A 56,102-nucleotide genomic window follows, 5' to 3' on the forward strand; every position below is an offset into this window, starting at 1 on the left:
CGAGGTCTTCGCCACCGGCCAGCACCACAACCCGCCGTTCGTGGCACCCGCGAGCCCGCCCGTGCTGCTCAGCTACCTTGCGGCCCAGACGAAGACATTGCAGCTGTCCACCGCGACGACGCTGATCACCACCACGGACCCGGTCCGGATCGCGGAGGACTACTCCTACCTGCAGCACCTCTCCGACGGGCGGCTCGACCTCACCATGGGGCGCGGCAACACCGGCCCCGTCTACCCGTGGTTCGGCAAGGACATCCGCCAAGGCATCCCGCTGGCCGTCGAGAACTACCACCTCCTGCACAGGCTGTGGCACGAGGACACCGTGGACTGGCGCGGCCAGTTCCGCACCCCGCTGCAGGGCTTCACGGTCACCCCGCAGCCGCTCGACGGCGTGGCCCCGTTCGTGTGGCACGGCTCCATCCGCTCTCCCGAGATCGCGGAGCAGGCCGCCTACTACGGTGACGGCTTCTTCCACAACAACATCTTCTGGAACTTCGAGCACGTCAAGCAGATGGTGAGCCTGTACCGCCAGCGCTACGAGTACTACGGACATGGCAAGCAGCACCAGGCGTTCGTCGCCCTGGGTGGTCAGGCCTACATGGCCAAGAACTCCCAGGACGCCGTGCGTGAGTTCCGCCCCTACTTCGACAACGCGCCCGTCTACGGTCACGGCCCCTCCCTCGAGGACTTCAGCCGGATGACGCCGCTGACGGTCGGCTCGCCGCAGCAGGTGATCGAGCGCACGCTCTCGTTCCGTGACTGGGTGGGCGACTACCAGCGCCAGATGTTCCTCATCGACCACGCCGGCCTGCCGCAGAAGACCGTCCTGGAGCAACTCGACATCTTCGGCTCCGAGGTGCTGCCCGTACTGCGCAAGGAGTTCGCCGCACTCAAGCCCGACGACGTCCCCGAGGCCCCCACGCACGAGTGGCTCGTCGAGCGCCACCAGCGCGGCGAGGACCCGGTCCCCGGCGGCAAGGAGGGCTCGCAGGCGTGGATCGATGAGCAGGAGAGCGAGGGTCAGGAATGAGCGACGGCTTCGCCCCGGTCAACACCGACCCCTTCACGCCCGAGGCGCGCCACATCGCCGTCGTCGCGGGCGGGCTCGGGGACCCGTCCTCGACGCGGCTGCTGGCGGACCGCCTGACGGAGGCCGCCACCGCGGCGCTCTCCCAGGAGGGGATCGTCCCCGAGGTGCACGTGATCGAGCTCCGCGAGTTGGCCACAGCCATCTCCGACGCCCTGGTCACCCACAACAACTCGCCCGCACTCGCCGATGCCATCGACCAGGTGGAGCAGGCCGACGGGATCATCACCACCACGCCCACCTTCAAGGCCACCTACTCCGGGCTGTTCAAGTCCTTCTGGGACCTGATCGACGACCAGGGCATCGTCAACGTCCCGGTCCTGCTCGGAGCCACGGGCGGGACGTCGCGGCACTCGCTGATGATCGACAACGCCATGCGGCCGCTGTTCGGCTACCTGAAGGCGAAGACGATCCCGACCGCGGTGTTCGCGGCCTCCGACGACTGGGGCGAGGTGGTGGGCGCGGCCGAGTCCACCCGCACCAGCCCGCTGCAGGCGCGTATCCTCGATGCCGGCGAGGACTTCGCCTCCGTCGTGGCTCGGCTGGGTCCGCGTCCGCGCCGTTCGGAGGGGGAGCCCAAGCCCCTCGAGGTGGTCTCGTTCAAGAACCTCCTGCGGGGTCCGGGCTCCTGAGCCGCACCCTGTCCGCGGCCGGTCGCCCCGTTTTGACGACGAGGGCGATCGGACGTAAGGTAGGTAGCTGTTGCGCGCCGTGTCGGCTCCTGGTGGATTCACCGGGTCAGCCCGCTGCGCAATCACCACATTTGTTGACAACGTATGGAAGTTGGTCTGCGTCCGTGTCCACGTACACCCCAAAGCCAGGCGAGATCGCCCGGAACTGGCATGTGATTGATGCTGAAGACGTCATCCTTGGCCGTCTCGCCACCCAGGTGGCCACGCTGCTGCGCGGCAAGCACAAGCCGACGTACGCACCCCACGTCGACGGCGGTGACTTCGTCGTCGTCGTGAACGCTTCCAAGATCGCCCTGTCCGGCAACAAGCGCGACGCCTCGCTGCGCTACCGCCACACCGGCACCCCCGGCGGCCTGAAGTCGGTCTCCATCGGTGACCTGCTCGCCAAGGACCCGCGCAAGGCCGTCGAGAAGGCTGTCTGGGGCATGCTCCCCAAGAACAAGCTGAGCCGCCAGCTGATCGGCAAGCTCAAGGTCTACTCCGGCCCGGAGCACCCGCACGCTGCGCAGAAGCCGCAGCCCTTCGAGATCACCCAGATCGCACAGTGAGCCGAGGAGGCGAACAGATGACCGAGACCCAGACCGCTGAAGTCGAAGAGACCGCAGGCGAAGAGATCAAGCCGTTCACCGACGAGCAGGATCGCGAGATCGCGTACCGCTCCGACTCGAACCCCGCCACCGCCTCCGGCGAGTCCATCCGCCAGGCGATCGTCGCCCCCGGCGCGGCCACCGGCCGCCGCAAGGAGGCCGTCGCCCGCGTCCGGATCGTCCCCGGCTCCGGCAAGTGGACCATCAATGGCCGCACCCTGGACGACTACTTCCCGAACAAGGTGCACCAGCAGCTGGTGAGCGACCCGTTCGCCACCGCCGGTGTCGTTGACGCCTACGACGTCATCGCCCGCATCGACGGCGGCGGCATCACCGGCCAGGCCGGCGCCCTGCGCCTCGGCGTGGCCCGTGCCCTGAACGCTGTCGACGCCGAGGCCAGCCGCCCCGTCCTCAAGAAGGCCGGCATGCTGTCCCGCGACGCCCGCATCAAGGAGCGCAAGAAGGCCGGACTCAAGAAGGCCCGCAAGGCGCCCCAGTACAGCAAGCGCTGATCCGGCGCTGCCGTGCGCAGCAACTTCCACAGGAATCCCCGTCGACCCTCCGGTCGGCGGGGATTCCTGCATTACCGCACGGTGGGTGAAATCGCTCAATCGCAGTGAGCGCCACTAGAGTGGCGCGCATGGAACGACTCTTCGGAACCGACGGCGTGCGCGGCAGGGCCAACGTCGAACTGACGGCAGAACTGGCACTCGACCTGTCCGTGGCGGCAGCCCACATCCTGGGAGAGGCCGGAGTGTTCAACGGCCGCCGCGCCACGGCCCTCGTGGGCCGAGACCCGCGTGCCAGCGGAGAGTTCCTTGAAGCGGCGGTGGTGGCCGGCCTGGCTTCGGCCGGGGTGGACGTCGTCCGGCTGGGTGTCCTCCCCACGCCCGCCGTGGCCCACCTCGTCAACGAGGCGGACGCGGACCTCGGTGTCATGATCTCCGCCTCCCACAACGCCATGCCGGACAACGGCATCAAGTTCTTCTCCAAGGGCGGCGTCAAGCTGGACGACTTCCTCGAGGACGCCATCGAGAAGCGGATGGGAGAGGACTGGAACCGCCCCACCGGTGCCGACGTCGGCCGCATCCGTGCCGACTACGGCATGGTGGAGGCCTACGTGGCCCACCTCGTCGGCTCGCTCGGGAACGAGGGCTCCCTGCACGGCATCAAGGTCGTGGTGGACTGCGCCAACGGGGCCGCCCACATGACCGGCCCCAGCGCCTTCGCCGCCCAGGGCGCCGAGGTGATCGCCATCCACGCCGAGCCGGACGGCCTCAACATCAACCACGACTGCGGCTCGACGCACCTCGAGTCGCTGCAGGCCAAGGTCCGCGAGACCGGGGCAGACCTGGGCATCGGTCTCGACGGCGACGCCGACCGCTGCCTGGCCGTGGACCACGAGGGCAACGTGGTGGACGGGGACCAGATCCTCGCCATCCTCGCCCTGGAACTGGCCGAGAACCACAAGCTCCACGCCGACACCGTCGTCGCCACCGTCATGAGCAACCTGGGACTCACCAACGCGATGGCCGCCAACGGCATCAAGGTGGACCGCACCAAGGTGGGGGACCGCTACGTTCTCGAGTCCATGAACGCCAACGGCTTCGCCCTGGGCGGTGAGCAGTCCGGCCACGTCATCATCAGTGAGTTCGCCAACACCGGCGACGGGGTCCTCACGGGACTGCACCTGGCCTCGCGCATGGCCCGTACCGGCAAGTCCCTGAAGGAACTGGCCTCCGTGATGGAGGTGCTGCCCCAGGTGGTGGTCAACGTCGGCAACGTGGACAAGCTGCGCGCCGGCATCGACACCGAGGTGACCGGGGCTGTCGCGGCCGCGGCCGAGGAACTCGGCTCCACCGGACGCGTCCTCCTGCGCCCCTCGGGCACCGAGCCGCTGGTGCGGGTCATGGTGGAGGCGCCGACGGTGGGCCAGGCCCAGGAGATCGCTGATCGGCTCTCGGAGAAGGTGCGGGTCCGGCTCGGCCGCTGAGGCCCGCCCGATCAGTCGTCGTCGGGGGTGAGCTTGGCGTCCTGCTTCGGCAGGAACACCTCCTTGTAGATGGTCAGGATGGATGCCGTCACGGGCACCGCCACCAGGGCGCCCAGCAGCCCCAGCAATGTGCCTCCCACCATGGCACCGATCAGCACGAGCGAGCCCGGGATGGAGACCGCCTTGGTCATCACCCGGGGCGTCATCACGTAGGCCTCCACCTGCATGTAGGCGAAGTAGACGCCCACGAACACCAGACCCAGCCACCCGATGGTGAGCACCGAGATCACCGACGCGATGGCCCAGAAGGCCACCGAACCGATCATCGGGATCATCGTGATGAACAGGGCCAGCACCGCCAGCAGGGGAGCGAAGGGAACCCCCAGGACGCTCATCAGGACGAGGGTGAACACTGCGTTGCAGAACGCGAGGATCGCCATCCCGGAGACGTAGCTGCCCACCGAGGCGGTGAGCTGGTCAGTGAGCCGCGCCACCTGTGGCCGGCCGTACGCGGGGGCGGTGCGGACGATCGCGGCCTTGAACGTGTTCAGCGACGCCAGGAAGTACAGGGTCAGCACCAGCACGATCAGGGTCCCCGAGACACCGTTGATCAGGCCGGAGCCGACGGCGAGTGCCCCGCCGCCGATGGCGAGGATGTTCTCCGGGTCGGAGATCCAGTCCCGGACACTGCCGAGGATGTTCTCGTAAACCTCCTCCTGGCCGGTGGCGGCGATTATGTTCTGGAACCACTCCGAATGCTGGATCTCGGTCAGGTAGCGCGGGAAGCTCTGCGCGAACTGGGAGATCTGGACCACGGCCGTCGGGATCACCAGCGCCAGCAGGGCCGCGACCACCAGGAAGAACAGCAGGAACACCACGCCGATCGCCAGTCCGCGCGAGAGCTTGTGGCCCTCCAGCCACCGCACCAGCGGGTCCAGCGCCATGGCGATGAACAGCGCCACTCCCACGGAGATCAGCACGGTCGCCAGCGAGCTCAGCGCGCCCCCCAGTGAGATCGCGACGAGCCCGCCGAGCGTCGCGAGGAATCCCCATGCGAACGGGTTGCCCAGGTTGGCGTCGACCAGCTTGCGCGGCCGACGTCGGGGGAGGGGTGTCGGCCTGGACTCGGGTTCCTGAGACATGGCTCGCAGTCTAGGCCTCGGGCGTGTCCCGTTCCCGCTGAGCCGCCGCGCCGCGCCGGTCCAGCATCCGGACCCGGGGTCCGAGACCGCGGATGCCGTCATAGGTGAACCAGCGAACCCGCTCCCTGACCACCGCGGCACTGGAGGTTTCCGGAACCAGCCGACGGGTGCCCTTGGCGGGATGCACCTCGTAGCGGTAGCCGAGCGGGGACCGCCAGCGAAGCAGCATCGAACTTGGCTGCTCCACCTTCCAGACCTCGGCCGTCTTGGCGCGGTGCACCCTCCGGCTGAGCGGGGCGAGGTTGCCCATGCGCGTCTGGCCGGTGGCACCCCGCGTGTACGGGACGGTGTGGTCCAGGTCCAGACCGGGGCTCGCCCGGTCCGAGAAGGGGAACAGTTCGTTCGGGGCCGCCAACCCCACGGACCTTCGCAGACCTGCTGAAGGAACGTACTGGTCCTCGGCGGGGAGGTCGTTCAGGTCTATGACGGGTTGCACCGTCAGATCGGCCCCGGCGAGCGCCTCGCGGAGGGACTCGACGGTGATGTGGCCGGCCTTCTCCAGACGTGCGGCGCCTTCCAGGCCACTGACGGCGTCGACGTGGAGGTGGATGACGACCCCGACTCTGGGGCGGAGCTTGTGCACCGGCGTGGTGATGGTTCCGCACAGGTGTCCGGGGCAGCCGTGCGGATCATGCCGCTGCGGTCCGTCGGGATGATCTGCAGGCGATGGCTGTTCGGGCAGTGCTGCTGGTGCGGGCTGCGCGGCCTGTTGCAGGAGCGCCAGTGTGTAGGCCGGGTGGGCGAGGACCCCGAGCGCCCGTGCCCGGAGCACCTCGGTGGTGGCGTCCGGGTACTGGGGCCGGATGATATCGGCCAACTGCGCGACCGCCGCGTCCAGGTATCGGGCGTCGAGGGCCTCGAGGCGACCCGTGAGGTTCATGGTCCCCTCGTAGAGGCCCCACACGTGGACGCCCAATTGCTTGCGCTGTTCTTGTTCCCGCTTCGCGGCCGCTTCCGGGTCCAGGTTGATGATGATCTTCGCGAGTTGGGTCATCGCCCCGGTCCAGGCGTAGCGGTGCTGCACCTTCAACCACTTCGACGTGACCTCGTCGGCGACGGCGGCCGGGAGTTCGGCGCACCGGCGGGCGGCGGCCAGGGCCCGATCGGGATCGACGGCAAGGTCCACCAGCCAGCGATACAGACCGGGATGTCGGTACTTCAGGTTCACCGCGTCGGACACCAACGAGGCTGCGGCCGAAGGCGTGAGGCGGAGCAGGCCGGCCACCTCGAGGCACACGTACTCGGAGACCTCCGGCGTACCGGCCCCGAGTCGCATGCCCCGGTCCGCGAGGACGGGCATGACGTCATCGGGAACGACGTCGTAGTTGGTGGCCAACTCCGCCACCAGCATCACCCTGCGCGCGGCGGCCTGCTGGGAGAGGTGGTCCGTCGCCACCAACTCCTCGGCCAGCAACTGCGCTGTGGTGTCCATGGATCCATGCTGTCACCGAGGTCTGACAGTACGGGGCCGGCGGGGGCAGGAGCGCGGGGGATGGTTCAGAGTTTGCGGATCGCGATGGTCTCGACGCTGTGGTCGGAGCCCTTGCGGAGGATCGCCGTCGCGCGCTCCCGGGTGGGGGCGATGTTCTGGCGGAGGTTGGGGCCGTTGATGGAGTCCCAGATCCGGCCGCCCTGGGCGATGGCCTCCTCGTCGGAGATCTCGGTCAGGCGGCGGAAGAAGCTGCGCTCGTCGCGGAAGGCGGTGGCACGCAGTTGCATGAAGCGGTCCAGGAACCAGCTCTTGATGTGGGCCTCGGCCGCGTCGACGAACACGGTGAAGTCGAAGAAGTCGCTGACCGCCACCCCGGCCCTGCCGTCGGCGTCCACGCGGGCCGGCTGGAGGACGTTGAGGCCCTCGACGATGAGGATGTCCGGGCTCTCCACGACGATGTGCTCGTCGGGCACGATGTTGTAGACCATGTGGCTGTAGACCGGTGCCGTCACCGAGGGCACCCCGGACTTCACGTCGGTGACGAACTTGAGCAGCGCACGCCGGTTGTACGACTCAGGGAAGCCCTTGCGCTCCAGCAGGCCACGGCGGATCAGTTCCTCGTTGGGGTACAGGAAACCGTCAGTGGTCACCAGGTCCACCTTCGGGTGGCCCGGCGCGCGTCGTAGCAGTTCCTGCAGCACGCGGGAGGTGGTGGACTTGCCGACGGCGACGGAGCCGGCGACGCCGATCACGAACGGCGTGCGGCGCACCTTCAGGTTGAGGAACGTGTTGCTGTCGTGGACCAGGTTGCCGGTGTTGGCCATGTACAGGTGCAGCAGCTGCGTCAGGGGCCGGTAGATGTCACGGACGTCATCGGGGGAGGTCGGGTCGCCCAGGCCGCGCAGACGCTCCAGGGTTGCCTCGTCCAGTTCGATCTGGGTGTTGTCGGCCAACGCCGCCCAGGCCCTTCTGCGCAGCACCACGTAGGGACGAGCCACCGTCCACCCTTTCGCCATGTCATCTACTTCGGGCAAAAGCCTAACAGTGGCCACGCGGTGGCCACGCACTGCGCTAGCTTTGCGGGCATGTCGGCACTGGTTCTGGTCACTGATGGCGTTGGCTACCTGGGGCAGTGGTGCATCGTCGAGGCCCTCGGACGGGGCCTGCGGGTGCGGGCCGTCGCCCCCGCCGTGGACGCGGTCCCCGGAATCCTGGAGGCGGTCTCCGCGAAGGTGGACGTGACCGCGCGGCTGGAGACCATCGTCCTGGACCCGCTGAGGGACGCGGGGTGGGCTGACGCGGCGCGGGGCGCCACCTACGTCGTCCACACCGGCCACGTCGCGGCGCGGGAGTCCGAGTCCGAGGTCAACCAGCAGGTGACCACGCGGATCCTGCAGGCCGCGAGCTCGGCCGGGGTGGAGCGGGTCGTGGTGACCTCCACCGTGGGAGCCGCCCGGCCGGCCGACGACGCCACGACCGCCGACGAGGCCGTGTGGACCGATCCCACCAACAGCGCCGGCGACGGTGCGATCGCCGCCACGGTGGAGCGCAGCGCCCACGAGACGGCCGAGCGCCTCGGGATCGAACTGGTCACGCTGCTGCCGGGACACATGGTGGGGGCGCCGGTCGGGCCCGGCGGGCTGGAGCGGCTGTGGCTCATCGGTGACCTGGTCTCGGGACGCTCGGGTGACGTCCCGAAGCGGGGCGTCGAGATCGTCGACGTGCGCGACGTCGCCAAGGCGCACGTGTCCGCCCTGGTGAACCCGAAGGCCACGGGACGCTACCTGGTCCCGGGCGAGTTCTACTGGATGGTCGAGATCGCGAGGGTGCTGCGGGACCGACTGGGGGAGCGTGCCAGGCACGTGCCCACCACAGTGCTCTCAGGCTGGCGCGCCACCATCGTCGGCTGGCTGACCCCTCGCAACAACCGGCCACCGATCGGGTCGGAGACGGAAGTGGTTCACGACAGCTCGCGGGCGCGTCGGGAACTCGACTGGCGGCCCCGCAACACCGACGACTCCATCATCGAGACCGCTGAGCTGTTCCTGGCCGAGGGCCAGTGAGCCCGTTCAGTTGCGGAACAGCGAGAGCAGCCCACCGACGAGGCGGATGATCTCGATGACGATGGCGATCGCCTGCACCACCGCGACGGTGGTCTCGAACGTCGTCCCCAGCGCGCGCATGTGCTGTGAGATGTCCACGCCGCCACCCAGCCGCTCGAATTCCTTCTGCCACTGCTTCTCCTGCCGGAAGAGCACGGCGTAGGGGAGCAGTTTCTCGGTCAGCAGGAACCGGTCGAGCCTTGACAGGGCCACCGGGTCGCCCGCCGCCGGCTGCGCCTCCAGCCCCAGCACCTGCCCGCCGACGGTGAGCGCGCCCGCCGGTGTGCGCAGGGCGCCCTCCGGTGACTGGAGCACGCGGAGCCGTTCCTGCTCGGCCAGTTCCATGTAGGAGCGCAGGCCGGCCAGGTGTCGGCGCAACTCCTTGCCGCGCTCGGTGAACCGCAGCAGCGGCCCGGGCGCGATGGTCAGGACCCAGAACAGCAGCGCCACCTCGGCCACCACAGCCACGGCCCCCAGCCAAGCGCCGTTCAGCAGCGCCCCGAGCAGCAGCACCAGGCCCACCACGAGAACGGCCAGGAACAGCAGCGAGAGCAGCACCAGGTGCGCCGAGCTGGGGTTGCGGCGGGTGTAGCCGTCGGAGGTCAGGCGCCTGCGGGTGTTGTCCAGGAACTCGCTCAGGTGCCGGCGCCGGTGCCGACGGAAGGTGCCGTGTCCCCGCAGGAAGAAGACCTCCGGCGCCTCAGCGAGGCTCGCCGACTCGATCCCGAGCTCGCGCAGCGCCTCCAGGTAGCGGCGTTCCTGGCGCGGCTTCATGTGTGATGGGCGGAACGCCCGCAGGAACTCCCGCTGCTCGCCAGTGAGTGCTGCGCCGGGCCTCACCTGCACGGCCACCGGCCCGCGCCGGCCGTCGGTGGTGAGCACTCGCGCCTTGCCCTGCACGGCGAGCTCGATGAGCGCCGCCGTGAGGACGCGTCGGTCCGCCCGGACCGCCAGCCCGTGTTCGAAGATGCTGCCCTCCCGCGGTGGGAGGAACTCCACGACGGGGGACGCCGGCAGCCGGTTCGCGACCAGTCGGGCGAAACCAGCGATCAACAGGCCGAGAAGTACCGGAACCGCTGCGATCAGGAGGATGGCGATGACTTGGAATGGATCGGGCACGCCTTCCAGACTAGCCACGGGGTCGGTCACCGGGATGGCCCGACCAGCGGCGATAGCACACGGAGCGCCCGGCGCGCGAATGTCAAGAATCGCTCATCGGTACTGTACGGTTGTCCGCGTGTGTGGAATTGTTGGGTACCTGGGTGACCGTGACGGACTTGAAATCGTGCTCGCCGGCCTGCGCCGGTTGGAGTACCGGGGCTACGACTCGGCGGGCATAGCGCTCGCAGTCGACGGCCGTGTGGAGTGGCGCAAGAAGCAGGGCAAGATCGCCAACCTCGCAGCCGAGATCGAGGCGGACCCGGTGCAGCGCACCGGCACCGCGATCGGGCACACCCGGTGGGCCACCCACGGCGCACCCACCGACGCGAACTCGCACCCGCACACCTCGGGGGAGCGGGTCGCGATCGTGCACAACGGCATCATCGAGAACCACGCCCCGCTGCGTGCCGAACTCCAGGAGGCCGGGGCCACCTTCACCTCCGAGACCGACTCGGAGGTGGCCGCCCACCTGATCGCCCGCGAACTCGAAGGCGGGGCCGACCTCGTCGAGGCCATGCGCCGCGCCGTGGTCCGCCTCGACGGGGCCTTCACCCTCGTTGCCGTCGACGCGAACGACCCGGACCGCGTCGTCGCGGCCCGTCGCAACTCGCCCCTCGTCGTGGGTGTGGGCGAGGGGGAGTACTTCCTGGCCTCCGACGTCGCCGCCTTCATCGAGCACACCCGCGACGCCATCGAACTGGGCCAGGACCAGATCGTCGAACTCACCCGCGACGGGGTCAACGTCACCACCTTCGACGGCGGCCCAGCCGAGACCACCGCCTTCCGGGTGGACTGGGACCTCGCCGCCGCCCAGAAGCAGGGCTACGACTGGTTCATGCGCAAGGAGATCTTCGAGCAGCCCCAGGCAGTCGCCGACACCCTCCTCGGCCGCCTCAACGAGCGGGGCGAGCTGGTGCTCGACGAGCTGCGGATGAGCCCCGAACTCCTGCGCCGCGTCAACAAGATCGTCATCGTGGCCTGCGGCACCGCCTTCTACGCCGGCCTGGTGGCCAAGTACGCCATCGAGCACTGGACCCGCATCCCCTGCGAGGTGGAACTGGCCAGCGAGTTCCGCTACCGGGACCCGATCATCGACCCGATGACCCTCGTGGTCACCATCTCCCAGTCCGGCGAGACGGCGGACACGCTGATGGCCATCCGCCACGCCCGCGAGCAGCACGCCAAGGTGATCGCCATCTGCAACACCAACGGCGCCACCATCCCGCGCGAGTCCGACGCCGTCATCTACACCCACGCCGGCCCCGAGATCGGCGTCGCCTCCACGAAGGGCTTCACCACCCAGCTGGTGGCCTGCTACCTGCTGGGCCTCTACCTGGCGCAGGTGCGCGGGATGAAGTACGGCGACGAGATCGCCGCGCTGCTCGCCGAGCTCGAGCGGATGCCGGCCGCGCTGCAGCAGCTCCTCGACGAGCAGCAGACCGTCCTGGACCTGGCCGAGCAGTTCAAGGACGCCTCTTCGGTGCTGTTCCTGGGCCGCCACGTCGGCTACCCGGTGGCGCTGGAGGGTGCGCTCAAGCTGAAGGAGCTCGCCTACATCCACGCCGAGGGCTTCGCGGCCGGGGAACTCAAGCACGGACCCATCGCGCTCGTCTCCCAGGACCTGCCGATCTTCGTCGTCGTGCCGCCCCACGGCCGGGACCAGCTCCGGGACAAGGTGATCTCCAACATCGCCGAGGTCCGTGCCCGCGGGGCCAAGACCATCGTGCTGGGCGACGCCGCCGACGACGAGGCACGCGCCCACGCCGAGGTGTTTATCCCGCTGCCACCGGTGTCCACCCTGGTGCAGCCGCTGCTGGCCATCGTTCCGCTGCAGCTGTTCGCCTGCGAACTGGCCACCCTGAAGGGCCACGACGTCGACCAGCCCCGCAACCTCGCGAAGTCGGTCACCGTCGAATAGGCTGCCACGCATGATCGTGGGCGTCGGCACTGACCTGTGCGTGGTGGAGCGGTTCGAGGCCATGCTCGAACGGCGCCCCGGCCTGCGCGAGCGGTTGCTGACACCGTCGGAACGGGCACTGTCCATCCAGTCCCAAGCAGCGCGGTTCGCCGCCAAGGAGGCGCTGGCCAAGGCTCTCCAGTCACCCGGCGGGATGCGCTGGCTGGACTGCGAGGTGGTCAAGTCCGAGCACGGCGTGCCCAGCTTCGTGGTGACAGGCACCGTCGCCGCTCGGGTGGCGGAACTGGGGATCGAACGCATGCACCTGTCCATCTCCCACGACGGAGGCTTCGCCACCGCACTGGTGGTCTGCGAGGCCTGAGCCCGCGAACCTCAGTGGCCGCGAGCGATCCACTCCTCGAGGTGGGGTGCCTCGTCGCCGATGGTGGTGGCGTCCCCGTGTCCGGTGCGCACCACCGTCTCCGGTGGCAGCGTGAGCAGCTTCTCCCTGATGGATTCGATGATGGTCGGGAAGTCGCTGAACGAGCGCCCGGTGGCGCCCGGGCCACCCTTGAACAGGGTGTCCCCGGTGAAGACCGTCGACTCCGCAGGCAGCAGGTAACACGTGGAGCCGGGGGAGTGGCCCGGGGTGTGCACGGCGACCAGTTCGGCGTCGCCCACCTTGAAGCGGTCCCCGTCGGCCACCTCGGAGTCAGGTGCGACGTCGTGCACCCGGTCCCAGAGCATCCGGTCCGCAGGGTTGAGGTGCACCGGAGCGTCGGTGGCATCGCGCAGGGCGAGGGCGGCGCCGATGTGGTCGTCGTGGGCGTGGGTCAGCAGGATGCCCAGCACCCGGCGCTCGCCCACCACCTCGAGGATGGGCGCCGGGTCGTGCGGGGCGTCGATGATGACGCACTCGTCGTCATCTCCCACCACCCACACGTTGTTGTCGACGTCCCAGGTGCCGCCGTCGAGGGAGAAGGTGCCGGAGGTGACCGCGTTCTCGATCCTCATGAGATCTCCACCACCGAACGCAGCACGTTGCCGGTGTGCATCTTCTCGAAGGCCGCCTCGACGTCGTCGAGCCCGATCCGCTCGGTGACGAAACCGGCCAGGTCCAGGTTGCCGTTGAGGTAGTGCTGCACCAGCATCGGGAAGTCGCGGGAGGGCAGGCAGTCGCCGTACCAGGAGGACTTCAGGGCCCCGCCCCGGCCGAACACCTCCAGCAGCGGGAGTTCGATCTTCATGTCCGGGGTGGGCACGCCCACCAGGACGACGGTGCCGGCGAGGTCGCGGGCGTAGAAGGCCTGCTCGTAGGTCTCCGGACGCCCCACGGCCTCGACCACCACGTTCGCCCCGTTGCCGTCGGTGAGCGCACGGATGGCCTCCACCGGGTCCTCGTTGCGGGAGTTGACGGTGTGGGTGGCCCCGAAGTGCTTCGTGCGGGCCAGCTTCTCGTCGTCGATGTCCACGGCGATGATCGTCGTGGCGCCGGCCAGCTTCGCGCCGGCGATGGCGGCGGTGCCGACGCCGCCGCAGCCGATCACCGCCACGGAGTCGCCCTGCCGCACGCCACCGGTGTTCATGGAGGCACCGATGCCGGCCATCACACCGCAGCCGAGCAGCCCGGCCGCTGCCGGGTCCGCCGCCTCGCTCACCTTCGTGCACTGGCCGGCAGCGACCAGCGTCTTCTCCGCGAACGCGCCGATCCCGAGCGCCGGGCTCAGGACGGTGCCGTCCTCCAGCGTCATCTTCTGCGCGGCGTTGTGGGTGTTGAAGCAGTACTGCAACTCACCGCGACGGCAGGCGCGGCACTGGCCGCAGACCGCGCGCCAGTTCAGGATCACCCGGTCCCCGACGGCGACCTCGGTGACGTCGTCCCCGACGGCGGCGACCACTCCGGTGGCCTCGTGGCCGAGCAGGAATGGGTACTCGTCATTGATGCCGCCCTGCTGGTAGGCGAGGTCCGTGTGGCACACGCCGCAGGTCAGGATGTCCACCAGCGCCTCGCCCGGGCCGGGGTCCGGTACCAGGATGGTCTCCACGGAGACCGGTTCGCCCTTGGCGTGGACCACGGCGGCCCTGACCTTGTGCACCATTGCCACTTCCTCCTCATGTCTGGTTGGACCCCACCATAGCCACGGGCGATGGTTGACTGGGGCCATGGAAGAGATCCCCGCGATCACACCCGAGGAATTCGAACGCCTGTGGCCCGTGCCGCGGGTGGACAGTGACAAGTACAGCCGCGGCGTCGTCGGCCTGGACACCGGTTCGGCCCAGTATCCCGGGGCCGCCCTGCTCGGCTGCGCGGGCGCCCTGCACTCCGGCGCCGGCATGGTGCGCTACGTCGGTCCGGCGCTGTCGGAACTGGTGCTGGCGAGGTTCCCGAGCGCGGTGACGGCCGACGGCCGCGTGCAGGCGATGGTGCTCGGGTCCGGCTGGGGTGAGACGGCCTCCCCGGAACGGCTGGAGGCGGCCCTCGGGCGGGACGTGCCGCTGGTGCTGGACGCCGACGCGCTCACCCTGCTGCCGGTGGAGCTCCCACAGAACTCGCTGCTGACCCCGCACGCGGGCGAACTCGCGAAACTGTTGGGGGTGGAGCGGCCCGCGGTGCAGGCCGAGCCCGTGGACCACATCCGCTGTGCCGCCGAGACCTTCGGGGCCACGGTGCTGCTCAAGGGCGCCACCCAGTACGTGTGCACGCCCGACGGCGCTGTCACCACCGCGGTCCCGGGTCCCTCGTGGACGGCGCAGGCCGGCTCCGGCGACGTGCTGGCGGGAGCATGCGGCACGCTGCTGGCGGCGGGCCTCTCCGCGGACCGGGCAGCACTGCTCGCCGCGTCGCTGCAGGCCATGGCTGCGGTCGCCTTTCCGGGCCCGCACCCGCCGGACCGGCTTGCCGAGGGCTTCGCCGACGTGCTGGGCCGGCTGTTCCCGCAGTCCTAGAGTGGGGGACATGGCTACACGAGGACAACGACGCCAACGCACCGCCGCAAGGGCTTTCGCCGTCGTGCTCGGAGGTGCCCTCGCGTTGGGGACCGCGGCGGTGGGCGGGTTCGCAGCCCGCAACCTCTTCGCCGGCACGTGGCACCGCGCAAGAGCGACGAGGGCCGGTTTCAGTGAGCGGAGGGTGCGGGTCAACGGCACCTGGCTGAACTACGGGGAGGGTCCGAACAACGGCCTCCCGCCGCTGCTGCTGGTCCACGGGCAGGGCTCGGACTGGAAGTCGTACGCGGCGGCGCTGCCCGCACTCAGCAAGATGTTCCACGTCTACGCCGTCGACGTGCACGGGCACGGGGGATCAGACAGGGCGCCGGAGAAGTACCGGGCGGTGGAGATCGGCCGGGACCTCGCCGCCTTCACGGCGGAGGTGATCGGTGAACCGGCAATCGTGTCGGGGCACTCCTCGGGCGGCCAACTGGCCGCCTGGCTTGCGGCCAACGCCCCGGAGCTGGTGGACAAGGTCATGCTCGAGGACCCGCCGATGCTCACCACCCTCCTGCCGCGTGCCCGCGACACCTGGAACTGGCGGGACCTGGCCACCAGCTGCCACCGGTTCCTGGCGAGCGGGGAGCAGGACTTCGTCGCCCACTACTGGCGCAACCAGCTGATGTGGAAGTTCTTCGGCGACGGGGCCGAGCGTCCCCGGGAGGCAGGGCTGGCGCGCCGTGCGAAGTCCCCGGGCGAGCCGTTGCAGCTGTGGTGGTGGCCCGGCAACGAGTTCCTGCGGAGCATGGAGGACTACGACCCCCGATTCGGCGAGGCCTTCCACTCCGGCGACTGGGACGAGGGCTTCGACCACGAGGCCACCCTGCGTGCCATCCGGCAGCCCACCTCGTTCGTCCACACCAAGGTGTCCTGGGACGGTGACCTGCTGCAGGCCGCCACCAGCGACGAGGACGCCGCCCGGATCCGCGAGCTGTTGCCCAACGAGGAGTTCGAGAAGGTCGACACCGGCCACGACTTCCACGGGGAGGCTCCCCGCCAGTTCGTGCGACTCCTCGAGAAACTCCACGCCCGCAGCTAGGTTTGGGCCATGGGCACAGCACGCGCAGTAGTGGTCACGGAACCGGGGGACAGCTCCGTCCTGGAGGTACTGGAGCACGAGGTGCCCGACCCGGGGCCCGGCGAGGTCCAGGTGGAACTCGCTGCCGCGGGCGTCAACTTCTACGACGTGTACGTGCGCCAGGGCGTGTACCCGACCGAGACCCCGTTCGTCCTCGGCAACGAGGGCGCCGGCACCGTCGTGGCCCTCGGCGAGGGCGTGGACCGGGTGTCCGTGGGGGACCGGGTGGCGTGGGGCCAGTCCGGCGCCAGCCAGGCCACCCTGGTCAACCTCCCGGCCGAGAAGGTGGTGGGCGTCCCCGACGGCGTGGACCTCGTGGACGCGGCCGCGGCGATGCTGCAGGGCCTCACGGCCCACTACCTGGTGACGTCCACCTACTCCGTCCAGCCGGATGACGTGGCCCTCGTGCACGCCGCCGCCGGGGGTGTCGGGCAACTGCTGGTGCAGATGATCCGCAACCGCGGCGGCATCGTCGTCGCGACGGCGGGCAGCGAGGAGAAACTGGAGGTCGCTCGCGGGCGCGGGGCGCAACACACGATCAACTACCGGGAGGTGGAGGACCTGGCCGCGGCGGTCCGGGAGGTCGCTGGGGGCGGTGTCCACGTCGCCTACGACGGCGTCGGCAAGGACACCTTCGACGCGTCGCTGGCCTCGCTGCGCCGACGCGGGATGCTGGTGCTGTTCGGCGGCGCCAGCGGGCAGGTGCCGCCCTTCGACCTGCAGCGCCTCAACGCCGCCGGGTCCGTCTACGTCACCCGCCCCACCTTGGCCCACTACGTCGAGGAGCGGGCGGAGTTCGTGGCGCGCTCCGCGGAGTTGTTCGAGTGGATCCGTACCGGCGCGGTGCAGTTGGACATCGGCGGCCGGTACCGATTCGCGCAGGCCGCCGAGGCCTATGACGCGTTGGAGGGCAGGCGCACCACCGGCAAGCTGGTCCTGGTCCCCTGAGCGGGCCTCAGGTCACCCGGACACGACGGCGCACGGAACGGCGGATGGCCTCACGGTAGTGGTCCACCAGCTCCGAGCAGAGGTTCGCCCAGGTCCGGTGGAGCGTGGAGTTGCGGGCCGCCACCCCGAAGGCGCGGCGCTTGGCGTCGTCGCCGATCAGGTCCACCACGTGCTCGCGCAGGGCAGCCAAGTCTCCCGGTCGGTACAGCCAGCCGGTGCGGGACTGGTCCACCAGGTCGATGGGGCCGCCGCGGGCCGGCGCGACGACGGGCAGCCCGGAGGCCTTTGCCTCCTGGATGGATTGGCAGAACGTCTCCAACTCCCCGGTGTGGACGAACAGGTCCAGCGAGGCGAGCGTCGTGGCCTGCTCCCGGCCGCTCAGCTGGCCGGTGAACTCGGCCCCGGGAAGCAGTTGACCCAGCCGTCGTCGTTCCGGTCCGGAGCCGATGATCACCAGACGGGTGTTGGGAACGTCGTTCAGCACGGCGAGGTCCGAGACCTGCTTCTCGCTGGCGAGACGCCCCATGTAGCCGATCAGTCGCTCGCCGTTCGGGGCCAGCCGACGGCGGAGCTCCGCGGAGCGGTGCAGGGGGCTGAACCGGACCGAGTCGACGCCGCGCCCCCACACCCCGACCCGCGGGATGTCGTGGGCCAGCAACTGGTCCCGGGCGAAGGTGGAGGGGGCGAAGTTCAGCGTGGCCAGGGAGTGGACCTGACGCAGGTGGTGCCAGAACAGCGGCTCGAGCTGCGGGAAGCCGTAGCGGGCCGCGTAGGAGGGCACCTCCGTCTGGTAGATCCCGACCATGGGGATGCCCAGCTTCGCGGCCACCGTCGCGGCCTTGTAGCCCAGGACGATCGGCGCGGCCAGGTGCACCACGTCGGGACGGAACTCGGCCAGCAACTTCTCGATGTAGTACGACGGGGTGGTGACCACGCGCACGATGTCATAGCCGGGCAACCCGACCGAGCTCATGGCGTGGACCGGGAAGCCCCGGTAGTCAGCAGGGGTCCGGTCCCCGTCGGCGGGGGCGATGACCATCGCCTCGTGGCCGTGCTCGCGGAGATGGTCCAGCAGCCGCAGGACAGAATTGGTCACGCCATTCACCTGCGGCAGGAAGGATTCGGCGACTACTGCAACTCGCACGTCTTCGATTCTAGTCCCGAGGGTGTCCGACCGACGAAGTGACGGCCAACAGGGGGTGAACGCTCCGTGACAAGTCGGTGACCCTCGGTTTGGGGGAAACGTGCCCGGGAAGGTAAGGTGGACAGGTCGGTCACTTCTGGCCGACGGATTCCGACCTGGCTTCGGAATCTTGAATCTCCCGGGACTGCGGACCGTTGAACCCGCCCCCAGCCAGCACCATGCGATGCGCCCCACTGCGGCGTGTCCACCGGCCGTCTTGTGTTTGATGTTCTTGATGTGACGAGACGCGCCGCGCCCAGCGCAACACCGTCGCTGGGCCCGCCTCGAAACAGCGAAGGACCCCACAACACCATGGCCATGCCCAAGAAGAAGACTGCCAAGTCCCAGAAGGCCGACGGCACCCCCAAGAAGCGCTGGAGCGCCGCCGAACGCGCCGCCCGCGGCCACGGCCCCCGCACCCGCGGCGGCCAGCGCAGCCGCGACGGCGAGACCCGTGGCTTCAACCGCGACGGCGACAAGCGCAGCTTCGCCCGCGACGACCGCGGCGAGCGCTCCTTCAACTCCGACGAGCGCGGCGAGCGCCGCAACTTCTCCCGCGACGACCGCGGTTACCAGCGCGACGACCGTCGCCCCTACAACCGTGACGACCGCGGCGACCGCGGCAACGGCTTCAAGCGCGATGACCGTCGGTCCAACTGGAACCGCGACGACCGCCGTCCGTACAACCGTGACGACCGCGGTGACCGCGGTGACCGGGGTGACCGCGGCAACGGGTTCGGTCGCGATGACCGTCGCTCCAACTGGAACCGTGACGACCGCCGCCCGTACAACCGTGACGACCGCGGTGACCGCGGCAACGGCTTCAAGCGTGATGACCGTCGCTCCTTCAACCGGGATGATCGCGGCGAGCGCGGCAACAGCTGGAACCGCGACGACCGCCGCCCGTACAACCGCGACGACCGCGGCGACCGGGGCAACAGCTGGAACCGTGACGACCGTCCCCGCAAGTCCTGGAACGACGACCGTGGCGAGCGCCCAGGGCGTCGCCACTTCGCCGACTCGGGCGAGGGCGGCGACCGTCGCGGCCCGGCACGTGACTTCCGGGACCACGCCCCGCGCAAGCACCACCGCGACCACAACAACTCGTGGCGCGACTCCGGCCCCCGCGACTTCGACGGCGGCGCCGCCGATGCCGACCAGATGAGCTGGCAGGCCGCCGAGGCCCAGGAACTGCAGGTCTCCGAGGCCGACGAGAAGTCCGGCTTCGCGGAGCTCGGCGTCGCCCTGCCCATCGTCGCCACCCTGGCCTCCAAGGGCATCGTCGAGCCCTTCCCGATCCAGCGCGCCACCATCGCCGACGCCATCGCCGGCCGCGACGTCCTCGGCCGCGGCCGCACCGGCTCCGGCAAGACGCTCGCCTTCGGCCTGCCGACGCTGACCCGCCTCTCGCAGGGCGAGGCCGTCGGATCGCCCCGCGCACTGATCCTGACCCCGACCCGTGAGCTCGCGCTCCAGATCGCGGACAACCTCTCCCCGCTGGCCACGTCCGTCGGCCTGGACCTCACGCTGATCGCCGGTGGCATGTCCTACGGCCCGCAGATCCGCGCCTTCGAGCGTGGCGTCGACATCGTCGTGGCCACCCCCGGCCGCCTGATCGACCTGCTCGAGCAGGGCGCCGCTGACCTCTCCCAGGTCCAGGTCACGATCCTCGACGAGGCCGACCACATGAGCGACCTGGGCTTCCTGCCCGACGTCTCCACCCTGCTCGACGCCACCCCCGAGGGCAGCCAGCGTCTGCTGTTCTCCGCCACCCTGGACCGCGCCGTCGACCGTCTGGTGCGCAAGTACCTGGCCGACCCGGTCACCCATGAGGTGGACTCCGGCCAGGCCTCTGTGACGACGATGACGCACCACTTCTTGGAGCTCGCGCCGCACCACAAGAACCTCATCACCGCCGAGATCGCCAACCGTGAGGCGAAGACGCTGATCTTCGCCCGCACCCAGATGGGTGCGGACCGCATCGCCGGGCAGCTGCGCGAGGCCGGCGTGATGGCGGGTGCGCTCCACGGCGGCCTCACCCAGGGCGCCCGTGCCCGGGTGCTCGAGGCCTACAAGGAGGACAAGCTGAAGGTCCTCGTCGCCACCGACGTCGCCGCCCGCGGCATCCACGTCGACGACATCACCCTCGTCCTCCAGGTGGACCCGCCCATGGGGCCCAAGGACTACCTGCACCGCGCCGGCCGCACGGCCCGCGCCGGTGAGAGCGGCGCCGTGGTCAGCGTCGTGCTGCCGCACCAGCGCAAGCAGGTCCGTCGCATCGCGGACCAGGCCGGCGTGCGGGTCACCCCGCTGCAGGTCCAGCCCGGCAGCGTCGAACTCCGCGAGGCCACCGGTGCCCGGCCCGTCTCCGAGACCCCGATCGCCGACGAGGACTTCCAGGCGATCATCGCCCCCAAGCAGCAGCGTCGCGGCCCCAAGCGCGGTGGCTACGGCGGTCGTGGCGGACGCGGCGGCCGTGGCGGTGGCTACCGCGGCCAGGGTCGTCGTCGCGACAACTGGTGACGCAGGAGTAGAGTCGCGTCGAAATGAGCGCTTCTCCCGAGGCGTCCCTCCGGCTCGCCGCCGTGGGGGACGCCGCTGCCATGTTCGAGGTCATCCGGACCGCCTTCGCGGCCCGGAGGCCGGTTGACCCTCCAGCGGCTGCGCTGCGCGACACCGTCGCCGACGTCGAGGACGCCATCCGAGGCGGCCACGGCATCTGCCTGGAACTCGACGGTGAACTGATCGCGTGCCTGCTGATCAGCGTCACCGGTGACGTCGCCACCTTCCGTCGCGTCAGCGTGCTCCCGGAGCACTCCGGGTCCGGGCACGCGCACCAGCTGATCGAGGGCGCGGCCTCCGTCGCCTCGGACCTGGGTTGCCGCACCGTCGAACTGTTGACCCGCCGCGAGTTCCCCGAGCTGCTGGCCTGGTGGCAGCGTCACGGCTTCCGGGTGGCGCGGGAGGCCGAGGACGGCTACGTCCTGGCGCGCCCGCTGCCCATCCTGCTCGACGTGCCCACCGCCGACGACATGCACCGGCTCGGGCTCCGCATCGCCGCCCTGCTGCGCAAGGGTGACGTGATCATCGCCACCGGGGACCTCGGCGCCGGCAAGACCACCCTCGCGCAGGGGATCGGGGAGGGCCTGCACGTGAACGGGCACGTCACCTCACCCACCTTCATCATCTCCCGCTTCCACGAGGCCACCGCCGACGGACCCTCGTTCGTGCACGTCGACGCCTACCGCCTCGGGGACGGCGCCGAGTTGGCGGACATCGACCTCGACGAGTCCCTCGCGGAGTCGGTCACCATGGTGGAGTGGGGCGAGGGGATGGCCGAGTGGCTCTCCGACGACAGGCTCGAGATCACCATCGAACGCGGCGAGGGCGACGACGTGCGCACCGTGCTGCTCGACGGCGTCGGTCCCCGCTGGGCCGACGCCCTGGAACCCCTCAGGGAGCTGCGATGACCTGGACGCTCGCGATCGACACCTCCTTCCACGTGGCCGTGGGACTCGCCCGCGACGGCGTGCCCGTGGCCGCCACGGTGGTGCCGGACACCCGTGCCCATGTCGAGGCGCTCGTGCCCGCCGTGCAGGAACTGTGCACCGCGCACGTGCCCCTCACCGCCGTCGACGAGTTCGTCGTCGGCATGGGGCCGGGGCCGTTCACCGGCCTGCGGGTGGGGGTGGCGGCCGCCTGGACCCTCGCGGAGCTCGCCGGCGTGGAGCCCCACGGTGTCTGCTCGCTCGACGTGCTCGCGCTGCAGTGGGGCGAGGCCGCCCCGGAGGAGTTCGTCATCGCCTCCGACGCCCGCCGCAGTGAGCTCTACTGGGCCCGCTACACCTCGGGTGCGAGGGTCGGCGAGCCGCAGGTGAGTGCCCCCGGTGACCTGCCCGAACTGCCCGTCGCCGGGCCCGTGCCGGAGAAGTTCCGCACGGACCTGGACTGGGACGCCGACGGCCCCGTCGCGCTGGACCCTGCCGTCATGGCGGCCCGCTGGCAGCAACTCGCGACCGCGGGCGACGAGCCCTACTACCTGCGCCCAGCCGACGCCACCGTCGGCGGCCCCCCGAAGTCCACCCTCCCCAAGCTGCGGGTGCGACGATGAACGCCCGGACCGCCACCGTCGCGGACCTGCCCGGGCTGGTGGCGCTGGAGGACTCCTTCGCGGCCACGGAGCGCTGGAACGGGCAGCTCTGGAGCGATGAACTGGCTGCGGGTGACCGGCTGGTGCTGGTGGCCGAGGCGGGTGGTGCCGCAGTGGAGTTGGCCGGGGCCGCCACCTTCCAACTGGTGGGTGAGACCGCGGACCTGCATCGGGTGGTGGTGGCCGCCGGGCACCGTAGGCAAGGGCTGGCGCGCACCCTGGTGGGGGCGGGCCTGCGCTGGGCCGGTGAGCAGGGCGCGACACGCGTGCTGCTGGAGGTGCGCCACGACAACGAGCCCGCCGTCGCCCTCTACCACAGCCTCGGCTTCGTCGTCATCGGGGAACGCCGCGACTACTACGCGGCCGGCGCGCACGCGCTGGTGATGGAACTGGTGCTGGCGGGTCTGGACCCGGACGCCGTCGGTGCCCCGGAAACGGAGGTGGCCCGATGAGTGAGCCCCTGATCATTGGAATCGAGTCCTCCTGCGACGAGACCGGCGTCGGCATCGTCCGTGGCCGGGAACTCCTCGCCAACGAGGTGGCCAGTTCGGTGGACCTGCACGTCCGCTTCGGCGGAGTGGTGCCCGAGGTGGCCAGCCGCGCCCACCTGTCCGCCATCATCCCCACGCTGCGGCGCGCCGCGGAGACCGCCGACGTCGACCTCGCCGAGGTGGACGCCGTCGCCGTCACCTCCGGCCCCGGCCTGATGGGTGCCCTGCTGGTGGGGATCTCGGCCGCCAAGGCCTTGGCCGCCTACCTCGGCAAGCCCCTCTACGGGGTCAACCACCTCGTCGGCCACGTCGCCGTCGACCTGCTGGACCACGGTGAGCTGCCCATGCCCAGCACCGCGCTGCTCGTCTCCGGCGGGCACACGTCCCTGCTGCACGTGCGCGACATCGCCACCGACATCGTCGAGGTGGGCGCCACCATCGACGACGCCGCCGGGGAGGCCTACGACAAGGTGGCGCGCCTGCTTGGTCTGAGCTACCCGGGCGGCCCGGTCATCGACAAGCTCGCCGCCGAGGGCGACCCGAGGGCGATCCGCTTCCCGCGCGGGCTCACCGCCCGCCACGACCTCGACAAGCACCGGTTCGACTTCAGCTTCTCCGGCCTCAAGACCGCCGTGGCGCGCTGGGTGGAACGCCGTCGGCTCGACGGACTCGACGTCCCCGTGGCCGACGTCGCAGCCAGCTTCCAGGAGGCGGTCTGCGACGTGTTGACCGCCAAGACCGTCGACGCCGCCCAGCACCACGGCACGAAGACGATCCTGCTCGGCGGGGGAGTGGCCGCCAACTCGCGGCTGCGCACGCTGCTGGAGGAGCGGGCGAACGCCGTCGGCATCGAACTGCGCCGGCCCCGCCCGGGCCTGTGCACGGACAACGGCGCGATGATCGCGGCCGTCGGCTCCGAGGTGGTGCGGGCAGGCCTCGCGCCGTCGGCGATGGACTTCGGTGGCCACTCCAGCCTGCCGGTGTCCACCGTCGTCGTCTGAGGCCTCAGCGCCCCCGGGCGTAGATCTCGCGGACCAGGTCCTCGATGGCGGGTTCGCCCAGGGTGAGGTCCGCGATCTCGGCCTGCGCCCCGATGTGGGCCAGCAGTGCGGGGACCTTGTGCTCGCTGCCGTTGAACTGCAGCCGGTGGCGGATGCCATCGGCCTCCACCGCCACCACGCTGACGCCCGCCGGCACGGCCAGTTCCGCCCGCGGTTCGGCCAGGTCCAGCACCAGTTCGCGCGGGGCGCCGAGGGACTCGCGGAACCCCTCGAGGGCGCCGTCGTAGGCGATGCTGCCGGAGTTCACCACCACGAGCCGCTCGCACAGGCGCTCGACGTCGGTCATGTCATGGGTGGTCAGGAACAAGGTGGTGCCCCGCTCGGCCCGGTCCTGGCGCAGGAAGCGGCGCAGTCCCTCCTTGGAAATCATGTCCAGGCCGATGGTGGGTTCGTCGAGGATCACCAGCGACGGTGAGTGCAACAGCGCCGCCGCGAGTTCGCCCCGCATGCGCTGCCCCAGGGACAGCTGCCGCACCGGCCGGTCGAGGAACGGTGAGAGGTCGAGGCCCTCGACGAGACGCGCGAGCCGACTCTCGTGCTCGGCGGGCGTGAGCCGATGCATGGCGGCGAGGATCCCGTAGGAGTCGCGCAGGGGCAGGTCCCACCACAGCTGTGAGCGCTGCCCGAACACCACGCCGATCTCGCGGGCCAGTTGCCGGCGCTCCGGCACGGGGTTGCGGCCCAGCACCCGCAGCCCACCACTGCTCGGCTGCAGGATGCCGGTCATCATCTTGATGGTGGTGGACTTGCCCGCGCCGTTGGCCCCGACGAAGCCGACGGCCTCGCCCGGGGCGATCTCGAGGCTGATGCCGTCGACGGCGCGCACGACGCTGCGGGTGCGGCGCAGGCCGCCGGCGCGCCGGGTGCGCACCACGTACTCGCGGCGCAGGTCCAGCAGCGAGATGGCCGATGTGTTCGGGGGTGTGCTCATCCGCCTGCTCCTGTGTATCTGCGGACCCCCGCGCGCCACAGCAGCGCCGCGACCGTCCACACGACGATCGCCGCGGGCAGCCCCAACCAGCCGGCGGACTGCGGCAGCAGAGCCGGGCCGGGCAGGTCGAGGAGCGCGAGGGTGGGGGTGTAGGCCACCAGGGTGGCCGGGATGACGAAGGTGAAGAAGGCCCGCAGCGGCAGCGAGAACACCGCACCGGGCGTGGTGGCGACGTAGCTGCCGCCGTAGGTGAAGGCGTTGGCGAACTCGCGCCCGTCCACCAGCCAGAACTGCATGGCGCCCGCCATCGTAAGCAGGGAGCCGAAGATGGCGGCGCCGGCGATGGGCGCGAGGACCGCCAGCAGCAGCGTCGACGGTGTGGGGGAGAATCCCGAGAGGCCCAGCGCGCTGACGTACATGGCCAGCCCCACGCCGATGCGCCCGATCCGGCGCAGTGAGAGGTCCAGGCTGGAGATCTGCAGCAGCACCGGCACCGGCCGCACCAGCAGGGTCTCGAGCTTTCCGCTCTTGATCAGGGTGGACAGGCCGTCGATCTCGCCGAAGAACAGGTCCGCCAACCCGAAGGCCAGCGCGCCCAGCCCGTAGACGACGGCCACCTGCGGCAGGGTCAGCCCGCCGAGGACGCCCACCTGGGTGAGGATCACCCACAACTCCAGGAATTCGGTGCCCACGATCAGGACCTGGCCCAACACGTCGGCCAGGAAGCTGGTGCGGAAGCTCGCCTGGGAGCGGATCCGCGAGCCGTACAGCGTCGCCACCATCCGCAGCGCCGAGGTCGGCCGCTCACGAGTCTCAGCCACCCTGCACCTCCAGCCTGCGCTCGCCGGCGCGCAGCACCAGGTGGGCCGCGACGGCGAGGACCGCGAGCCAGAAGACCTGCACCCCCACCAGGGGCAGCGCCTCGGCGGGGCTGATCCGACCCGAAAGCGTGTCGATCGGGGTCTGGATGATGGAGGGGAACGGCGTGGCCCGGGCGATGGTGAGCAGCCAGTCGGGGAACCACACGATGGGGATCAGGAACCCGGACAGCAGGTTCATCACCGCCAGGTAGACCACGCTCAGCCCGCGGGTCTCCACGATCCAGAAGGCGGCGAGGTTGACCAGCATGTCCGCGAGGAACGCGACGGTGATCGCCAGCAGCACCGAGAAGGCGCCAAACAGGTAGGAGCGGGGGTCCTCCGGCAGTGCCAGCCCGGTGACCAGCGCACCGATCACCAGCGGTGGGATGCCCCTGCCCAGCAGCAGGAACCCGGAGCGACCCAGCTTCTGTGCGTAGTACAGGCCCAGGAAGTCGATGGGGCGCAGCAGGTCCACGGCGATGTCGCCCTGATGGACCCGCTGGGAGACCTCGCGGGTGCCGAACGCCTCGATGGGGGCGAGCAACGCCTGCCCGAGCCAGACGTAGGTGGCCGCCTGCAGCGCGGTGTAGCCGCCCAACTCGCCGCCCGCCGTCGCGATGGCGGCGAACATGATGGAGGCGCGGATGAACCCGAAGACGGTGTTGGTGAACACGCCGGCGGCCGTGGCCATCCGGTAGGTGGAGTACTGCCGGAAGGAGGCGGCGATGATCCTTCCATGGGCGAGCACCGATGCGAGTATAGGGCCTCCTGGCCGCAGGCCTCAGTCGTCGGGGAAGAGATCCACCTGGCCGTGCCCCATCAGCTTGTCGATGGCGCGCCGGTCCCGCTTCGTTGGCCGCCCCGCGCCACGGTCCCGTCGGGCCACGGGGTTGGACAGGTGGGCGGGCCGCTCGGGGGAATGGTCCACGTAGGCCTTCACCGCCACCGGCGCACCGACGCGCTTCTTGAGCAGTTCCACCACCTCGAACTCGCGGACCCAGCCGGGCTCCTTGATGCTGACCCGGTCCCCGGGCTTCACCGGCGCGGCGGGCTTGGTGGGGGCACCGTTGAGCCGCACGTGGCCGCCCTTGACGGCGTTGGTGGCGATCGAGCGCGTCTTGAACAGCCGCACGGACCACAACCACACGTCGAGCCTCGTCATTGCTCCCACCTCCGTCCTCGAGCGTAGTGGCAATGCAGCGGGCGTGACAGGCGTCCGGGACACGCCTCGGCGAGGCTCTCCAAGGCCTGACGCAGGCGTGTCGCGGATCCTGGTCACGGGCTACGTTTGGGCTCGTGGAGATTCTCACGGAACAGGGACGCGCGGCACTGGCCAGGGCCGCGGCGGAGGCGGACCCGACGTCGCTGGGCGCCGCGGAGCGGCTGCGGCGTGAGTTCGAGCCCGCGCTGGCCGCCGAGGCGCTCACCCAGGTGGCGTTGCGGCGCCGCGCGCAAGGCAAGTTCCCCGACGCCGAGGAGATGTTCCTCACCTCCGACGGGCTGCAGCAGGCCACCCGCCCGGCCGTCGCCGAGTGGCGGGCACGCAGGTTCGCCGACGCCGGTATCACCGAGGTCTGGGACCTCGGCTGCGGCCTCGGCGCCGACGCCATGGCGATCCAGCAAGCCGGACTGATGGCGCAGGGCGTCGAGGCCGACGAGCAGACGGCGGCGTTCGCGACGGCCAACCTCGCGCTGGTGGGCGGACCGGCGGTGCTGCAGGCGCGGGCCGAGGACGTCGAGGTCCCCGAGGGTGCGGGGGTATTCCTGGACCCGGCCCGTCGCAACGCCCGTGGCCGCACGTGGGACGTCGCCGACTTCACCCCGCCCTGGACCCTGGTGGAGGAGTACCTGTCCTCGGACCACTTCACCTGCGTGAAGCTCGGGCCGGGCCTGCCCAAGGAACTGATCCCCGACGGCGTCGCCGCGACCTGGGTCTCGGAGCGCGGCTCGGTGGCGGAGGTCTCACTGTGGAACCGACTGGAGCCGGGATACTCGGCCGTGGTGTTCCCACGCGACGGCTCGGCGCCCGTCGAGGTCCGGGCCACCGAGGCGCCGCGGGAACTCCCGGTGGGGGAGGTCGGCCGCTTCCTCATCGAACCGGACAACGCCGTCATCCGCGCCGGTCTGGTGGGGGAGGTCGCGCCCGGCCGGGACGTCTGGCTGCTGGACCCACACCTGGCCTACCTCTCGGCCGACGAGCCCCTCGACTCACCGCTGGCCGACTGCTTCGAGGTGACCGAGGCCCTGCCCTACGACCAGAAATCGATCCGCGCCCACGTGAAGCAGCAGCGGATCGGAACCCTGGAGATCAAGTGCAGGGGCATCGACGTCGACCCCGCCGCCCTGCGCCGTCAACTCAAGCCGAAGGGCCCTGCGGCCGCGACCCTGGTGCTGTCCCGGACCCCGAACGGTGCCGTCGCGGTGTTCGCGCATCGCGTGTGACCGCCCGCCTGCGCCCCATCGACCGGACGCGCCGTCGAATTCAGGCGGAAGGGGCACCGGTGCCCCTTGCTGCCGAATCACTCGGCGTGTGGGGTCGATGGGTGGCTCTCGGACGTGCTGGCACTCCACTTGCCTGAGTGCTAATCCGGGTATAGCTTGGGACTTGGCACTCGACCCTGTCGGGTGCCAACGCCCGGGCGGCACCCGCGACGACGTCCGGACACCTCAGATCCGAAACTCATCCGGCTTTGCCGGGAAACCACAGAAAGGGGTTTGACGTGGCAAGCACGATCAAGCCGCTCGAGGACCGCGTCCTCGTCGAGCCGCTCGAGGCCGTCCAGACCACCGCTTCCGGACTGGTCATTCCGGACACCGCCAAGGAGAAGCCGCAGGAGGGTCGCATCGTGGCCACCGGGCCCGGCCGCATCGACGACAACGGCAACCGCGTCCCGCTCGACGTCGCCGAGGGCGACGTCGTCATCTTCTCCAAGTACGGCGGCACCGAGGTCAAGTACGACGGCAAGGAGCTCCTGCTCCTCAACGCCCGCGACATCCTCGCCGTAGTCTCCAAGTAAGGACCGCACCCAATGGCAAAGATCCTTCAGTTCAACGAGGACGCGCGCCGCTCGCTCGAGCGTGGCGTGGACATCCTCGCCAACACTGTCAAGGTGACCCTCGGCCCCAAGGGACGCTACGTCGTCCTGGACAAGAAGTGGGGCGCCCCCACCATCACCAACGACGGCGTGACCGTCGCCAAGGAGGTGGAGCTCGACGATCCGTACGAGGATCTCGGCGCCCAGCTGGCCAAGGAAGTCGCCACCAAGACCAACGACGTCGCCGGTGACGGAACCACCACCGCGACGGTGCTGGCCCAGGCCCTGGTGCACGAGGGGCTGCGCGCGGTCACCGCGGGCGGCAACCCCGTCGGCCTCAAGCGCGGCATCGACAAGGCCGTGGACGCCGTCGTCGAGCGCCTGCGGGAGAACGCTCGCCAGGTGGACACCACCGCCGACATGGCCTCGGTGGCCACCATCTCCTCGCGCGACGAGGAGATCGGTGCGCTGATCGCCGACGCCTTCGACAAGGTGGGCAAGGACGGCGTCATCACCGTCGACGAGTCCAACACCCTGGGGACCGAGCTCGAGTTCACCGAGGGCATGCAGTTCGACAAGGGCTACCTCTCGCCGTACTTCGTCACCGACGCAGACCGCATGGAGGCCGTCCTCGAGGACCCCTACATCCTGATCCACTCCGGCAAGATCTCGTCGATGAACGACCTCCTGCCGCTGCTGGAGAAGGTCATCGGTGCCAAGGGCACGCTGTTCATCGTGGCCGAGGACGTCGACGGCGAGGCGCTGAGCACGCTCGTGGTCAACAAGATCAAGGGCACCTTCACGTCCGTGGCCGTCAAGGCTCCCGCCTTCGGTGACCGCCGCAAGGCCATGCTCGAGGACATCGCCATCCTGACCGGTGGCCAGGTCGTCGCAGCAGAGGTCGGCCTCAAGCTGGACCAGGTGGGCCTCGAGGTCCTCGGCCGCGCCCGCCGCATCGTCGTGACGAAGGACAACACCACCATCGTCGACGGCGCCGGCGAACACGACGAGGTGCAGGGCCGCGTGGCCCAGCTCAACGCCGAGATCGCCCGCACCGACTCCGACTGGGACCGCGAGAAGCTCCAGGAGCGCGTCGCGAAGCTCGCCGGTGGCGTGTGCGTGATCAAGGTCGGTGCCGCCACCGAGGTGGAGCTCAAGGAGAAGAAGCACCGCATCGAGGACGCCGTCTCGGCAACCCGTGCGGCCATCGAGGAGGGCATCGTCTCCGGGGGTGGCTCCGCCCTGATCCACGCCGGCAAGGTGCTGGAGGACGGCCTCGGCCTCACCGGTGACGAGCGCGTCGGTGTCAACATCGTCGCCAAGTCGCTGGTGGAGCCGCTGCGCTGGATCGCCGAGAACGGTGGCGAATCCGGCTACGTCATCACCACCCAGGTGGCGGGCATGGAGCCCGGTCACGGCTACAACGCCAAGATCGGCGAGTACCAGAACCTCATCGAGAACGGTGTCATCGACCCCGTCAAGGTGACCCGTTCGGCCCTCGCCAACGCGGCGTCCATCGCCTCCCTGCTGCTCACCACGGAGACCCTCGTGGTGGACAAGCCGGAGGACGAGGAAGACAACTGATCGACTCCGTCGAACAGAGCAAGGGGCCCCACCGCGAGGTGGGGCCCTTTCTGCGTGCCAGGACTCAGATGATCCGGTGCATCCAGTCGTGCGGGTCGGGGCGCAGGCCGTACTGGATCTCGGTGAGCTCGCGGCGCAGGTCCAGGGTCACCCGTCCCGGTTCGCGGCCGCCCACCACGTGCTCGCCGGCCGAGTCCTTCAACGACGCCACGGGCGTGATGACTGCCGCGGTGCCGCAGGCGAACACCTCGGTCACGGAGCCCTCGTCGATGCCGTCGTAGAGCTCGTCGAGCGTGATGCGTCGCTCCTCCACGGGGAGTCCGCGGTCCCGGGCCAGCTGCAGCACGGCGGAGCGGGTGACGCCCTCGAGGATGGTGTCGGTGAGCGCGGGAGTGGTGAGGGCGCCGTCGGCGGTCACCACGAACAGGTTCATGCCGCCGAGTTCCTCCACGTAGGACTGCTCGGTGGCGTCGACGAAGCCCACCTGGGAGCAGCCGTTGGCCTCCGCCACCTGCTGGGCCAGCATCGAGGCGGCGTAGTTGCCGCCGCACTTGGCGAAGCCGGTGCCGCCGGGAGCGGCCCGGCTGTAGTCGCGGGTGAACCAGATGTCCACGGGCTGGACGCCACTGCCACCGAAGTAGGCGCCGGACGGGCTGGCGATCACGGCGTAGGTGACCCTGGTGGACGGCTTGACCGCCAGGAAGGGGCTCGAGGCGAACATGAACGGGCGCAGGTAGAGGCTCTGCTCCGCGCCGCGGGGGAGCCAGTCGGCGTCGGCCCGGACCAGCTCGTCGACGCTCCCGAGGAAGTCGTCCACCGGCAGTTCGGGCAGACCCAGACGGCGACAGGAACGCTGGAACCGCTCGGCGTTCACCTCGGCCCGGAACCGCCACACGGACCCGTCGGCGTGCCCGTAGGCCTTGAGGCCCTCGAAGGCTTCCTGGGCGTAGTGGAGCACCGCGCTGGCCGGGTCCAGCACGAACGGCGCGTACGCCTCCACGCGGTGTCCCTGCCAGCCCTGTTCGAGGGTCCAGTCGACGCGCGACATGTGGTCGCTGAACCTGCTGCCGAAACCGGGATCGGCCAGGATTGCCTCCCGCTCCTCCGCGCTGCGCTCGGTTCCGCGCTCGATGGTGAATGTGGTCATGCGTGCCTTCCTCCGCTCCGACGACGTCGTGGTCGGCGCCTGGGACGTAGCTTGCCGTGTCCCGGTCCCGAACGCGACCGGGAGCGGGCGACCGTCGGCGGACCGGGGGTTTCACCTGGTAGCGAGCGTGGTCGGAGAGCCCGTTCGAGCGGGGTAGACTCGGGCAGGTCCGACTCGGGAGGAGACCCACACTTTGTCCGCACTCACTGGCTCCGGAGTCCCAGGCCCCTTCGAGGCTCTCGGGCTCACTTTTGACGACGTACTGCTGCAGCCGAACGAATCCGACGTGATCCCCTCGGAGGCGCAAACGCAGACCCAGCTGAGCAAGCGGATCACGCTGAACATCCCGCTCGTGAGTGCCGCCATGGACACCGTCACCGAGACGCGCATGGCCATCTCGATGGCGCGCGAGGGCGGCATGGGGATCCTCCACCGCAACATGTCCATCGAGGACCAGGCGCACATGGTGGACCAGGTCAAGCGTTCCGAGGCCGGCATGGTCCTCGACCCCATCACCATCGGCCCCGAGGCCACCCTGCGCGAGGTGGACGAGCTGTGCGCCACCTACCGGATCTCCGGCGTGCCGGTCGTGGACGCCGACGGAGCCCTGGTGGGCATCATCACCAACCGTGACCTCCGGTTCGAGACCGACGGCGAACGCCGCGTCGCCGAGGTCATGACCAAGCAGCCGCTGGTCACCGCCCCCGAGGGCATCTCGAACGCCGACGCCATGGGCCTGCTGGCCAAGCACAAGATCGAGAAGCTGCCGATCGTCGACGGTTCCGGACGGCTCACGGGCCTGATCACCCTCAAGGACTTCGTCAAGGCGGACCAGTACCCCAACGCCACCAAGGACCCCTCCGGCCGCCTGCGCGTGGGTGCCGGCATCGGCTTCTTCGGTGACTCCTGGGAGCGCGCCATGGCCCTCGTGGAGGAGGGCGTCGACGCCATCATCGTGGACACCGCCCATGGCCACAGCCGCGGCGTCGTGGACATGATCCGCCGCCTCAAGGCGGAACCGCTGGCCAAGGACGTCGACATCATCGGCGGCAACGTCGCCACCTACGAGGGCGCCCGTGCCCTGGTGGAGGCCGGGGTCGACGGTGTCAAGGTGGGCGTCGGCCCGGGATCCATCTGCACCACCCGCGTGGTCGCCGGCGTCGGTGTCCCGCAGATCACCGCCATCCACGACGCGGCCCGCGCCTGCAAGCCCGCGGGAGTCCCGCTGATCGGCGACGGCGGCCTCCAGTACTCCGGAGACATCGCCAAGGCCCTGGTGGCCGGCGCCAGCTCCGTGATGCTCGGCTCGCTCCTGGCGGGCTGCGAGGAGAGCCCCGGTGAACTGGTGTTCATCAACGGCAAGCAGTTCAAGAGCTACCGCGGAATGGGCTCCCTCGGCGCGATGGCCGCCCGCGGCCGCAAGGCCTCCTACTCCAAGGACCGCTACTTCCAGGGCGACGTCAGAAGCGACGACAAGCTGATCCCCGAGGGCATCGAGGGCCAGGTGGCCTACCGTGGCCCGCTCGCCGCCGTCGCCTACCAGCTCGTCGGCGGCGTCCGCCAGGCGATGTTCTACTCCGGTGCCCGGACCGTGCCCGAACTGCAGGAGCGTGGCCGATTCGTCCGCATCACGGCCGCAGGTCTGCGAGAATCCCATCCGCACGACATCCAGCTGACCGCCGAGGCGCCCAACTACTGGTCGCGCTGACCAACCAGGAGAGATCTTCCGCATGTACGAGTTTGGACGCAGCAAGGGCGTCAACCGCGCCTACAGCTTCGACGACGTCGCCATCGCCCCGGCCCGCCGCACCCGCAGCGAGTCCGAGGTGGACCTCTCGTGGCGCATCGACGCAGTCACGTTCGACGCGCCGATCGTGGCCGCGCCGATGGACTCGGTGATGTCCCCGGCCACCGCCATCCGCATGGGGCAGCTGGGCGGGCTCGGCGTCCTCAACCTCGAAGGGCTGTGGACCCGCTACGAGGACCCCACCCCGCAGTACGAGCAGCTGACCGCCACCATGGACCAGGTCACCGCCACCCGCCGCATGCAGCAGATCTACGCCGAGCCCATCAAGCCCGAGCTGATCGAGCAGCGGCTCACCGAGATCCGCGAGGCGGGAGTGCCCGTGGCGGGTGCGCTGTCCCCGGCCAGGACCCAGCAGTTCGCCGACGTCATCGAGCGTTCCCCCATGGACTTCTTCGTGATCCGCGGCACCACCGTCTCGGCCGAGCACGTCGACAGCGGGGACGACTCGCTGAACCTCAAGGAGTTCATCTACCGGCTGGACACGCCCGTGCTGGTGGGGGGCTGCGCCACCTACCGGATGGGCCTGCACCTGATGCGCGCAGGCGCCGCCGGTGTGCTGGTCGGCTTCGGCGGCGGGGCGACCCACACCACCCGATCGGTGCTCGGCATCGAGGTCCCCATGGCATCGGCCGTCGCCGACCTCGCCGAAGCCCGTCGTGACTACCTCGAGGAGTCCGGCGGTCGATACGTCCACCTGATCGCCGACGGTGCGGTCGGCCGCTCCGGCGACATCGCCAAGGCCATCGCCTGCGGGGCCGACGCCGTCATGGTGGGCTCGCCCCTGGCCCGCGCCACGGAGGCCCCCGGGCGCGGCTGGCACTGGGGCCCCGAGGCCTGGCACGAGAAGCTGCCCCGCGGCGAGCGGGTCTTCTTCGACCAGGTCGGCTCCTTCGAGGAGGTCGTAAGCGGCCCCTCGCACGTGCCGGACGGAACCATGAACCTCGTCGGTGGCTTGCGCAAGGCCATGGCCCTGACCGGCTACACCGACGTCAAGTCCTTCCAGCGCATCGACCTGCTCGTCCACTGAGCCATGGACCGGGAAGAGGCGCTGAAGGCGCTGGCGGAGATGCGCGGCAGCATCGACAACATGGACTCCGCACTCGTGCACCTGTTGGCCGAGCGCTTCAAGGTGACCCAACGTGTGGGACGGTTGAAGGCGGCGGCGGGCCTGCCGCCGGCCGATCCGGAGCGGGAGGCGGCGCAGATCCGTCGCCTACGGGCGTTGGCCGTGGACGCTGAACTGGACCCCGAGCTGGCGGAGAAGTTCCAGAACTTCATCGTCGCCGAGGTGGTCCGGCACCACGAGCAGATCGCCCAGGAGCAACGGGACTGAGGCGCGGCCGGCTTCGTCACGCGCGCGGGGGAGCGGTCGATGCCCGGACCATCAGTTCGTGTCCCAGCCACACCTCCAGTGGCGGATCCTCGACGGGGGCCAGGGCGTTGCGCAGTGCGACGCGGCCCAGTTCGCCCAGGCCCAGCCGCACGGTGGTGAGGGCGGGGGAGAGGTCCTGCGCGACAGCGATGTCGTTGAAGCCCACCACCGACACGTCCTGGGGCACCCGCAACCCGAGCTCCCGAAGAGCGGCGATCGCGCCGACCGCCATCGCGTCGTTCAGCGCCACGACGGCGGTCACCTCGGGGTGGTCGCGCAGCAGTGCGAGCGTGGCCTCGTGACCGCCCTCCCGGTGGAACGGCGCGCACCGTGTGGGCAGCGCCTCCATCGCGATGCCCGCCCGCCCCAGCGACTCCCCGAGCCCGGCCATCCGGTCCGTGATGGCCGTCAGGTCGCGGTTGCCGCGCACCAGTCCGATGCGGCTGTGTCCCAGCCCCACAAGGTGTTCACCCAGGGTCCTGCCGGCCGCCACGTTGTCCGGCCGGACGCTGGCGGCCGGGAAGTGGTGGCGTCCGATCAGTGAGACGATGCCGCCCAGGCCTTGGAATCGTTCGAGGGCGGCACCGAGGCCGGGGTGGTAGTCCTGCCCGTCGAGCCCGGAACCGGCGACGACGACGGCCCGCACCCCGCCGGAGATCAGGAGTTTGGCCTGCTCCACCTCGGAGGCCGGGTCGCGCCCGGTGTTGGCGAGGTGGACCGAGACCCCGGCCCGCGCGGCCTCGTCCATGACCCCACTGGCGATCTCGGAGAAGTAGGGGTCCCCGATCTCGTGCACGAGCAGGCCGACGGTGTTGGAGCGGCCCGAGGCCAGGGAACGTGCCTGCTCGTTGACGACGTAGCCCAGGTCCTCGGCCACTTGCCGGATCCTCCGGGCGAGCTCCGGGCCCACACCGGGGCGACCCGTGAGGGCGCGCGAGACGGTGGCGGTGGACACGCCGGCCGTCCGGGCGACGTCGACCAATCGCGGGCGGCGCGGGCCGGTCACCACTGGACCCACGTGATAATAATCCGGAAAACGCTTGCCGTCGTCGAGCTCATCTGCCTAGTATGGCCGGACGCGTTACGTAAGCGCTTACGTTCAAGGAGGAACGCATGACCAGAAGTATCCGGAAACTCGTTGCAGCCAGTGCAGCCGTGAGCATGCTGGCGCTCGGCGCCTGCAGCGGCGGCGGCGAAGATGGCGCCCAGGGAGAGGGTGAGGAGGCGACCGGACCCATCAAGATCGGCATCTCGCTGCCGCTGACCGGTGACTTCTCGGAGCCCGGCAAGGGCGTCGAGCGGGGCTACGAGGCGTGGGCCGACTACGTCAACGAGAACGGGGGCCTGCTCGGCCGACAGGTGGAGCTGCTCATCCTCGACGACCAGTCCAACGCGGACCGCGTGGCCTCGGACTACGAGAAGCTGATCAACGAGGACGGCGTGGACCTGGTCTTCGGTCCGTTCTCCACCCGTCTGGTGGTCCCGGCCGCGCAGGTGGCCCAGGACTACGGCTTCCTGTTCGTCGAGCCCGCCGGCGCAGCCGCCGAGATCTTCACCCAGGGCTTCGACAACCTCTTCTACGCCGCACCGGCGATCGCGCAGGACCACTACAACCACCTGGCCGACCACCTCGAGTCGCTGCCCGAGGACGAGCGGCCGCAGACCGCGGCCATCGCGTCGATGGACGACCCGTTCGCACAGGGCACCGCCTACGGCCTGCGGGACCGGCTGGCCGAGATGGGTGTGGAGATCGTGGTCGACGAGGTCTACCCGCCCAACACCACGGACTTCTCCTCGATCGCCGCGCAGATCGAGGCCAGCGGCGCTGAAATCGTCGTGGGCGGAACCCAGTACCAGGACGCGGTGAACCTGATCATCGCGCTGCAGCAGCTGGACTACCAGCCCAAGCTGGCCGCCTTCTCCACGGCTCCGACCAACCCGGAGTTCAAGACCACCTTCGGCGAAGCGGCCGAGGGGATCCTGGCTCCGACCGGATACACCCCCCTGGCCTCCTACCCGGAGAACCAGACCTTCGTGGAGTTCTACAACGGCATCCACGGCGAGGACCCGGCAGAGGACGAGGCGAACGCATGGACCACCGGCGAGGTGGTGGCTGCCGCGGTCGAGGCCGTGGGCTGCGCCAGCGCGGACCCCGAGTGCCAGCAGCAGCTGATCGACTGGCTGCGCACCAACGAGGTCAACACCGTGGTGGGTCCCCTCAGCTGGGACGCAGAGGGCCGGCCCCAGTCCGCCCACCTGATCCAGCAGTACGTCGATGGTGAGATCAAGATCGTCCTGCCCGAGGACGCCGCCGAGGCGGAGCTGATCTACCCCAAGCCGGAGTGGTGATGGAACTCCTCTTCCAGAGTCTCGTACTCGGGATCCTGCTCGGCGGCCTGTACGCGTTGCTGGCCGCCGGGCTCACCCTGTACTTCGGCGTCATGAGGGTTGTGATGCTGGCCCACTCGGCCTTCCTAATCCTCGCCGCGTACCTGGCCTGGTGGTTCAACCTGACCACCGGGCTGGATCCCCTGCTGTCCATGCTGGTCACCGTTCCCCTGTTCTTCTTCATCGGCTGGGGCCTGCAGAAGTTCCTGCTCTCGCGGCTGAAGCCCGCCACGCTCACCATGATGTCGGTGCTGCTGACCTTCGGCGTGGCGCTGGTGATCGAGGGCCTGCTGGGGTTCGCCTTCACCGGCACCCAGCGCAGGATTCCACTGTCGTACGCAGCCTCGAGCATCGAGTTCCTCGGCGCGCGCATCGCGACGGTGAAGCTGATCGCGTTCGCGCTGGCCGTCGTCGCCCTCACCCTGCTGTTCGTGGTCATGCGCCACACCCGGTTCGGGCAGGCGCTGCGCGCCACGATCCAGCACAAGGAGGCGGCGGAACTGGTCGGCATCAACACCTCCCGTGCCGCCGGCTTCGGCTTCGGCCTGGGCCTGGCGACCGCTGCGGTCGGCGGCACGGCGCTCTCCCTGGACGCGACGATCTACCCGTCGCTGCACTGGCACTGGATCGGCCCGCTGATGGCGATCATCGTCGTCGGCGGCCTGGGCAGCATCCCCGGTGCCGCGATCGCGGCAATGGTCCTCGGCATCTCGCAGTCGCTGCTGCAGATCCCCCTCGGAACCACCTGGGCGCAGACGGTCTTCTACGCCGTGCTCTTCATCACCCTGGTGTTCCGCCCCAACGGATTCTTCGGAGGTCGTCTTGCGAAGCGATTCTGACACCCTGACCATCCCCGCAGCAGTCTCGACCGAGCGGCTCGACCGTCGTCTGCAGCTCGGCAAGGTCGCCCTGGTGGCCCTCCTCGCGGTCGCACTCCTCGGCTTCCCGCTGCTCGGGGTGAACTCCTTCATCATGTCCGTGGCGGTCGTCGTCATGAGTTACGCCTGCTTCGCCACCGGCTGGAACTTCTCCGGCGGCTTCACCGGCTACATGTCACTCGGACACGCCAGCTACACCGGCCTGGGCGGCTACGCCACCGCGCTCCTGATCATCAATCAGGGGGTGCCGCCCTGGATCGCCCTGTTCGTCGGCGCGGTCCTGGTGGCCGTGATCTCCATCCCGCTCGGCTTCGCGTCGTTGCGGGTGCGGGGCGCGTCCTACGTGATCGTCTCGCTGGCGCTGGTGCTGATCCTGCTGCTGGTGTTCCAGAGCTGGTCGTCCCTGACCGGCGGCTCGAACGGGCTCCGGGTCCCCCGGCCGTTCGGGCCGGAGGTCCTGCGCCCGGAGCAGCACATCCGGTTCTACTACCTGCACATCGCGCTGCTCGTGGTGATGCTGGTGCTGTGGTGGGCCATCGACCGGTCCCGGTTCGGCTCGGGCCTGCGTGCCATCCGGGAGGACGAGGACAAGGCCCAGAGCCTGGGCATCTCGACGTTCAACTACAAGCTCGGGGTCTACGCCATCTCGGCCTTCTTCACCGCCCTGGCCGGTGGTCTCTACGCCCTCTGGTTCGGCTTCCTGGACCCGATCTTCCAGTTCTCCATCCTGATCGGCTCCTACATGATCCTGATGTCCCTCCTGGGTGGCATCCGGTCGCTGTTCGGACCGTTGCTGGGAGCGATCGTCGTGGGTGTCGGGCTGGAGTTCTTCAAGGCCCAGTACGGCGACACCCAGTTCCACCTCGTCGCGCTCGGCCTGCTGCTCGTCGTCGTGGTGCTGGTGATGCCCGAGGGGATCATCCCGACGGTGGCCGCGCAGCTGAACCGGCTGCGTCCCGATGCCACCTCGATCCGGGAGGAGACCGCCGAGGAACTGGCCGAACGCCGGCGCTCGGAGGCAGAGGCGGCGGCCGGCCGGGCCGCCGGCGAAGAGAACCCGACACCCCAGGGAGGTGCCAAGTGAGCCAGACCACACAATCATCACGCGTGGCGGTGGATCCGGGCGGCGAGGTCGGCCTCTCCGTGCGAGACCTGCGCAAGTCCTTCGGTGGGGTGCACGCCGTCAACGGTGCCTCCGTGGACTTCCTGCACGGCCGGATCAACGCCCTGATCGGGCCGAACGGCTCCGGCAAGACGACGTTCTTCAACTGCGTCACCGGCATGATCAAGCCCGACGAGGGCCGGGTCTCCTACCGCGGCCACGACATCACGGGCAAGCCCGCGAACCGGGTGGCGGCGGCGGGGATGGGACGCAGCTTCCAGCTGTGCCGCATCTTCCCGCGCATGACGGTGCTCGAGAACATGCTGGCCGGTGTCCGGCCGCGTGGGGTCGTGGACTTCATCACCTCCGGGCGCAAGCGGCAGGACCTCGCGAAGGCCAGGGACCTCCTCACCAGGGTGGGCATCGACCACCTCGAGAACTCCGAGGCCCGCGACATCTCCTACGGCCAGCAGAAGCTCCTGGAACTCGCAGGGGTGCTGATGACCGATCCGGAGACGATCATGCTCGACGAGCCCGCCGGCGGTGTGAACCCGGCGCTCATCGACAGGATCGCCGTCCTGATCCGGGAGCTCAACGCAGAGGGACGCACCTTCATCGTCGTCGAGCACAACATGGAATTGGTGATGTCCCTGAGCGACCACGTCGTCGTGCTGGACAGGGGAGCGCCGATCGCAGCTGGTCCGCCGGACCTGGTGCGCAACGACCAAGCAGTACTGGAGGCGTACCTCGGTGTCTGATTACTTGCTGGAGATGAATGACATCCAGGCGGGCTACGGCAGGGCCGCGCTGGTGCTGCGTGGGCTGAGCGTCAAGGTCCCTGCCTCGAAGATCGTGTGCCTGGTGGGTCCCAACGGTGCCGGCAAGTCCACGGTGTTGAAGGTGGCCTCCGGAATGCTGGTGCCACGCTCGGGCGAGATCGTCGTGGACGGCGTCGACGTGACGGGGCAGGGTCCGCAGCAGATGCTGGCCAGTGGCCTGTCGCACGTCATCCAGGGCCACAGCGTGTTCCGCGAGATGACGGTGGGGGAGAACGTCCAACTGGGCGCCTTCTCGGTGCGCGACCACAAGTTCGTGAGCGAGCGACTCGACTACGTCAAGGAGCTGTTCCCGCTCGTGGCGGACCGTTGGAACTCACTCGCCGGCGCGCTCTCGGGCGGCCAGCAGAAGCAGGTGGAGTTCGCACGCTCGCTCATGGTGGAGCCGAAGGTCATCCTGCTCGACGAGCCGTCGATGGGACTGGACCCGAAGGCCACCGGGGTGATCTTCGAACAGATCGTGCGGATGCGCGACGCCGGAACCGCGGTGCTGGTGGTGGAGCAGAACGCCCGACGAGCACTGGAGATCTCTGACATCGGGCTGGTGCTGGACCTGGGCCGCGTGCACATCAGCGGGCCCGCCGCCGAGCTGTTGGCGGACCCGAAGCTGGGTGAGCTCTACCTGGGGGGTAGACCCCACTGATCCTCGGGGTGCCGGCGGCGACGGTTCCATAGCCAGAACCCGACACCGCCGGCCGCGAGCACCGTCACCGTAGCGATCAGGGCCACCGGGGAACCGGAGGCCGACCCGCTGACCGGTGGGTTGGTGGTGACTCCCAGGTCCGCGACGGCGCCCGGCTCTGGCAGCGTGCACCGGCGCTCGTCGGTGGTGTTGTAGCACCAACCCTCCAGGGAACCCGGCCTGGGCGTCCGGTTGGTTGGGCCCTTGTCCGCGAAGACCCAGGGGCCGGCAGGCTCGGAGTGCCAGTATTGCCAGAACTGACCGGTGAACCGTCGCGGACACTCCGCCGGATTGCCCGCCACGGAACAGATCACGCCGCCGCGGGAGGTCTCGAAGTCCAGGCCCCCCGCCCGGAGCGCGGCTGCGCCCGAGGCGGGGGTCCCCACGCACTGGTTCGCCAGCACCCGGCCGGTCTCGTCCTGCACCAGCAGCCACACCTGGCCGGTGCTGGTGCAGGACTCGACGTCGTGGCCGCCGCCGTCCGCCCCGGCCGCCAGGGCGGGTGCCAGCACCAGCCACCCGAACAGGACGACGCGGAGCAGCAGGCGGCCGTGGGTCACTGGAACCGGACCATGTTGTTGAACTGCCAACCGCTGACCTGACCGAACCGCACGGCCTCGCCCTCAGGCGCGACGTTGCCGTGGACGGTGGCCCAGATGTAGCTGCGGCACCCGCCCCGGCCGGTGGCCGCAGTGTCGCACTCGGTGTACCAGCGGCGTCCGTCATCGGCGGTCCAGCCCTGCGGGGCGTTGTGGTTGCCGAGCGGGTTGTTCGCCCACAGGCTGCGCGGACCGGCCGTGTAGGTCAGGTTGTTGAACACCCAACCCGTGGTCTGGACGAAGCTGCCGTCGACCAAGGTGACGCTGGATCCCCAGATCTCCGTGCGGCAACGCTGCACCTGCGAGTACGGCTCACACGTGGTGTGCCAGAACCTGCCGTTGACGTAGTGCGTCCCCACCGTGGTGTAGAGGTCCACAGGGCCCGCGCTGGGCTCGGAGGTGACGGTGCGGGTCACCGTTGGGGTGGAGGTCGGGTCCGCCGTTACGGTCTCGGTGACAGTCGGGGTGGCCGTCGGGTCCGCCGTTACGGTCTCGGTGACAGTCGGGGTGGCCGTCGGGTCCGCCGTTACGGTCTCGGTGACAGTCGGGGTGGCCGTCGGCTCCGCGGTGATGATCTCCGTGACAGTCGGGGTGGACGTGGGCTCGGCCGTCACGGTCTCGGTGATCGTCGGCGTCGGCTCGGGGGTGCCCTGCTTGAACCGCAGGTTGGTCACCGACGCGTTGTTCCAGACGTCGGTGGCCCGGATGGAGATCACGTGGTCACCGGGGGTGAGGTCCGCCACCGTGTAGGTGAAGGTGGAGGCGTCCCAGCCCGACGGCTCGGGGCACTCGGCCCAGTCGGTCTGGTCCAGCCGGCACTCCAGCGTTGCGCCCAGGTCATCAACGCCGAAGGTCACGGTGGCCGACGTGCCCTCCACGAGGGCAGGCGGTGCGCTCTGGATCTCGAGCACCGGGGCGGTGACGTCGACGCCGTCCACGAACGTCGGCCCCAGCTCGGGCGGGCTCATCAGGTCGGACAGGTCCACCCAGCGCCAACCCTCCACGGATCCGACGGCCGGGGTGCGGTTGCCGACGCCCAGCTGGGAGTACTCCCACAGGCCGCCGGGCTCGGCGTGCCAGTAGGACCAGTAGCCCACGAACCAGCACTCCGGGTAGCCCCCGGACGGGACCCGATCAATCGTGCAGACCGTGCCGGGGTAGGCCCCGTCGGCACCCTCGTTGATGGCGAACCCGGCGTTGGCCAGGGCGTCGAAGCCGTCGACCTGCTCACCCTCGGCGCAGCCGGCGATGACCTGGTCCTGTCCCTCAGGGGTCTTGTCGCCGAAGTCGATGACGACGCTCACGCCGTCGGTGGGGGAGTCACAGACGCCCTCGAGGGTCTTCGGCAGCGTTCCCGGCGTGGTGACGGTCTCCGTGACGGTCGGGGTGCTGGTGGGCTCCACGGTGACGGTCTCGGTCACGGTGGGGGTGCTGGTGGGCTCCGCAGTGACTGTGACCGTCACCGTCGGTGCAGGTTCGGGCTGGGCCGTCACCCGGGCGTGGGCGTAGGACTTGCCGGTCACACCAAAGATGGCCTGCAGGGTGGCCATCAGGTTGTCCCTGGTTCCATTGTGGGTGTTGGACCAGGCCACACCGCTTGCTGTGAGCCCCTGCTGGGAGACCAGGTACGCCTGCGTGGAACCGATGTCCTGGCCCGCCTCGCTGAGTGCCCCGCCCAGAATGCCTGCTGCGTTGGCCGATGAGTACGTGGCCCAGTACTGGTTGCCGAACTCGTCAACCCTCTGGTTGTCGCTGTGCTGTGCCCAGCCGATGGCCGCCTCGAGCGCCGCCTGGGCCCTGGCCTGGAGGTCGCCGGAGGAGTTCTCCGCGGTGAGCAGTAGTGCGGAGATCGCCAACCCGGTGTAGTCCGGGTCCCCCGTGGCAGGATTCGCCGTCCAGCCGAAACCGCCGTGGGTGCCCTGGTTGCGCAGGATCTGGTCGGTGAGCCACGCCAGGTCCTGCTCCGGCAGGTCCGCGTCGAGACGCAGCAGCGCAATCACGCTCAGGTGGTGGCCCCAGGCCTGCCACCGACCGGTCATGCCCGCCACCGGTTCGCGATGGTTCGCAGCCCAGGCCAGGAGCTCCGCAACGATGTCGCGGCCCTCCCAGAAGTTGGCAGGGTCCACACCGGCGGCGTCGAGCGCGAGGGCCACCTTGGCCATGGCGTCGATCCGAGTGGTGGTGGGGTTGACGTCGAAGTAGGCGGGACCCTGGTCATGCAGCGCGCCCACCATCTCCGCGATGGTGTCGTGGTGCAGGTCTGCCGACGACAGGGCCAGCACGAAATCGGACAGGCCACCGCCGTCGGAGGTGACGTAGTTGCCGGTGTCCCATTGTTGTTTGATCCAGTCCGCCGCCTTGGCGACGCTCTGTTGGGTTGCGGTATCGGCCTGTGCGGGCACGGATGCCAGCCCTCCGACGACGGCCATCACGAATGCTGTGAGGATGGCGAGCAAGGCTTTCCTGGTTCTCAAGGCAGCCCTTTCTGTTGGTGTTGGGTTGGTTGTCAGGTCTGGATGGTTGGGTGTGGACCGCCGATCTGGTGGGGGAGAGCGGCTGGCACGATGAAGGGAGGTCACCACGTTCGCCTCCCGTCTCCGGGGGGCTCGGAATCGCGGTCCTCTCCCGCCTCCCGGAACTCGCGCTGCGCCTGTCGCTGCCGCTCCTGCAGTTCCTGCTCGCGGGTGCCGTCGGAGCTGGGATCGGGCTTGTCGTCGGCAGGTGGCGGGTTGCCCGTGCGCTTCGCCTCCAGCCGCTCCCGGGTGGCCTCCAGTTGCTCCTGCTGGGACTGTGAGCCGTCCTGGCTGGGTGACTCGTCGGGGCAGTCCGCCGCGGCCAGCACGGCGTCTGCCTCCAGGTAGCGGGTGCGCGCCGCCTGCGCGTCCTTGCCCGCGCGGGAGTCGGCGTCGGCCTCCAGGGTCCAGGCCCAGTTCAGCCTCACCATGCACTGGTGCTCCGACGGCGCCAGCTCGGCCGCCGCCGCGAAGTCCGCGGCAGCCTCTGCGTGGCGTTCCAGGCCGTGGCGGGCCACGCCCCGGTTGAACGGTGCGATCCACCGCTTCACGGCGAGCACGTCGACGGCCGTGGAGTAGCGCTGCTCGGCCAGTGCGGGATCACCGGACTCCCACGCCCGGTTCCCGAGCTGCACCACCACCAGCTGGGTCCCCAACCAGCCGGCCAGCACCACCAGCACGGCGGCGGTGACGGGCAGCCAGACCGGCACCCCGGGCCGGCGAGGTGATTGACGGGTCCTCATCGCACCAGTTCCTTTCGGGCGGCGGCCAGGACGGCCGTGGCGTGCCACAGTTCCCAGCACGCGAGCGGGAGGAGCGCCAGGGCCGCCAGCCAGGTCACGCTGACCACCGCGCCCCCGGTGGCTTGCTCCACGCTCGCCTCCGGCGCGCCCGGCCAGAAGCTGAGGCCGCCGGGGCCGGTTCGGGCCCGGAACGTACCGCCCAGCTCGTCTGCGATCTGCTGCAACCGGGTGGGGTCCATCCTGGAAATGGCGGGTTCGCCGTCGGCCAGCACCAGCTCGTCGGTGCCGGGGTGCTGGGCCATCTGGCCGCCCGTGGTGGTGCCGTAGCCGAGCACCAGGGCGTCCGTGACCAGTTCCCCGGCGGGGGCGAAGCTGTTCGACTGCTCCGGGCCGGTCTGCTCGCCGTCGCCGAGGTAGACCAGGTAGCGGGTCGCCTCAGGGCGGGCCGTGGCGGAGTCCTGGAGCATCTCGAGGGCGAGGTCCGCGCCCGCGGTGACGTCACTGCCGGAACCGAGGGCGGCCTCCCGCCAGCCCATGGTCTCCGCGAGGGTCCGGAGGGCGGCGGGGTCGGTGGACCACGGCAGCGCCACCCGGGCCTGGTTGTCGGTGGTCACGACGGTGTAGCGGGCACCCGGGTGCGCCCTGGTGAGGGCGGCGACATCCACGGCCACGCCCTCCATCCGGGGCTGCAGGCCCGCGTAGTCGAGGGCGCCCATCGAGGTGGTGCGGTCCACCACCAGCACGATGTCGGTCCCCGCGGGCGGTGGGGAACTGGACTCGGGTTGCTGGAGCTGGAGGCCCACCACGGCCACCAGCAGCAGCATGGCCAACCGGCGCCAGGTAGACGCGCGGCGCCACGCCCGGTGCCGGTGCGTCGTGATGCCCCACAGTGCGAGCAGCAGCAACACCGCCGCCAGGATGGGCCAGATGGGTGCCATGGTCATGCGCGCCTCCTGCCGACGAGCCGGGAGGCCAGCAGCAGGGCCAGCCCGGTGACGCAGGTCGCGGCGCCGGGGAGGGCGAACTCCGCCAGCCGTGTGCGCGGCCCGGACTCCAGCCCCACCCGTTCCTGGGCCCGCACGGCCTGCTCCACCGCGGTGGTGTCCGCGCCGTCGGGGGTCAGCAGGAGGAGGTCGCCGCCGGTGCGCCGGACGACGTCGCCCAGCTCGTTGGTGGCTGCGGCGCTATTGTCCGCGGGCACGATTCCGAACACCATGATCCCGGCGGACCGCGCCTGCCGGGCGGCCTGGGCCAGGGTGAACAGGGGCGTGCCGGAGACCTGGTTGTCCGTTGCCAGCACGATGGTGCGGGACCTGCTGGTCTCCACGCGGTCGAACCGCTGCACGCAGCTGGCGAGCCCGTCGCCGATCAGGGAGGTGCCGAGCCCGTCGAGCTGGGTGCCCGGCACCACCTGACCCAGCTGTTGCGCGATGCCGGAGACGTGCTCGTGGATGAAGTCCGCGTCGTCGGTCAGGGGGAACACCGTGACCGCGGCCGCGTCGAACACCACGAGCCCGATCCGCTCCCCGTCGAGCTCCTCGGCCAGCTCCAGGTAGGAGGCCACCACGGCATGGTTGGTGGCGGCCATCGAGCCCGAGACGTCCAGGCAGAGCACGATGTCACGGTTGCGGGCAGTCCCGGAGTCCATGGTGGCCCGGACGGGCTGCGCCACCAGCAGCGCCACGCCGAGCCCGAACACCACCGTCCCCACCAGCCCCAGCGCCAGCGCCCGCACCTGTTGCCGGGCCAGGTGCTGGTAGCGGGGAAGGCTGCGGACCCGGTCCAGGTGCGAGGCCGGCAGGGAAGTGGCGGGGAGGCGTCGACCCCGCCCCCGCACAACCGCTGCCACGCCGGCGAGGAGGAGCGCCACCACCGCGAGGACCCCGAGCCAGGGCAGCATCACCTCCATGCCGCCACCACCTCGCGTGCCCGTTCCGCGAAGCCGGCCACGTCCGGGTTCGCGCTGGGGGAGAAACAGGCGGCCCGGATCTCCGCGGTGAACCGGGCCGTGGGTTCGAGCCGGTGGTCGGCCAGGGCGGCCAGGCGCAGTTGGGCGGCCGTGGAGAAGTCAGCGTCACCGTCGCCGGCCTGCCCCGTGAACGAGCGCACGAGCCGGCTCAGTTCCTGGCAGGTCTCGGTGGCCGAGGCACTGCCGGCGTCGTGGGCGGCCAGGGCGGCGTCGATGGCGGCGAGGCTCTGTTGGCGGAGGCCGGCCACGGTGGGGACCCGGGGCGCAGGCCGCCGTGACCGGGCGCGGAGCACGAGGGCAACCACCACCAGGGCGACGGCGGCCAGGAGCAGGCCCGCCACCAGTGCCCACCACATCGGGTCGGGGGCCACCGGCGGGTACAGCAGGTCATCGTCGGACACGCGAGCTCCCCCTCACCAGTTCCAGCACCGCAGGCAGGGCCTCGGCGGGCGTGCCCACCTCGACGTGCCCGATTCCCAGGGCCGCCAACGTCGAGTTGCGCGCCGCGGTGCGCCGGGCACGGTCCTGGTTGATCTCGGCGGCCAGCTCGGGGTCGGTCAGGAAGGACGGCTCCAGCGCAGCAGTGGTGCCGACGGCGTGGACCCCCCGCTCGGCAACCCCCGGCGCGGTGGGGTCCAGGTCGGTGACCGTGACCACCATGACTTCGTGCTGCGCGGCCAGTCGCCGCAGCACCGCGAGTGTGGGGGCGTCCAGGTCGCCACCGTCGCACACCACCGCCACCAACCCGCGGCGGCGGGTGGCGGAGGCGGTTGCCTCCAGGAGGGCGGTGAGGTCCGCGGGGGCCGTGGTGGGCAGGCTCGCCTCCTCGATGCTGGCCAGCATCCGCTCCAGCTCGACGTCGCGGTTGGAGGGTCGCTCCACGCGGGCGCGGGCACCGTCCCACCAGGCCATCCCCACCAGGTCACCGTGGGCGGTGGCCAGGGCGCCGAGCGTCCCGGCCGCCTCGATGGCCACGTCGCTCTTGGGGATGCCCGGCCGGGCCAGCGCGGCCAGGTCCCGCCCGGTGGCCACCACCAGCATCAGCGTGACCCGACGCTCCGCGAAGTGCCGCTTCACCAGCAGGGAGCCGTGCCTGGCGGACGTGCGCCAGTCGATGTCGGCGACCGGGTCACCGACGACGTAGGCGCGCAGGTCGTTGAAGTCCATGCTGTGGCCCACCTGCGTGGAGGCGTGGATACCGCCGCGCAGACCGACGGTGCGTCGGCGCATCCGGAGCGCCAACGCTGTCTGGATCCTGGGAACCCTGGCCATGTCAGGGGGTGGGAACCTGCTCGAAGACCAGGTCGATCAGCTCGTCCGGGTCCGTGCGCTGCGCCATGGCCTCGAAGGTGAGCAGGATGCGGTGCCTCATCACGGGGTGGCGCAGGGCCACCACGTCGTCGGGCACCACGTGGTCCCGGCCGGCCATCAGGGCAAGGGCGCGGGAGGCGTTCAGGAAGGCGATGGTGCCCCGAGGACTGGAGCCGAGCTCGATCAACCGGGCCTGCTCCGAGGGCAGGTGAGCCGCCGGGTCCCGGGTGATGCCCACCACCTCGACGATGAACCGCTTGACAGCCGGGTCCACGTGGACCCGACGCACCAACTGCTGCAGCCGGAGCACGTCGGCGGGCGTGGTGTCGGGATCCGGCTGCGTCTGCAGGTCGATCCGGTCCGTGCGGCCGAGGATCTCCAACTCCTCCTCGGGCGTGGGGTAGTCGATGACCTCCTTCAGCAGGAACCGGTCCAGCTGGGCGTGGGGGAGGACGTAGGTGCCCTCCTCCTCGATCGGGTTCTGCGTGGCCATCACCAGGAACGGGTCCGGTAGCGGGTACGCCTGCCCGCCGATGGTGGTCTGCCGCTCCTGCATGGCCTCGAGCATCGCGGACTGGGTCTTGGCGCTGGCCCGGTTGACCTCGTCGAGGAGGACGAAGTTGGCGTGCACCGGGCCCAGCTCGGTGCGGAACTCGACGGTGCTGGGATCGAACACCTGGGTGCCGACGATGTCGCTGGGCAGCAGGTCAGGGGTGCACTGGATGCGGGCGAAGCTGCCAGAGACCGAGCTGGCCACTGTGCTCGCGGCCAGGGTTTTGGCGAGGCCGGGGACCGACTCCAGCAGCACGTGGCCCCGGCCCAGCAGCGCCGCCAGCAGTGCCGTGCGGAGCTTCTTCTGCCCCACGACGGTGGCTGCGAAGTACGCCTCCATCCGGGCGACGGTCTCCCGCGCCCAGCCCAGCTCCTCGGCGTCGATCCCCGATGGTGTGGTGCTGTCAGGACTGCTCATTCGGCTTCTCCTCGTAGTTCGGTGTGGCGGCGCCTCAGCGCCGAGGGGTTGAGTGGTTCGGGTTCGAGCTCCCAGCCCGTGGTGTCGGGGACCGGGGCCCAGGCCTGCCGGAGCGCTCGCAGCAGCGGCAGGCCGAGGCACAGCAGCAGCAGCGCGACGGTGGCGCCGCGGGTGGTGTCCACCGCCAGAGAGGTGTCTGCGCTGTAGGCCCACAAGGCCCTGAGCTGGTCCAGCGGTCCCGCCCCGGGGATGCTGGCCCCCACCCGGACCGACTCCTCGACGGCCCAACCGGTGAGGTTCAGCAGCAGCCCGGAGAACACCCCCATCGGCACGCTCATTGCCGTGGCCAGCAACCAAGCGGGCACGTCCGGGACCCGGCGCAGCAGCCCCCCGAGGAGGCCCCACAGACCCCACACCAGGAGCTGCCCGGGCAGTGGGGCATCGACGGTGCCCGAGGCGACGGCTGACGCGGCGCAGGCCACCAGCCCGGTCAGGAAGCCGGCCGGTGCACCCAGAACCATGCCCGCCAGCAGGGGGCCGGCGAACACCGGCTCCACGCCGGTGACGCCGGTGCCCAGCAGGAACCTGGCGGCGACGGTTGCCGAGGCCAGGAGCACCACGGGTGCCAGGGCTGCGAGCCTGCGCCGGGCGTCGAGCCAGATGCTCCAGCCCAGCACGAGCGCCAGCGAACCGAGCGCGGCCAGCACCCACCCGGTGAGCTCCTCCTGCTGAGGGCGGGTTGGTGCGTTGGCCGAGGACCAGATGGGCCAGCAGAGCCAGGCTGCGCCGGCGAGCAGCCAGATGATCATCGCCAGTGGTGACAGCACCCCGGAAGTGGTGCCCTGCACCCGCCAGATGTCCCTGCGGCTCATAGCGGCACCACCTCGGCCAGCGACGGCAGCAGCTGCTCCAGGGCGACGACGTCGGAGCCGGTGGCGCGGGCGAGCAGCGGCGGCTGGGGGATGTGGCGGGCCACCGCCTCGGGCGTGCCCAGCGCCGCCACCCGGTTGCCGTCGCAGACCAGGAGCCGGTGGCAGGCCGCGAGCAGGAAGTCGTGGTCCCGGGACGTGAGCAGCCTGGGCGCAGGTTGTGGCCGCCGCAACTGGTGGGCGAACTCGGCCGTGCGCCTTGAGTCCAGCATGGCCTGTGGATGGGGGAGCCACAGCGCCACGGGGCAGCCGGCGGCCATCGCCGTGCGGAGGTTCGCGACGTCGCCGGAGCCGTGGCGTGCGAGGGTCCGTTCCGGCCGGAGCGCTGCTGCCCCAGAGGCGTCGAGGACTGATCCGGGGGACAGGCCCACGGCCTTCTCCCACCCACGGGCTAGCTCACCCGTGGGCACGTCGGAGGGCAGCGTGGAGGGCAGCTGCCGGGCACCTCGGAGGGCCTGCACGAGGCGACGGGCGACGTCCTCGCCCCGGCCGTCGAGCCGAATGATGCCCAGCGTCTCGTGTTGGCCCAGCTGCAGTTCGCCGTCGCCCTCCAGCCCGAGCGCCGAGTGCCTGACGCGGATGGCATCCAGCAGGGGTTCGTGGCTGCCACGCCTCGGTGCGGCGACCGGTAGGACCTGCTGGGCTGCTTGGCGCATGGTCTCCGGGGTGCGGTGCTGGAGGGCGGGCAGCCCGAGCGCGCGAGCCATAGTCAGCAGTACTGGTTCCCGCACCGTGAGCGGCCGCCAGTCCCCGGCAGGCTGGTGGGCGGCCAGCTCGCCGCGGCTCAGCTCCAGGAAGCCGTCGGCCACCTCCCACAGCTCGTCAATGCCGTGGTCCGCCCACAGCACGCACCGGCCGGCGTCGGCGAGCCTGCGCGCCTCGGCGAGGAACTCCTCACGCAGGGCTGGCCCGCACGGCGTCAGCACCTGGTCGATCGCCACCACCCCCGGCAGCCGGGCGTGCCGCAGCTGCGCCAGGCAGAGGGCGGAGCGGGCATCGGGCGGCAGCGTCGCGACCAGGCGGTCGCGCCACCGCTCCAGCCCGAACTCGGCGAGTGCGTCGGGGACCCTCGCCTCCGGCTGCCATGTCGCCAGCAGCTCGGCCACCGTGCCCGCGCCCAGTCGGGTGGGGGAGACCAGCCGCACACGACGTGCCAGTTCGCCCGGCGTCGCGCGGGTGGCGGCGATGCCGGACACGTGCAGCCGGCCCTTCACGGCCGACCCTGCCGGCAGCTGTCCCGCAATGGCGTTCAACAGCGTGCTGCTCCCGGCGCCGGTGAGCCCGACGACGGCGGTGATCCCCTCGGCGAGGCTGAACGTCAGGTCCCGCAGCACCACCCCTCGGCCGGGGAGCGAGCAGGAGAAGTCAACCGACTTGATCATGCGCCACCTCCTTCGGCTGGGCGCGGTCCCGGCGGCCCGTCAGACTGACGGCAACCATCACCGCGAGCGGGACTGTCAGCACCGTCGCCACCAGGGGGAGCGGGACCAGGCCCCAGGTGCCCGGCGCGGGCTCCAGCTCCGACGGCAGTACCAGGCTGGTGCGCAACAGCCAGCATCCGGTCAGGACGGCGGCGGCGAGCACTGCGGGCACGTCGTGCGGGCCCACCCGGAGCACCTGCGCGCGGGGCGCCGGTTCGAGCTCGGCCAACTCCGCCGCCCGTCGCAGCAACCCGGACCGCAGCATGCCGCCGGTCCGGCGGCCGTGCGTTCGCGCCCGGGCCACCTCCACCTCGGTGGCCGCCGCGGCATCGCCAAGGCGGCAGATCGGGGCAACCAGCGGGGCCAGTCCGCCCAGCAGGCTGGCGGCCAGCGCGTGCCAGCGGGCACCCCCTACCACCTGTCCGAGGACCCCCAGCACCAGCACGACGGCGACGGCACGCATGGCGCCGACCACGCCGTCGGTGAGCCCCGTGATGGTCAGCGGCCCACCCAGGGCGATCCCGTTCGTCGCGGCCCAGGCCGGGCGCTGCCACAACAGGGTGCCGCCGTGGTCCCCGGCCAGCACCAGCGTGAGGGCGGCCCAGAGCACTGCCAGGGTGATGCCGGCAGAGACTGCGAGCCGGAAGGCCGCCCGCCTCGGGCCGCCCGCCGCGGCTCCGGTCATCACCAACGCCACCACGGTGGCCACCAGCAGGACGGGATTTCCGGTGCCGAGGATGATCGTGGCCAACGCGACGCCCAACCAGAGCCAGACCAGCGGATTGGACTCAGGCATCTCCCCTCCTGAGCTTCGCCGAGCGGTTGGCGATGGGGATGCCCGCCGCCACCACGAGCAGCCCAGCCGCTGCCACCACCACCGAGACGGTGCGCACCGTTCCAACGGGGTGTTCGGCTGCGGCAGGCGGCGGTGCTGCGCCGAGGGACTCGACGCCCACCGGCTGGCGGCGTTGCTGCGGCACGCCGTCGGCGGTGGGGATGGCCTCCCACTCCGAGACCACCAGGCCGGCGGTCTGGTTGACCAGCCGGAACGGGTACGGCTCCGCCTTCAGCCCCTGGGGCATGAAGTAGGTGGTGCTGGATATCTGGTCGGCCGGGCCGGAGGCGACGCCGTCGGCTGCGGTGACGTCCTGCCAAAGCCCGTCGTCAGCAAGGTATTCGACGGTGAACCAGGAACCGGGGATGGATCCCGTGTGGTGCAACTCCAGGGCTGCGCCAGCCGGCTTCTGAGTGGCGTAGCCGTCGCCCAGCACCGCCGGGCGGCGGGTGCCGAAGGGCAGGATGGTCCCGACCAGCGAGGTGTCCAGGTCCTCCATCCCCGCGGTCCCCACCACTGCGAGGCCTCCCGGGTGTTCGGTTTCGATGGCGGCGATTCCCAGCTCACCCTGTGCGATCCCGCTGCTGGAGGTGAACAACTCCCCGGTGCTCGCCACCTGCTCGAGCCCCGCGAACGCACCCTCGGCATCGGTCACCACCAGGTAGGCCACCACCTCCACGCGCACGTTCGGGTTACCCACCACGCTGACGGGGGTGGGGGCGCCCTCGCGCATTGTGTCCGAGGCGACGTCGATCCGGCACTGGGCCGCGCCGTCGCAGAGCTGGTGCGCCTGCTCCGTGGGATCGGCAAACCCCTGTTGCGGGAGTGCCGCCAGAGCTGCCGCGGCCAGGGCTGCTGCTACCAGTGCCCGCGTCGTTCGGAGGGCCCGTCTCACTCGTCCTCCCATCGAGAAAGGATCGAGGCTGCCTCGCGCCGGGAGCGCCACAGCCAGACTGCGGCGCCAGCCATGGCTGCGGTGGCCAGTCCGCCTACCAGGGCGCCGCTCCAGCGCGGAGCGGTGGCCGCGCCCGAGGCGGCATCCGTGACCCGCTCGGCCTGCTCCTGCGTCCGCACCCGCTCCTCTGGCTCGGGAGGCGCGGAGCCGAACTGCGTCGGTTCGGGGGTGGGAGTGGGTGCTGCCGAGGGCGGCTCGGGGGCTGGCTCCGAGGGCTGAGTGGGCTGGGCCGACGGCGGGGTGGTGGGCGTCGTCGTCGGAGTGGTGGGACGGGGACGGCTGGTGGCCGGGGGAGTCGGACGTGGCGTCGGGTCCGGCTGCGACGTCGTCGGATCGGGCGACGACGGAGTCGGGGCCGGGTCGCCGGGCTCGCTTGGCTCGGGCTCCTCGGTGGGGTCGGGACTCGCCGTCGGTTCCGGTTCCCCGCTCGGATCAGGATCCTCGGAGGGTCCGTCGGTATTTGTGGGCTCGGGTTCGGGCCAGACTGGGACGCCCACCTCTGGAGCATTGGGCCTTGGCTGGTTGGGGGTGGAACTGCCCTCCTCGGTGATCGTTACATCCCATGGCGACCTCGGCATGTCCGCATCACTGGGGACCAGCTGGAACGAGCCCTCAGTCGTGGGTTGCGGGACTGTGTAGGTGATGGTTCTCTCCCAGTCCGGGGGAGCGCTGGCACGTACCGGCTCGTGGGAGACCACCTCCCAGGCCGCATCCGGGGAGGGGCGGAACTCGAGCTGGTACTCCACCGTCGGGGCACCGCCAAGGAAGGTGACAGTGGCCTCCGCGCCCGGGATGGCACCCTCGTCCAGGCCCTCGCCCAGCACGAACGGAATGGCATGCGCCATCGGATACACCTCGCCGAAGAGCTGCGAGAAGTCGGTGGTGTCTGGCGGGAGGTCCGCGACGCTCACGAGTCCGTATCCGCTCTTGGGCTGGGTGTCCGGATCGATCGCGTTGAACTCGGTGACCGAGGGGGAGTAGCCGTCATCGCCGATCGTGATGTCATCGGTGGTGCGGTACTGGCTGATGCCCACCACCTGACCGTCCTCGAACAAGATCTCGTACATCGCCAGTTGCACGGTGGCCCCTGGATTGCCCTGGAGGAGGACCTGCTTGGTCTGGGAGCTCAGGAAATCAGGCGTGCCTCCTTGCCACAAGATCCGGCACTGGGAGGCGCCGCGGCAGAGTTGGGTGGTCTGCTCCGTCGGCTCTGCAGCAGCCTGTGGGAGCCGCAGCCACCCGGCGCCCACCACGCCCAGCACGAGCGCGACGGCCAGTGCCGTGGCGCCCGTGCTGAATCGTGGGCGAGTGCGGGATGCCATGCAGCTCCGGTCAGCTGAAGCGGACCATGTTGTTGAACACCCAGCCGTCGATCTGGCCGAGGCGGATCGGCTCGCCGGTGCCCGCCACGTTTCCGTAGTAGGTGGCCCAGATGTAACTGCGGCAACCGTTCCGGCCGGTGGTGGTCGTGTCGCACTCGGTGTACCAGCGACGGCCGTCCTTAGCGGTCCAGCCCGCCGGTGCATTGTGCTTGCCCAGCGGGTTGGTGGCCCAGATGGAGCGGGGCGAGGGCTTGTAGGTGAGGTTGTTGAAGACCCACTTGTTGGTGCTGGTGAACTTGGTGCCGTCGAAGGTGACGGCGGTGCCCCAGATCACCGTCTCGCAGCGCTCGGTGGTCGAGTAGGGCTCGCACTTGGTGAACCAGCGGCGGCCGTTCACGTCGTGGTAGCCCGGCGTGGTGTACAGGTCGAACGGCGTCTCGGTTGGGGTGGGCGTGGGGGAGGGCTTCGTCGGCGGTTTCGGTGAGGCCGTTGGCTTCGTGGGCTTTGATGAGGGGGTGGGAGGCTTCGGAGACTGAGTGCCCGAGTCCGAGTAGCGGGGGAGCACCGGCGGGGGACCGGTGAGGTCGCCCTGCAGGGTGTAGGAGACGAAGTCGTGCTCACTCCAGACGGGTGCGTATTCGGACTGCCACTGGCCGACACCGGAGCTGACCGACAGGAACCACCAGTCGTTGTCCAGATCCGCCGGGTACCCGACGCCGTTGACCGTGGCGATCAGGGACCCGCCGCTGATGCTGGTGTGCTCGATTCCAGCGAGTTCGAGCGGCCAGGTCAGCCCGCCGTCCGGGGTGACGTCGCTGGTGAGGGTCACGCAGCGCACGATGTAGTCCTGGTTGCCCTTCTGGGTGACCGTGGGGGACCCGGGGACCTCCGCGCCGCCGTAGCCCCAGTGCACCACCACGCTCAGCCCCTCGTCCGCCTTGCACCAGCCGTCGCGCGACTTGGCGGGCACCGGCGTTGGGGTCGAGGGGGCCGGGCCGGGGGTGGGCTCGGCGGTGGTGGAGCGCTGGGCGTGTCCGTAGGACTTCCCGGTGAGGGCAAAGATGGCCTGCGTGGTGGCGCGGACGTCGTCAACGGTGCCGTCGGGGACGTTGGACCAGGCCGCGCCGCTGGTGGTGAGCGCCTGCTGGGCCATCAGGTAGGCCTGCGGTGATTCGATGTTCACGCCCGCCTCGGCCAGTGCCCCGGCCACCATGCCGGTGGAATTGGCCGAGGAGTACGTGGCCCAGTAGTGGTTGCCGGATGCGTCAACTCGCTGGTTGGCGCGATCCTGGGTCCAGTCGATACCGAGTCCCAGGCGCCGCTCGGCCTCGGAACGGATGGTGGCGTCGTCGGTGCGCTCCGCAACCAGGTTGAGCGCCGTGATCCCCAGCCCCGTGTAGTCCGGGTCACCCGAGCGTGGGTCTGCGCTCCAGCCGAACCCGCCGTGGGTCTCGCTCTGGAACATCTGGTCCATCAGGTACGTGAAGTCCTCGGGCGGGATCTCGACGTCGAGGCGGGTCAGTGCGATCAGGGAGAGGTAGGAGCCCCAGGAGAAGATCTTGCTCTTCGCCGCGACGGCGTCCAGCAGCTCCTGCACCAGGTCGCGGTCCTCGCCGAAGAAGTGGGCCGGATCCTCGATGCCCCCGATGTCCGCGGCCATGATCACCTTCGCCAGTGCGCCGGTCTGGGTGGTCACGTAGCCGGGGCCGCCGGTGCGCATCACGTGGAGCATCTCGTCGATGGTGCCGTGGTGCACGTCTGCGGAGGCCAGGGCGATGATGCCGTCGGCCACGAGGCCGATGTCCGTGCGTGAATAGGAACCGTCGTCCCACTGCTGCTTGATCCAGTCGGCCGCCAGCGT

At 70.3% G+C, this 56,102-nt stretch carries 54 protein-coding genes (2 of these 54 cut by a window edge); 27 read left to right on the forward strand and 27 right to left on the reverse strand.

Going from position 1 to position 56,102, the window contains the following annotated elements; translation table 11 throughout:
* The 5 genes from ACYU7G_RS12240 to glmM form a co-directional block, all read left to right on the forward strand.
* On the forward strand, window positions 1-1,030 hold the 3' portion of the coding sequence (locus tag ACYU7G_RS12240) for an LLM class flavin-dependent oxidoreductase (RefSeq protein WP_461108186.1). Its footprint begins 125 nt before the window's first position; only the last 1,030 of its 1,155 coding nucleotides appear in the window; its start codon lies beyond the left edge, outside the window; it ends in the stop codon at window positions 1,028-1,030.
* A complete protein-coding gene (locus ACYU7G_RS12245) occupies window positions 1,027-1,719 on the forward strand; it encodes a CE1759 family FMN reductase (RefSeq protein WP_461108188.1) in 693 nt (230 codons plus the stop codon). The genes ACYU7G_RS12240 and ACYU7G_RS12245 overlap by 4 nt, the downstream gene beginning before the upstream one ends.
* Before the next feature lie 164 nt (window positions 1,720-1,883).
* On the forward strand, window positions 1,884-2,327 hold the full coding sequence (gene rplM, locus ACYU7G_RS12250) for a 50S ribosomal protein L13 (protein WP_461108190.1): 444 nt from the start codon (window positions 1,884-1,886) through the stop codon (window positions 2,325-2,327).
* Window positions 2,328-2,344: 17 nt separating this feature from the next.
* Window positions 2,345-2,878, forward strand: coding sequence for a 30S ribosomal protein S9 (rpsI, locus tag ACYU7G_RS12255; protein ID WP_461108193.1), 534 nt, complete (start codon window positions 2,345-2,347; stop codon window positions 2,876-2,878).
* A gap of 128 nt (window positions 2,879-3,006) precedes the next feature.
* Window positions 3,007-4,359, forward strand: coding sequence for a phosphoglucosamine mutase (glmM, locus tag ACYU7G_RS12260; RefSeq protein ID WP_461108195.1), 1,353 nt, complete (start codon window positions 3,007-3,009; stop codon window positions 4,357-4,359).
* An 11-nt stretch (window positions 4,360-4,370) separates the two neighbouring features.
* Here the strand turns inward: glmM and ACYU7G_RS12265 are convergent, their stop codons facing one another.
* The 3 genes from ACYU7G_RS12265 to coaA all read right to left on the reverse strand — a co-directional run bounded on the left by ACYU7G_RS12265 (window position 4,371) and on the right by coaA (window position 8,009).
* A complete protein-coding gene (locus tag ACYU7G_RS12265) occupies window positions 4,371-5,501 on the reverse strand; it encodes an AI-2E family transporter (protein WP_461108197.1) in 1,131 nt (376 codons plus the stop codon).
* A gap of 10 nt (window positions 5,502-5,511) precedes the next feature.
* Window positions 5,512-6,993, reverse strand: a complete 1,482-nt coding sequence (locus tag ACYU7G_RS12270) for a DUF222 domain-containing protein (RefSeq protein ID WP_461108199.1) — start codon at window positions 6,991-6,993, stop codon at window positions 5,512-5,514.
* A 65-nt stretch (window positions 6,994-7,058) separates the two neighbouring features.
* Entirely contained in the window at window positions 7,059-8,009 is a 951-nt protein-coding gene (coaA, locus tag ACYU7G_RS12275; protein ID WP_461108201.1) for a type I pantothenate kinase, read from the reverse strand.
* Window positions 8,010-8,078: 69 nt separating this feature from the next.
* Here coaA and ACYU7G_RS12280 point away from each other — a divergent pair, with 69 nt between their 5' ends.
* A complete protein-coding gene (locus ACYU7G_RS12280) occupies window positions 8,079-9,056 on the forward strand; it encodes an NAD-dependent epimerase/dehydratase family protein (RefSeq protein WP_461108203.1) in 978 nt (325 codons plus the stop codon).
* Window positions 9,057-9,062: 6 nt separating this feature from the next.
* Here the strand turns inward: ACYU7G_RS12280 and ACYU7G_RS12285 are convergent, their stop codons facing one another.
* Window positions 9,063-10,214: a DUF2207 family protein gene (locus ACYU7G_RS12285; protein WP_461108205.1), complete on the reverse strand. Its 1,152-nt coding sequence runs from the start codon at window positions 10,212-10,214 to the stop codon at window positions 9,063-9,065.
* A gap of 118 nt (window positions 10,215-10,332) precedes the next feature.
* Here ACYU7G_RS12285 and glmS point away from each other — a divergent pair, with 118 nt between their 5' ends.
* Both glmS and ACYU7G_RS12295 read left to right on the forward strand, forming a co-directional pair.
* Complete coding sequence (gene glmS, locus ACYU7G_RS12290) at window positions 10,333-12,174, forward strand: glutamine--fructose-6-phosphate transaminase (isomerizing) (protein WP_461108207.1); 1,842 nt, start codon at window positions 10,333-10,335, stop codon at window positions 12,172-12,174.
* A 10-nt stretch (window positions 12,175-12,184) separates the two neighbouring features.
* Window positions 12,185-12,535, forward strand: coding sequence for a holo-ACP synthase (locus ACYU7G_RS12295; protein ID WP_461108209.1), 351 nt, complete (start codon window positions 12,185-12,187; stop codon window positions 12,533-12,535).
* 11 nt (window positions 12,536-12,546) lie between these two features.
* On the opposite strand, the gene ACYU7G_RS12300 is transcribed toward ACYU7G_RS12295, so the two are convergent.
* Together ACYU7G_RS12300 and ACYU7G_RS12305 are read right to left on the reverse strand one after the other, a co-directional pair.
* A complete protein-coding gene (locus tag ACYU7G_RS12300; RefSeq protein WP_461108211.1) occupies window positions 12,547-13,167 on the reverse strand; it encodes an MBL fold metallo-hydrolase in 621 nt (206 codons plus the stop codon).
* On the reverse strand, window positions 13,164-14,252 hold the full coding sequence (locus ACYU7G_RS12305; protein WP_461108213.1) for an S-(hydroxymethyl)mycothiol dehydrogenase: 1,089 nt from the start codon (window positions 14,250-14,252) through the stop codon (window positions 13,164-13,166). Before ACYU7G_RS12305 ends, ACYU7G_RS12300 begins: the two co-directional genes overlap by 4 nt.
* A 64-nt stretch (window positions 14,253-14,316) precedes the next feature.
* Between ACYU7G_RS12305 and ACYU7G_RS12310 the strand changes: the two genes are divergently transcribed.
* From ACYU7G_RS12310 to ACYU7G_RS12320, 3 genes are read left to right on the forward strand one after another with little or no spacing between them, the layout of a single operon-like run.
* Complete coding sequence (locus ACYU7G_RS12310; protein ID WP_461108215.1) at window positions 14,317-15,099, forward strand: ADP-dependent NAD(P)H-hydrate dehydratase; 783 nt, start codon at window positions 14,317-14,319, stop codon at window positions 15,097-15,099.
* Window positions 15,100-15,109: 10 nt separating this feature from the next.
* Complete coding sequence (locus ACYU7G_RS12315) at window positions 15,110-16,180, forward strand: alpha/beta fold hydrolase (protein ID WP_461108217.1); 1,071 nt, start codon at window positions 15,110-15,112, stop codon at window positions 16,178-16,180.
* 9 nt (window positions 16,181-16,189) lie between these two features.
* Window positions 16,190-17,167: a quinone oxidoreductase family protein gene (locus tag ACYU7G_RS12320; protein ID WP_461108219.1), complete on the forward strand. Its 978-nt coding sequence runs from the start codon at window positions 16,190-16,192 to the stop codon at window positions 17,165-17,167.
* Window positions 17,168-17,174: 7 nt separating this feature from the next.
* Here the strand turns inward: ACYU7G_RS12320 and ACYU7G_RS12325 are convergent, their stop codons facing one another.
* Window positions 17,175-18,311, reverse strand: coding sequence for a glycosyltransferase family 4 protein (locus ACYU7G_RS12325; protein ID WP_461108221.1), 1,137 nt, complete (start codon window positions 18,309-18,311; stop codon window positions 17,175-17,177).
* Window positions 18,312-18,668: 357 nt separating this feature from the next.
* Between ACYU7G_RS12325 and ACYU7G_RS12330 the strand changes: the two genes are divergently transcribed.
* The 5 genes from ACYU7G_RS12330 to tsaD are packed head-to-tail and all read left to right on the forward strand — an operon-like array spanning window position 18,669 to window position 23,992.
* A complete protein-coding gene (locus ACYU7G_RS12330) occupies window positions 18,669-20,873 on the forward strand; it encodes a DEAD/DEAH box helicase (protein WP_461108223.1) in 2,205 nt (734 codons plus the stop codon).
* 23 nt (window positions 20,874-20,896) lie between these two features.
* Window positions 20,897-21,820 carry a tRNA (adenosine(37)-N6)-threonylcarbamoyltransferase complex ATPase subunit type 1 TsaE gene (gene tsaE, locus ACYU7G_RS12335; RefSeq protein WP_461108225.1) on the forward strand — a complete coding sequence of 308 codons (924 nt, stop codon included), beginning with the start codon at window positions 20,897-20,899 and terminating at the stop codon, window positions 21,818-21,820.
* Window positions 21,817-22,461, forward strand: a complete 645-nt coding sequence (gene tsaB, locus ACYU7G_RS12340) for a tRNA (adenosine(37)-N6)-threonylcarbamoyltransferase complex dimerization subunit type 1 TsaB (protein ID WP_461108227.1) — start codon at window positions 21,817-21,819, stop codon at window positions 22,459-22,461. Before tsaE ends, tsaB begins: the two co-directional genes overlap by 4 nt.
* A complete protein-coding gene (locus tag ACYU7G_RS12345; protein ID WP_461108229.1) occupies window positions 22,458-22,952 on the forward strand; it encodes a GNAT family N-acetyltransferase in 495 nt (164 codons plus the stop codon). The genes tsaB and ACYU7G_RS12345 overlap by 4 nt, the downstream gene beginning before the upstream one ends.
* On the forward strand, window positions 22,949-23,992 hold the full coding sequence (tsaD, locus tag ACYU7G_RS12350) for a tRNA (adenosine(37)-N6)-threonylcarbamoyltransferase complex transferase subunit TsaD (protein WP_461108231.1): 1,044 nt from the start codon (window positions 22,949-22,951) through the stop codon (window positions 23,990-23,992). Before ACYU7G_RS12345 ends, tsaD begins: the two co-directional genes overlap by 4 nt.
* Window positions 23,993-23,996: 4 nt before the next feature.
* Here tsaD and ACYU7G_RS12355 read toward each other — a convergent pair whose 3' ends face one another.
* Genes ACYU7G_RS12355 through ACYU7G_RS12370 form a run of 4 tightly spaced genes read right to left on the reverse strand, consistent with a single transcriptional unit; the run spans window position 23,997 to window position 27,005 of the window.
* Window positions 23,997-24,983: an ABC transporter ATP-binding protein gene (locus ACYU7G_RS12355; protein ID WP_461108233.1), complete on the reverse strand. Its 987-nt coding sequence runs from the start codon at window positions 24,981-24,983 to the stop codon at window positions 23,997-23,999.
* Entirely contained in the window at window positions 24,980-25,804 is an 825-nt protein-coding gene (locus ACYU7G_RS12360; RefSeq protein WP_461108235.1) for an ABC transporter permease, read from the reverse strand. Before ACYU7G_RS12360 ends, ACYU7G_RS12355 begins: the two co-directional genes overlap by 4 nt.
* Window positions 25,797-26,591 (reverse strand): ABC transporter permease, encoded by a 795-nt coding sequence (locus ACYU7G_RS12365; RefSeq protein ID WP_461108237.1) that lies wholly within the window; start codon window positions 26,589-26,591, stop codon window positions 25,797-25,799. The genes ACYU7G_RS12360 and ACYU7G_RS12365 overlap by 8 nt, the downstream gene beginning before the upstream one ends.
* A gap of 33 nt (window positions 26,592-26,624) precedes the next feature.
* Window positions 26,625-27,005 (reverse strand): RNA-binding S4 domain-containing protein, encoded by a 381-nt coding sequence (locus ACYU7G_RS12370; protein ID WP_461108239.1) that lies wholly within the window; start codon window positions 27,003-27,005, stop codon window positions 26,625-26,627.
* 134 nt (window positions 27,006-27,139) lie between these two features.
* On the opposite strand from ACYU7G_RS12370, the gene ACYU7G_RS12375 reads away from it, so the two are divergent.
* The 3 genes from ACYU7G_RS12375 (at window position 27,140) to groL (ending at window position 30,462) form a co-directional block, all read left to right on the forward strand.
* Window positions 27,140-28,285: a class I SAM-dependent methyltransferase gene (locus ACYU7G_RS12375; protein ID WP_461108241.1), complete on the forward strand. Its 1,146-nt coding sequence runs from the start codon at window positions 27,140-27,142 to the stop codon at window positions 28,283-28,285.
* A gap of 278 nt (window positions 28,286-28,563) precedes the next feature.
* The gene (groES, locus tag ACYU7G_RS12380) at window positions 28,564-28,860 is read left to right on the forward strand and encodes a co-chaperone GroES (RefSeq protein ID WP_461108243.1); all 297 of its coding nucleotides are present in this window, start codon (window positions 28,564-28,566) and stop codon (window positions 28,858-28,860) included.
* 12 nt (window positions 28,861-28,872) lie between these two features.
* The gene (groL, locus tag ACYU7G_RS12385; protein ID WP_461108245.1) at window positions 28,873-30,462 is read left to right on the forward strand and encodes a chaperonin GroEL; all 1,590 of its coding nucleotides are present in this window, start codon (window positions 28,873-28,875) and stop codon (window positions 30,460-30,462) included.
* A gap of 64 nt (window positions 30,463-30,526) precedes the next feature.
* On the opposite strand, the gene ACYU7G_RS12390 is transcribed toward groL, so the two are convergent.
* Window positions 30,527-31,609 carry a branched-chain amino acid aminotransferase gene (locus tag ACYU7G_RS12390; protein WP_461108247.1) on the reverse strand — a complete coding sequence of 361 codons (1,083 nt, stop codon included), beginning with the start codon at window positions 31,607-31,609 and terminating at the stop codon, window positions 30,527-30,529.
* Window positions 31,610-31,802: 193 nt separating this feature from the next.
* Between ACYU7G_RS12390 and guaB the strand changes: the two genes are divergently transcribed.
* The 3 genes from guaB to ACYU7G_RS12405 are packed head-to-tail and all read left to right on the forward strand — an operon-like array spanning window position 31,803 to window position 34,749.
* Window positions 31,803-33,317 (forward strand): IMP dehydrogenase, encoded by a 1,515-nt coding sequence (guaB, locus tag ACYU7G_RS12395; RefSeq protein WP_461108249.1) that lies wholly within the window; start codon window positions 31,803-31,805, stop codon window positions 33,315-33,317.
* Between the two features lie 22 nt (window positions 33,318-33,339).
* Window positions 33,340-34,443 carry a GuaB3 family IMP dehydrogenase-related protein gene (locus ACYU7G_RS12400; RefSeq protein WP_461108251.1) on the forward strand — a complete coding sequence of 368 codons (1,104 nt, stop codon included), beginning with the start codon at window positions 33,340-33,342 and terminating at the stop codon, window positions 34,441-34,443.
* A gap of 3 nt (window positions 34,444-34,446) precedes the next feature.
* Entirely contained in the window at window positions 34,447-34,749 is a 303-nt protein-coding gene (locus ACYU7G_RS12405; RefSeq protein WP_461108253.1) for a chorismate mutase, read from the forward strand.
* Between the two features lie 16 nt (window positions 34,750-34,765).
* Here the strand turns inward: ACYU7G_RS12405 and ACYU7G_RS12410 are convergent, their stop codons facing one another.
* The gene (locus ACYU7G_RS12410) at window positions 34,766-35,794 is read right to left on the reverse strand and encodes a LacI family DNA-binding transcriptional regulator (RefSeq protein WP_461108255.1); all 1,029 of its coding nucleotides are present in this window, start codon (window positions 35,792-35,794) and stop codon (window positions 34,766-34,768) included.
* Between the two features lie 107 nt (window positions 35,795-35,901).
* Here ACYU7G_RS12410 and ACYU7G_RS12415 point away from each other — a divergent pair, with 107 nt between their 5' ends.
* Genes ACYU7G_RS12415 through ACYU7G_RS12435 form a run of 5 tightly spaced genes read left to right on the forward strand, consistent with a single transcriptional unit; the run spans window position 35,902 to window position 40,635 of the window.
* The gene (locus tag ACYU7G_RS12415; RefSeq protein ID WP_461108257.1) at window positions 35,902-37,137 is read left to right on the forward strand and encodes an amino acid ABC transporter substrate-binding protein; all 1,236 of its coding nucleotides are present in this window, start codon (window positions 35,902-35,904) and stop codon (window positions 37,135-37,137) included.
* The gene (locus ACYU7G_RS12420) at window positions 37,137-38,015 is read left to right on the forward strand and encodes a branched-chain amino acid ABC transporter permease (protein WP_461108259.1); all 879 of its coding nucleotides are present in this window, start codon (window positions 37,137-37,139) and stop codon (window positions 38,013-38,015) included. The genes ACYU7G_RS12415 and ACYU7G_RS12420 overlap by 1 nt, the downstream gene beginning before the upstream one ends.
* Window positions 37,999-39,138 carry a branched-chain amino acid ABC transporter permease gene (locus tag ACYU7G_RS12425; protein WP_461108262.1) on the forward strand — a complete coding sequence of 380 codons (1,140 nt, stop codon included), beginning with the start codon at window positions 37,999-38,001 and terminating at the stop codon, window positions 39,136-39,138. The genes ACYU7G_RS12420 and ACYU7G_RS12425 overlap by 17 nt, the downstream gene beginning before the upstream one ends.
* Window positions 39,135-39,914, forward strand: coding sequence for an ABC transporter ATP-binding protein (locus tag ACYU7G_RS12430; RefSeq protein ID WP_461108264.1), 780 nt, complete (start codon window positions 39,135-39,137; stop codon window positions 39,912-39,914). The genes ACYU7G_RS12425 and ACYU7G_RS12430 overlap by 4 nt, the downstream gene beginning before the upstream one ends.
* Window positions 39,907-40,635 (forward strand): ABC transporter ATP-binding protein, encoded by a 729-nt coding sequence (locus ACYU7G_RS12435; protein WP_461108266.1) that lies wholly within the window; start codon window positions 39,907-39,909, stop codon window positions 40,633-40,635. The genes ACYU7G_RS12430 and ACYU7G_RS12435 overlap by 8 nt, the downstream gene beginning before the upstream one ends.
* Here the strand turns inward: ACYU7G_RS12435 and ACYU7G_RS12440 are convergent.
* The 14 genes from ACYU7G_RS12440 to ACYU7G_RS12505 all read right to left on the reverse strand — a co-directional run.
* Entirely contained in the window at window positions 40,611-41,234 is a 624-nt protein-coding gene (locus ACYU7G_RS12440; protein ID WP_461108268.1) for a hypothetical protein, read from the reverse strand. The genes ACYU7G_RS12435 and ACYU7G_RS12440 overlap by 25 nt on opposite strands.
* Window positions 41,231-43,729, reverse strand: a complete 2,499-nt coding sequence (locus ACYU7G_RS12445; RefSeq protein ID WP_461108270.1) for a hypothetical protein — start codon at window positions 43,727-43,729, stop codon at window positions 41,231-41,233. Before ACYU7G_RS12445 ends, ACYU7G_RS12440 begins: the two co-directional genes overlap by 4 nt.
* A gap of 119 nt (window positions 43,730-43,848) precedes the next feature.
* A complete protein-coding gene (locus ACYU7G_RS12450) occupies window positions 43,849-44,529 on the reverse strand; it encodes a hypothetical protein (protein WP_461108272.1) in 681 nt (226 codons plus the stop codon).
* The gene (locus tag ACYU7G_RS12455) at window positions 44,526-45,473 is read right to left on the reverse strand and encodes a vWA domain-containing protein (protein WP_461108274.1); all 948 of its coding nucleotides are present in this window, start codon (window positions 45,471-45,473) and stop codon (window positions 44,526-44,528) included. Before ACYU7G_RS12455 ends, ACYU7G_RS12450 begins: the two co-directional genes overlap by 4 nt.
* Entirely contained in the window at window positions 45,470-46,438 is a 969-nt protein-coding gene (locus ACYU7G_RS12460) for a vWA domain-containing protein (RefSeq protein ID WP_461108276.1), read from the reverse strand. Before ACYU7G_RS12460 ends, ACYU7G_RS12455 begins: the two co-directional genes overlap by 4 nt.
* Window positions 46,429-46,899: a hypothetical protein gene (locus tag ACYU7G_RS12465; RefSeq protein WP_461108278.1), complete on the reverse strand. Its 471-nt coding sequence runs from the start codon at window positions 46,897-46,899 to the stop codon at window positions 46,429-46,431. Before ACYU7G_RS12465 ends, ACYU7G_RS12460 begins: the two co-directional genes overlap by 10 nt.
* Window positions 46,886-47,770, reverse strand: coding sequence for a DUF58 domain-containing protein (locus tag ACYU7G_RS12470; protein WP_461108280.1), 885 nt, complete (start codon window positions 47,768-47,770; stop codon window positions 46,886-46,888). Before ACYU7G_RS12470 ends, ACYU7G_RS12465 begins: the two co-directional genes overlap by 14 nt.
* A gap of 1 nt (window position 47,771) precedes the next feature.
* Complete coding sequence (locus ACYU7G_RS12475; protein WP_461109581.1) at window positions 47,772-48,854, reverse strand: AAA family ATPase; 1,083 nt, start codon at window positions 48,852-48,854, stop codon at window positions 47,772-47,774.
* Window positions 48,776-49,651: a hypothetical protein gene (locus tag ACYU7G_RS12480; protein WP_461108282.1), complete on the reverse strand. Its 876-nt coding sequence runs from the start codon at window positions 49,649-49,651 to the stop codon at window positions 48,776-48,778. The genes ACYU7G_RS12475 and ACYU7G_RS12480 overlap by 79 nt, the downstream gene beginning before the upstream one ends.
* Complete coding sequence (locus ACYU7G_RS12485) at window positions 49,648-51,090, reverse strand: ATP-binding cassette domain-containing protein (RefSeq protein WP_461108284.1); 1,443 nt, start codon at window positions 51,088-51,090, stop codon at window positions 49,648-49,650. The genes ACYU7G_RS12480 and ACYU7G_RS12485 overlap by 4 nt, the downstream gene beginning before the upstream one ends.
* On the reverse strand, window positions 51,074-51,925 hold the full coding sequence (locus tag ACYU7G_RS12490) for a hypothetical protein (protein ID WP_461108286.1): 852 nt from the start codon (window positions 51,923-51,925) through the stop codon (window positions 51,074-51,076). Before ACYU7G_RS12490 ends, ACYU7G_RS12485 begins: the two co-directional genes overlap by 17 nt.
* Window positions 51,918-52,859 carry a hypothetical protein gene (locus ACYU7G_RS12495; protein ID WP_461108288.1) on the reverse strand — a complete coding sequence of 314 codons (942 nt, stop codon included), beginning with the start codon at window positions 52,857-52,859 and terminating at the stop codon, window positions 51,918-51,920. Before ACYU7G_RS12495 ends, ACYU7G_RS12490 begins: the two co-directional genes overlap by 8 nt.
* Entirely contained in the window at window positions 52,856-54,241 is a 1,386-nt protein-coding gene (locus tag ACYU7G_RS12500) for a hypothetical protein (RefSeq protein ID WP_461108290.1), read from the reverse strand. Before ACYU7G_RS12500 ends, ACYU7G_RS12495 begins: the two co-directional genes overlap by 4 nt.
* Before the next feature lie 10 nt (window positions 54,242-54,251).
* Window positions 54,252-56,102: the 3' portion of a hypothetical protein gene (locus ACYU7G_RS12505; protein WP_461108292.1), read on the reverse strand. It continues 117 nt past the right edge of the window; the window shows 1,851 of its 1,968 coding nt (coding positions 118-1,968); the start codon falls outside the window, past its right edge — the gene reads right to left on this strand; its stop codon occupies window positions 54,252-54,254.

The sequence above is a fragment of the Tessaracoccus terricola genome, assembly GCF_054776555.1.

Coding starts and splice junctions, on each gene's coding strand:
- ACYU7G_RS12270 (WP_461108199.1), bottom strand. CDS start 6,993: ATGGACACCACAGCGCAGTTGCTGGCCGAGGAGTTGGTGGCGACGGAC.
- ACYU7G_RS12415 (WP_461108257.1), top strand. CDS start 35,902: ATGACCAGAAGTATCCGGAAACTCGTTGCAGCCAGTGCAGCCGTGAGC.
- ACYU7G_RS12265 (WP_461108197.1), bottom strand. CDS start 5,501: ATGTCTCAGGAACCCGAGTCCAGGCCGACACCCCTCCCCCGACGTCGG.
- ACYU7G_RS12490 (WP_461108286.1), bottom strand. CDS start 51,925: ATGCCTGAGTCCAATCCGCTGGTCTGGCTCTGGTTGGGCGTCGCGTTG.
- ACYU7G_RS12280 (WP_461108203.1), top strand. CDS start 8,079: ATGTCGGCACTGGTTCTGGTCACTGATGGCGTTGGCTACCTGGGGCAG.
- tsaB (WP_461108227.1), top strand. CDS start 21,817: ATGACCTGGACGCTCGCGATCGACACCTCCTTCCACGTGGCCGTGGGA.
- ACYU7G_RS12355 (WP_461108233.1), bottom strand. CDS start 24,983: ATGAGCACACCCCCGAACACATCGGCCATCTCGCTGCTGGACCTGCGC.
- ACYU7G_RS12470 (WP_461108280.1), bottom strand. CDS start 47,770: ATGGCCAGGGTTCCCAGGATCCAGACAGCGTTGGCGCTCCGGATGCGC.
- ACYU7G_RS12320 (WP_461108219.1), top strand. CDS start 16,190: ATGGGCACAGCACGCGCAGTAGTGGTCACGGAACCGGGGGACAGCTCC.
- ACYU7G_RS12420 (WP_461108259.1), top strand. CDS start 37,137: ATGGAACTCCTCTTCCAGAGTCTCGTACTCGGGATCCTGCTCGGCGGC.
- ACYU7G_RS12450 (WP_461108272.1), bottom strand. CDS start 44,529: ATGAGGACCCGTCAATCACCTCGCCGGCCCGGGGTGCCGGTCTGGCTG.
- ACYU7G_RS12485 (WP_461108284.1), bottom strand. CDS start 51,090: ATGATCAAGTCGGTTGACTTCTCCTGCTCGCTCCCCGGCCGAGGGGTG.
- rpsI (WP_461108193.1), top strand. CDS start 2,345: ATGACCGAGACCCAGACCGCTGAAGTCGAAGAGACCGCAGGCGAAGAG.
- ACYU7G_RS12245 (WP_461108188.1), top strand. CDS start 1,027: ATGAGCGACGGCTTCGCCCCGGTCAACACCGACCCCTTCACGCCCGAG.
- ACYU7G_RS12370 (WP_461108239.1), bottom strand. CDS start 27,005: ATGACGAGGCTCGACGTGTGGTTGTGGTCCGTGCGGCTGTTCAAGACG.
- ACYU7G_RS12345 (WP_461108229.1), top strand. CDS start 22,458: ATGAACGCCCGGACCGCCACCGTCGCGGACCTGCCCGGGCTGGTGGCG.
- tsaE (WP_461108225.1), top strand. CDS start 20,897: ATGAGCGCTTCTCCCGAGGCGTCCCTCCGGCTCGCCGCCGTGGGGGAC.
- ACYU7G_RS12500 (WP_461108290.1), bottom strand. CDS start 54,241: ATGGCATCCCGCACTCGCCCACGATTCAGCACGGGCGCCACGGCACTG.
- glmM (WP_461108195.1), top strand. CDS start 3,007: ATGGAACGACTCTTCGGAACCGACGGCGTGCGCGGCAGGGCCAACGTC.
- ACYU7G_RS12390 (WP_461108247.1), bottom strand. CDS start 31,609: ATGACCACATTCACCATCGAGCGCGGAACCGAGCGCAGCGCGGAGGAG.
- ACYU7G_RS12480 (WP_461108282.1), bottom strand. CDS start 49,651: ATGAGCCGCAGGGACATCTGGCGGGTGCAGGGCACCACTTCCGGGGTG.
- ACYU7G_RS12310 (WP_461108215.1), top strand. CDS start 14,317: ATGGAAGAGATCCCCGCGATCACACCCGAGGAATTCGAACGCCTGTGG.
- ACYU7G_RS12300 (WP_461108211.1), bottom strand. CDS start 13,167: ATGAGGATCGAGAACGCGGTCACCTCCGGCACCTTCTCCCTCGACGGC.
- groL (WP_461108245.1), top strand. CDS start 28,873: ATGGCAAAGATCCTTCAGTTCAACGAGGACGCGCGCCGCTCGCTCGAG.
- ACYU7G_RS12295 (WP_461108209.1), top strand. CDS start 12,185: ATGATCGTGGGCGTCGGCACTGACCTGTGCGTGGTGGAGCGGTTCGAG.
- ACYU7G_RS12460 (WP_461108276.1), bottom strand. CDS start 46,438: ATGGAGGTGATGCTGCCCTGGCTCGGGGTCCTCGCGGTGGTGGCGCTC.
- ACYU7G_RS12330 (WP_461108223.1), top strand. CDS start 18,669: ATGCCCAAGAAGAAGACTGCCAAGTCCCAGAAGGCCGACGGCACCCCC.
- ACYU7G_RS12455 (WP_461108274.1), bottom strand. CDS start 45,473: ATGACCATGGCACCCATCTGGCCCATCCTGGCGGCGGTGTTGCTGCTG.
- ACYU7G_RS12315 (WP_461108217.1), top strand. CDS start 15,110: ATGGCTACACGAGGACAACGACGCCAACGCACCGCCGCAAGGGCTTTC.
- tsaD (WP_461108231.1), top strand. CDS start 22,949: ATGAGTGAGCCCCTGATCATTGGAATCGAGTCCTCCTGCGACGAGACC.
- ACYU7G_RS12405 (WP_461108253.1), top strand. CDS start 34,447: ATGGACCGGGAAGAGGCGCTGAAGGCGCTGGCGGAGATGCGCGGCAGC.
- ACYU7G_RS12400 (WP_461108251.1), top strand. CDS start 33,340: ATGTACGAGTTTGGACGCAGCAAGGGCGTCAACCGCGCCTACAGCTTC.
- ACYU7G_RS12305 (WP_461108213.1), bottom strand. CDS start 14,252: ATGGTGCACAAGGTCAGGGCCGCCGTGGTCCACGCCAAGGGCGAACCG.
- coaA (WP_461108201.1), bottom strand. CDS start 8,009: ATGGCGAAAGGGTGGACGGTGGCTCGTCCCTACGTGGTGCTGCGCAGA.